51 protein-coding genes and 1 pseudogene (1 of these 52 running past the window's edge) are annotated in these 57,671 nt (G+C 54.5%); 24 read left to right on the top strand and 28 right to left on the bottom strand.

Features of this window, described 5'->3' with window-relative positions; genetic code table 11:
* The 22 genes and pseudogenes from LBQ97_03925 to LBQ97_04030 form a co-directional block, all read right to left on the bottom strand.
* Positions 1-242, bottom strand: a 242-nt coding sequence (locus LBQ97_03925) for a helix-hairpin-helix domain-containing protein (protein ID MDR1831867.1), incomplete at its 3' end; no start/stop codon positions are given.
* Positions 239-1,242, bottom strand: a pseudogene (locus LBQ97_03930) (ADP-ribosylglycohydrolase family protein). The gene LBQ97_03925 and the pseudogene LBQ97_03930, both read right to left, overlap by 4 nt.
* Positions 1,243-1,264: 22 nt before the next feature.
* Positions 1,265-2,626, bottom strand: a complete 1,362-nt coding sequence (locus LBQ97_03935; protein ID MDR1831868.1) for an MATE family efflux transporter — start codon at positions 2,624-2,626, stop codon at positions 1,265-1,267.
* Positions 2,627-2,736: 110 nt separating this feature from the next.
* Positions 2,737-3,168, bottom strand: a complete 432-nt coding sequence (locus LBQ97_03940; protein ID MDR1831869.1) for a hypothetical protein — start codon at positions 3,166-3,168, stop codon at positions 2,737-2,739.
* A gap of 143 nt (positions 3,169-3,311) precedes the next feature.
* Positions 3,312-4,760 (bottom strand): sigma 54-interacting transcriptional regulator, encoded by a 1,449-nt coding sequence (locus tag LBQ97_03945; GenBank protein ID MDR1831870.1) that lies wholly within the window; start codon positions 4,758-4,760, stop codon positions 3,312-3,314.
* Positions 4,761-4,832: 72 nt separating this feature from the next.
* Positions 4,833-5,837: an electron transfer flavoprotein subunit alpha/FixB family protein gene (locus LBQ97_03950; protein MDR1831871.1), complete on the bottom strand. Its 1,005-nt coding sequence runs from the start codon at positions 5,835-5,837 to the stop codon at positions 4,833-4,835.
* 39 nt (positions 5,838-5,876) lie between these two features.
* Positions 5,877-6,665 (bottom strand): electron transfer flavoprotein subunit beta/FixA family protein, encoded by a 789-nt coding sequence (locus tag LBQ97_03955; GenBank protein ID MDR1831872.1) that lies wholly within the window; start codon positions 6,663-6,665, stop codon positions 5,877-5,879.
* 13 nt (positions 6,666-6,678) lie between these two features.
* The gene (locus LBQ97_03960) at positions 6,679-7,821 is read right to left on the bottom strand and encodes an acyl-CoA dehydrogenase family protein (GenBank protein ID MDR1831873.1); all 1,143 of its coding nucleotides are present in this window, start codon (positions 7,819-7,821) and stop codon (positions 6,679-6,681) included.
* A gap of 25 nt (positions 7,822-7,846) precedes the next feature.
* On the bottom strand, positions 7,847-9,058 hold the full coding sequence (locus LBQ97_03965; GenBank protein MDR1831874.1) for a CoA transferase: 1,212 nt from the start codon (positions 9,056-9,058) through the stop codon (positions 7,847-7,849).
* 106 nt (positions 9,059-9,164) lie between these two features.
* On the bottom strand, positions 9,165-10,532 hold the full coding sequence (locus LBQ97_03970) for a GntP family permease (GenBank protein ID MDR1831875.1): 1,368 nt from the start codon (positions 10,530-10,532) through the stop codon (positions 9,165-9,167).
* A gap of 365 nt (positions 10,533-10,897) precedes the next feature.
* Entirely contained in the window at positions 10,898-11,200 is a 303-nt protein-coding gene (gene rpmA / locus LBQ97_03975; GenBank protein MDR1831876.1) for a 50S ribosomal protein L27, read from the bottom strand.
* Positions 11,201-11,202: 2 nt separating this feature from the next.
* Positions 11,203-11,544 (bottom strand): ribosomal-processing cysteine protease Prp, encoded by a 342-nt coding sequence (locus LBQ97_03980; protein MDR1831877.1) that lies wholly within the window; start codon positions 11,542-11,544, stop codon positions 11,203-11,205.
* Between the two features lie 2 nt (positions 11,545-11,546).
* Positions 11,547-11,858: a 50S ribosomal protein L21 gene (rplU, locus tag LBQ97_03985; protein ID MDR1831878.1), complete on the bottom strand. Its 312-nt coding sequence runs from the start codon at positions 11,856-11,858 to the stop codon at positions 11,547-11,549.
* Positions 11,859-11,960: 102 nt separating this feature from the next.
* Positions 11,961-12,887: an SPFH/Band 7/PHB domain protein gene (locus LBQ97_03990; GenBank protein MDR1831879.1), complete on the bottom strand. Its 927-nt coding sequence runs from the start codon at positions 12,885-12,887 to the stop codon at positions 11,961-11,963.
* A gap of 62 nt (positions 12,888-12,949) precedes the next feature.
* Positions 12,950-13,306: a YbaB/EbfC family nucleoid-associated protein gene (locus LBQ97_03995; protein MDR1831880.1), complete on the bottom strand. Its 357-nt coding sequence runs from the start codon at positions 13,304-13,306 to the stop codon at positions 12,950-12,952.
* Positions 13,307-13,381: 75 nt separating this feature from the next.
* A complete protein-coding gene (gene sppA / locus LBQ97_04000) occupies positions 13,382-15,097 on the bottom strand; it encodes a signal peptide peptidase SppA (GenBank protein ID MDR1831881.1) in 1,716 nt (571 codons plus the stop codon).
* A 21-nt stretch (positions 15,098-15,118) separates the two neighbouring features.
* Entirely contained in the window at positions 15,119-16,936 is a 1,818-nt protein-coding gene (gene pepF / locus LBQ97_04005; GenBank protein MDR1831882.1) for an oligoendopeptidase F, read from the bottom strand.
* A gap of 106 nt (positions 16,937-17,042) precedes the next feature.
* Complete coding sequence (locus LBQ97_04010) at positions 17,043-17,402, bottom strand: hypothetical protein (GenBank protein ID MDR1831883.1); 360 nt, start codon at positions 17,400-17,402, stop codon at positions 17,043-17,045.
* Between the two features lie 51 nt (positions 17,403-17,453).
* On the bottom strand, positions 17,454-18,692 hold the full coding sequence (locus tag LBQ97_04015) for a uracil-xanthine permease family protein (GenBank protein ID MDR1831884.1): 1,239 nt from the start codon (positions 18,690-18,692) through the stop codon (positions 17,454-17,456).
* 47 nt (positions 18,693-18,739) lie between these two features.
* Positions 18,740-19,117: a thioesterase family protein gene (locus tag LBQ97_04020; protein ID MDR1831885.1), complete on the bottom strand. Its 378-nt coding sequence runs from the start codon at positions 19,115-19,117 to the stop codon at positions 18,740-18,742.
* Positions 19,118-19,244: 127 nt separating this feature from the next.
* The gene (locus LBQ97_04025) at positions 19,245-19,892 is read right to left on the bottom strand and encodes a thiamine diphosphokinase (protein ID MDR1831886.1); all 648 of its coding nucleotides are present in this window, start codon (positions 19,890-19,892) and stop codon (positions 19,245-19,247) included.
* A gap of 12 nt (positions 19,893-19,904) precedes the next feature.
* On the bottom strand, positions 19,905-20,720 hold the full coding sequence (locus tag LBQ97_04030; protein MDR1831887.1) for an endonuclease/exonuclease/phosphatase family protein: 816 nt from the start codon (positions 20,718-20,720) through the stop codon (positions 19,905-19,907).
* Positions 20,721-20,918: 198 nt separating this feature from the next.
* Between LBQ97_04030 and LBQ97_04035 the strand changes: the two genes are divergently transcribed.
* The 15 genes from LBQ97_04035 (at position 20,919) to LBQ97_04105 (ending at position 39,038) form a co-directional block, all read left to right on the top strand.
* Positions 20,919-21,641, top strand: coding sequence for an HAD-IB family hydrolase (locus LBQ97_04035; GenBank protein MDR1831888.1), 723 nt, complete (start codon positions 20,919-20,921; stop codon positions 21,639-21,641).
* 22 nt (positions 21,642-21,663) lie between these two features.
* Positions 21,664-25,893, top strand: a complete 4,230-nt coding sequence (locus LBQ97_04040) for a 2-hydroxyacyl-CoA dehydratase (GenBank protein ID MDR1831889.1) — start codon at positions 21,664-21,666, stop codon at positions 25,891-25,893.
* A gap of 85 nt (positions 25,894-25,978) precedes the next feature.
* Complete coding sequence (locus LBQ97_04045) at positions 25,979-26,359, top strand: GrdX family protein (protein ID MDR1831890.1); 381 nt, start codon at positions 25,979-25,981, stop codon at positions 26,357-26,359.
* A 117-nt stretch (positions 26,360-26,476) separates the two neighbouring features.
* Positions 26,477-27,700 carry an ATP-binding protein gene (locus LBQ97_04050; GenBank protein MDR1831891.1) on the top strand — a complete coding sequence of 408 codons (1,224 nt, stop codon included), beginning with the start codon at positions 26,477-26,479 and terminating at the stop codon, positions 27,698-27,700.
* A gap of 225 nt (positions 27,701-27,925) precedes the next feature.
* Positions 27,926-28,063, top strand: a complete 138-nt coding sequence (locus LBQ97_04055) for a hypothetical protein (protein ID MDR1831892.1) — start codon at positions 27,926-27,928, stop codon at positions 28,061-28,063.
* A gap of 14 nt (positions 28,064-28,077) precedes the next feature.
* Positions 28,078-29,415: a sulfite exporter TauE/SafE family protein gene (locus LBQ97_04060; protein ID MDR1831893.1), complete on the top strand. Its 1,338-nt coding sequence runs from the start codon at positions 28,078-28,080 to the stop codon at positions 29,413-29,415.
* 200 nt (positions 29,416-29,615) lie between these two features.
* The gene (locus LBQ97_04065; protein MDR1831894.1) at positions 29,616-30,137 is read left to right on the top strand and encodes a DUF2318 domain-containing protein; all 522 of its coding nucleotides are present in this window, start codon (positions 29,616-29,618) and stop codon (positions 30,135-30,137) included.
* Between the two features lie 39 nt (positions 30,138-30,176).
* A complete protein-coding gene (locus LBQ97_04070) occupies positions 30,177-32,435 on the top strand; it encodes a heavy metal translocating P-type ATPase (GenBank protein ID MDR1831895.1) in 2,259 nt (752 codons plus the stop codon).
* A 10-nt stretch (positions 32,436-32,445) separates the two neighbouring features.
* Positions 32,446-33,162: a hypothetical protein gene (locus tag LBQ97_04075; protein MDR1831896.1), complete on the top strand. Its 717-nt coding sequence runs from the start codon at positions 32,446-32,448 to the stop codon at positions 33,160-33,162.
* A 24-nt stretch (positions 33,163-33,186) separates the two neighbouring features.
* Positions 33,187-33,396 (top strand): copper ion binding protein, encoded by a 210-nt coding sequence (locus LBQ97_04080; protein MDR1831897.1) that lies wholly within the window; start codon positions 33,187-33,189, stop codon positions 33,394-33,396.
* A gap of 18 nt (positions 33,397-33,414) precedes the next feature.
* Positions 33,415-34,116 carry a response regulator transcription factor gene (locus LBQ97_04085; GenBank protein ID MDR1831898.1) on the top strand — a complete coding sequence of 234 codons (702 nt, stop codon included), beginning with the start codon at positions 33,415-33,417 and terminating at the stop codon, positions 34,114-34,116.
* A 1-nt stretch (position 34,117) separates the two neighbouring features.
* On the top strand, positions 34,118-35,500 hold the full coding sequence (locus LBQ97_04090; protein MDR1831899.1) for a HAMP domain-containing protein: 1,383 nt from the start codon (positions 34,118-34,120) through the stop codon (positions 35,498-35,500).
* A gap of 78 nt (positions 35,501-35,578) precedes the next feature.
* Positions 35,579-36,313, top strand: a complete 735-nt coding sequence (locus LBQ97_04095) for a hypothetical protein (GenBank protein ID MDR1831900.1) — start codon at positions 35,579-35,581, stop codon at positions 36,311-36,313.
* A 65-nt stretch (positions 36,314-36,378) separates the two neighbouring features.
* The gene (locus LBQ97_04100) at positions 36,379-36,525 is read left to right on the top strand and encodes a hypothetical protein (protein MDR1831901.1); all 147 of its coding nucleotides are present in this window, start codon (positions 36,379-36,381) and stop codon (positions 36,523-36,525) included.
* Between the two features lie 11 nt (positions 36,526-36,536).
* On the top strand, positions 36,537-39,038 hold the full coding sequence (locus LBQ97_04105; protein MDR1831902.1) for an AMP-binding protein: 2,502 nt from the start codon (positions 36,537-36,539) through the stop codon (positions 39,036-39,038).
* On the opposite strand, the gene LBQ97_04110 is transcribed toward LBQ97_04105, so the two are convergent.
* The 4 genes from LBQ97_04110 to LBQ97_04125 all read right to left on the bottom strand — a co-directional run bounded on the left by LBQ97_04110 (position 39,010) and on the right by LBQ97_04125 (position 43,228).
* Positions 39,010-40,062, bottom strand: a complete 1,053-nt coding sequence (locus LBQ97_04110) for a toxic anion resistance protein (protein MDR1831903.1) — start codon at positions 40,060-40,062, stop codon at positions 39,010-39,012. The two genes, LBQ97_04105 and LBQ97_04110, sit on opposite strands and share 29 nt — an antisense overlap.
* Before the next feature lie 4 nt (positions 40,063-40,066).
* A complete protein-coding gene (locus LBQ97_04115; GenBank protein ID MDR1831904.1) occupies positions 40,067-41,629 on the bottom strand; it encodes a YceG family protein in 1,563 nt (520 codons plus the stop codon).
* Complete coding sequence (locus LBQ97_04120) at positions 41,616-42,644, bottom strand: GTP-binding DUF697 domain-containing protein (GenBank protein MDR1831905.1); 1,029 nt, start codon at positions 42,642-42,644, stop codon at positions 41,616-41,618. Before LBQ97_04120 ends, LBQ97_04115 begins: the two co-directional genes overlap by 14 nt.
* A 119-nt stretch (positions 42,645-42,763) precedes the next feature.
* A complete protein-coding gene (locus LBQ97_04125; GenBank protein ID MDR1831906.1) occupies positions 42,764-43,228 on the bottom strand; it encodes a hypothetical protein in 465 nt (154 codons plus the stop codon).
* Between the two features lie 393 nt (positions 43,229-43,621).
* Between LBQ97_04125 and LBQ97_04130 the strand changes: the two genes are divergently transcribed.
* The 4 genes from LBQ97_04130 to LBQ97_04145 all read left to right on the top strand — a co-directional run bounded on the left by LBQ97_04130 (position 43,622) and on the right by LBQ97_04145 (position 49,804).
* A complete protein-coding gene (locus LBQ97_04130; GenBank protein MDR1831907.1) occupies positions 43,622-44,977 on the top strand; it encodes an amidohydrolase family protein in 1,356 nt (451 codons plus the stop codon).
* Positions 44,978-45,101: 124 nt separating this feature from the next.
* A complete protein-coding gene (locus tag LBQ97_04135) occupies positions 45,102-46,607 on the top strand; it encodes an ABC transporter substrate-binding protein (GenBank protein MDR1831908.1) in 1,506 nt (501 codons plus the stop codon).
* A gap of 165 nt (positions 46,608-46,772) precedes the next feature.
* Positions 46,773-48,269: an ABC transporter substrate-binding protein gene (locus LBQ97_04140; protein ID MDR1831909.1), complete on the top strand. Its 1,497-nt coding sequence runs from the start codon at positions 46,773-46,775 to the stop codon at positions 48,267-48,269.
* Positions 48,270-48,304: 35 nt separating this feature from the next.
* A complete protein-coding gene (locus LBQ97_04145) occupies positions 48,305-49,804 on the top strand; it encodes an ABC transporter substrate-binding protein (GenBank protein MDR1831910.1) in 1,500 nt (499 codons plus the stop codon).
* Here LBQ97_04145 and LBQ97_04150 read toward each other — a convergent pair.
* Positions 49,794-51,101 carry a thymidine phosphorylase gene (locus LBQ97_04150; protein MDR1831911.1) on the bottom strand — a complete coding sequence of 436 codons (1,308 nt, stop codon included), beginning with the start codon at positions 51,099-51,101 and terminating at the stop codon, positions 49,794-49,796. The two genes, LBQ97_04145 and LBQ97_04150, sit on opposite strands and share 11 nt — an antisense overlap.
* A gap of 99 nt (positions 51,102-51,200) precedes the next feature.
* Between LBQ97_04150 and LBQ97_04155 the strand changes: the two genes are divergently transcribed.
* The 5 genes from LBQ97_04155 (at position 51,201) to LBQ97_04175 (ending at position 56,753) form a co-directional block, all read left to right on the top strand.
* Entirely contained in the window at positions 51,201-52,046 is an 846-nt protein-coding gene (locus tag LBQ97_04155) for a Cof-type HAD-IIB family hydrolase (GenBank protein ID MDR1831912.1), read from the top strand.
* Positions 52,016-52,681 carry a hypothetical protein gene (locus LBQ97_04160; protein ID MDR1831913.1) on the top strand — a complete coding sequence of 222 codons (666 nt, stop codon included), beginning with the start codon at positions 52,016-52,018 and terminating at the stop codon, positions 52,679-52,681. Before LBQ97_04155 ends, LBQ97_04160 begins: the two co-directional genes overlap by 31 nt.
* A 31-nt stretch (positions 52,682-52,712) precedes the next feature.
* Entirely contained in the window at positions 52,713-53,405 is a 693-nt protein-coding gene (locus LBQ97_04165; GenBank protein MDR1831914.1) for an anaerobic ribonucleoside-triphosphate reductase activating protein, read from the top strand.
* Positions 53,406-53,528: 123 nt separating this feature from the next.
* A complete protein-coding gene (locus LBQ97_04170) occupies positions 53,529-55,877 on the top strand; it encodes a ribonucleoside triphosphate reductase (GenBank protein ID MDR1831915.1) in 2,349 nt (782 codons plus the stop codon).
* Positions 55,878-55,943: 66 nt separating this feature from the next.
* Positions 55,944-56,753 (top strand): purine-nucleoside phosphorylase, encoded by an 810-nt coding sequence (locus tag LBQ97_04175; GenBank protein ID MDR1831916.1) that lies wholly within the window; start codon positions 55,944-55,946, stop codon positions 56,751-56,753.
* Positions 56,754-56,877: 124 nt separating this feature from the next.
* On the opposite strand, the gene LBQ97_04180 is transcribed toward LBQ97_04175, so the two are convergent.
* On the bottom strand, positions 56,878-57,671 hold the 3' portion of the coding sequence (locus tag LBQ97_04180; GenBank protein ID MDR1831917.1) for a HAMP domain-containing histidine kinase. The gene runs 505 nt beyond the window's last position; only the last 794 of its 1,299 coding nucleotides appear in the window; its start codon lies beyond the right edge, outside the window — the gene reads right to left on this strand; the stop codon is at positions 56,878-56,880.

The raw sequence follows: 57,671 nt of genomic DNA on the forward strand, positions 1-57,671 counted from the left end.
TTCCAATTCCACCAGTTCTGCTTATCTTCGGGAAGTTCCCCGTCATGGTCGGCGTAATACACCGCCAGACGATAACAATACAAAGCGCAGCGGTCAACCGTAAAACCTTTGGCAAGGCAGTCTTTGGCGTAGACTTCGTCGGGGTTCTGTCCTTTAAGGGATTCAATATCCGGGTATCCGGCGGCAATCAGATGTTGCGCCATGTTCTTGCCGATTCCGGGAATTTTCGTCAGGTCGCTCATAGTTCAAAGTCCTCGCTGTGGGAGTGTTTTCCTGCAATCGTATCGACAAATTTCGTATAAATTTTGTCAAGCAATCCCCGATTCTGCAATTTGGCAAGCCAATCGCCCGGGATGCCGTCCATACCGTAATACAGACCTGCGATTCCGCCTGTTATGGCGGCGACCGTATCGGTATCCAGACCCAGGTTCACAGCTTTCAACGTGGCGTCTTTGTAATTGTCCGTGTTTAAGAGACACCAGATGACGGCTTCCAGGGTTTCCACAACATAGCCGCTGCCTTTGATCTGCTCTTCGGGGGTCTTCGCAAAAACCGCGCAATCCGACAGCCGCTTGTACACATTGATTTCGTCTTTGTATGCGGTATTCCCATAATATTCCAGCGCCTCCAGGGCGCCCCGCTCAATGCAATCGTTCAGGGGATTGCCTCCCGCAACGATTTTATCAATAATCGCAAGATAGACGCCGCAGGCGATTAAATTGCGCGGATGGGCGTGGGTTAGGGCGACGCAGTGGTGATATTCTTTGATGGCCTCTGGATTTTTCCATTGATTCAAGCCGTATTTTGCGAGGATATAAAAAACCATCGGCAAAATCCTCATCAATGAGCCATTTCCGTTGTCCATCTCCCCGCACAACCCGCAGGTATCCGGATCTCTTTGGTCCTCCAGTAATTTAAAATTGCGCCATAACAAGTGCGACCGACGCCAAAGGCCTTGCCGAATACGGCAAATTCTCCACGTTCAAGCCATCTGGAAAAATTCTTGCAAACGTCGTTGGCGTTGTATGTACCTTTATCCCCGATGCTTTTGGCCAGGGCTAGGGTCATGGAGGTGTCGTCGGTCCAGGAGCCCGCCGGAAGATTGAATGTCCCGTACCCGATCATGTCGGTCACGGGTTTTGCTTTGCGCGCCTTGCGCGGTTCAAATTCCACGGGCGCGCCTAAGGCGTCCCCGACAACGTGTCCGTAGAGGCTTGCAGAGATTTGTTTTTTTGCTGGCATATTTTTTCCTCCCCCCACTCCCTCAAGTTTCCTTGACTGTCACATCCATGATCCACTTGAACGAGCGGTAGCGGATCAAGGCCGCGATACATTTGAGAATCTCGGCCGATTCCACGAAAATCATCAGTTTATGAATCGGGGTCTTGAAGTAAACGCCCGTAAAGGCGATGGGAATCCCGACAAGCCAGTTGGGCAGCGTCTCCAGCCAGAGGGCGGATTTCGTGTCGCCCCCGGCCCGGAAAAGGCCCAGCAGGATGCCCCAGTCAATGAGTTTGAAAAACATGAAGACCCCCGCGATCCGGATGACGCCCAGAGCCATGGCGGAAATTTCCGGTTCGAGCTGGTAGAGGCTCACGATGGTCGGCGCGGCGAATTCCACAAATACCGCCACCAGCGCCGCCAGAACCGCGCAGATCCGGACGATCTTCCGGGAATAGACCTTGACTTTTTCAAAGTTCCCTTCCCCGATGGTATGGCCTACAATGACCCCGGCGGAGCTCGAAAGCCCCATAAACACAATGGCCCCGATGGCCATCACGATACCGGCCATCTGCATGGAAGCCGCCTCCCGGATCCCCAACCTGGCGTAAGCCACATCGAGCAGGATCACGCCGATGATCCAGAGGGATTCCGTCGCGAATACCGGCAAAGACCGCCGCCAGATCTCCCGGAGAAGCGTTCTTGAAAGGTGGAAGAAATCGCTGATTTTTCCTTTGAGGTCGTAGTCCTTCTTCCAGATCACGAGCAGATACACCGCCAGCTCCACGAGCCGGGCGAAAACCGTCGCGACGGCCGCGCCTTTTTCCTTCATTACCGGAAAGCCAAAAGCGCCGTAAATCAAGAGATAATTGAAGACCGTGTTGGTCACGACGCCCAGAGCGGAGGCGACCATGGGGACCTTTGTCTTTCCCATGGAACGGCAGGTGATGCCGATCCCGAAGGAGATCGCGAAGGGGATATAGGAAAAGACCACCCTGCGCAGGTAGGAGACGCTGATCCCGAGGACCGTTTCGTTTCCGGTGTAAACCGAAAGAATCCGCCCCCCCGCGAAAAAAGCTGTCAGCGTGAAGAACAGCCCCACCACGAGGCCGCAGCGGATCGCGGTTCCCAGGATCTTCCGGATCGTTTTGAAGTCTTTCTTGCCGTAATACTGCGCCATAAAGATGCCCATGCCGCTGTTGATCCCGAACAAAAAAAGATCGTAAACCCTGAATATGCTGTTGGCGAAGCCCACGGCGGCGATGTAGTTTTCGCCCAATCGTCCGATCATGATATTATCTACAAAGTTAAGCGATGATGTGATCAGCTGCTGGATCACGATGGGGATCCCCAGCGAAAAGATCATTTTGTAAAATTCCGGCGTATCTGTCTTGAAAAGTTTCATGTTGCTCCCTTATTTTTTGTTTCGTTTTTCGTACCCTCATTATACAGGATTTATGTCAATCCCGCAATAAAAAAAACCGCCCCGCTCTTCGGGAGCGGGGCGCTGTCCAATTAACCCATCCAGGCCGTTTTCTCGCTGTTTTCGGTTGTTTTTTGCTGAAGTTCCTGCTTTTTCCATTCCTCATAATACTGCTTTTCGAGCTTCGTACGGAACTTTACCCTTTCTGTTGCCATCTCGATGCGGATTTTTTCGATTTTGCTCCAGTCGGGGTTTTCTTTGTTGAATTCGCGGCGGAGCTCCAGGTCTTTTTCTGCCATAAGGATTCTGAAATCTTCCACATCCCGGGACAAACGCTCGTTTTTTGTGTCGGGAAACGTAGTAAACCCTCGGCGAAAACCCCTGTCCCCCAAATTTCCTTCAAAGCAGCGGACGATGATCGTTCCCGCCGGCGTCTCATACCGCCGGACGCTGTCCCAGGGTCTCGCCTGGGCGACGCCCGTCAGCGTCAGCAATAATGTTCCGATGGTCAGCATTTTTTTCATTTATCTCAACTCCTTTTCAGATATTGTTTTGCATGTACCTATTTGTACCATGAAAAAATGTCGTGAACATGTCAGGGGGTCAAAAAAAGAAGCGCGGTATCCCGCGCCTCTTCGGCGTTTCCAAATGTAGCTTTTTTGCGACATTAAATTACGCTGGCTTTTCCGTATATCCGGGCCTCTTCCGGGTCTGTACGGAAACCGTACTTTCGGATTTTGTTGGCAAGGCCGTATTTTTTGATCTTTTTGTAAATCACCGTCCGGTGGATTTGCATTTCCCGGGCCGTATCGTTGCAATTCCAGCCGTTGCGCTCAAGGGCAGCCTCCAGGATGTCCCGCTCGTAGCTTTCGAGCAGCTCGTGCAGGGACCGCCGCTCGTCCAGGACGGGCTTGCTCATGGTGACCATTCGCGAAGGCAGATCCACAAGCCCGATGTACATATCGTCGGAACTGGCGTAGGCGCTCTTGATGACGTTGTCGAGTTCCCGGATATTGCCGGGCCAGGTGTATTCCTTGAATATTTTCAAAACTTCCTTGGAAAAGAGCTTTGCCATGCGCATTTCCCGGTTCAACTCGTCGAGGAAATAGTTGGCAATCTCCAAAATATCGTCTTTCCGTTCCCGCAGGGGAACCATCTCAATATTGATCACGTTGAGCCGGTAGAAGAGGTCTTCCCGGAACTCGCCGTTTCTGATCATCTGCTGTAAATCCTTCCGGGTCGCCGCGATGATTCTGACGTCGATCGGTATGGTCTCAAGGCTCCCGATGGGTTCTATTTTCCGCTCCTGCAATACGCGCAGCAGCTTTGCCTGCATTTTTAGCGGCATGTCGCCGATTTCGTCGAGGAAAATCGTCCCGCCGTTGGCGATCAGGAATTTTCCCTTTTTCCCGCCTTTTTTCGCGCCGGTAAAGGCGCCTTCCTCATAGCCGAAAAGTTCCGATTCAAGCAATTCTTCGGGGATTGAGGCGCAGTCGATGCTGACCATGGGTTTGTTGGAACGGGCGCTGGTGTTGTGAATGGCGTTGGCGAAAACTTCCTTGCCCGTGCCGGTCTCTCCGGTCAGGAGCACCGAAAAACTGGTGTTGGCGGCTTTGACGCCGTCCACTTTGTTCTTGAGAAACGAGGGGCTTGAGCCGATAATGTCGTCGAAGGAACTGCGGCCGCGGCCGATTCTCTTGTATTCCTCGCGGTAGTATTCGAGCTGGTCATATTCGGCCATCAGTTTTTTTGCCACGTCCAGCGATTGCAGGCGGAATTTTACCTGGGCCACGCCGGCCACGACTTTGCCTTCCTCGTCTTCCACGTAGGAACGACTGACGATGATTTTTCTTTCTTTGGAGGTCCCGGCCACGTACGTATGGATCACGCCGTATTCCCGAAAATGGTTCTGGACAATATCAATCATTTTGGAATTGGGGATGATGTTGAGTATGGTTTTCCCGATCACATCCTCCTTTTTCTTGCCAAAGAAATTGCAGTAGGATTCGTTGATATCCGTAACGTTTCCCTTTGTGTCCACTACGATGAATCCGTCTTCGGACATCTCGATCAGCTGGTCGAATATATGCTTGTATTCTTCCTTGGGAATCAGCATGGGTCCTCCTTTTTTGAAGCGCCTCAGGAGCGCCCCTTCGGACGCCCCTGAAACACTTGCTTAGTCAGGATGTTACAACTTCCTTTTTTTTGCCGCTTCGGTCATGGCGGGCACGATCTCGTTGAGATCGCCCACAATGCCGTAATCACAGATTTTGAAGATGGGCGCGCCCGGATCTTTATTGATCGCCACGATGTACTTGGACTCGCTCATGCCTGCCTGATGCTGGATAGCGCCGGAAATACCGCAGGCGATGTAAACGTTGGGCCGGACTGTCGTCCCGGTCTGTCCCACTTGATGGGACTGATCGATCCAACCGGAGTCGACGGCCGCGCGGGACGCGCCTACTTCTCCGCCCAGGGCTTCGGCCAGGTCTTCGATCAGCTTGAAGTTTTCAGGCTTCTTGAGACCTCTGCCGCCCGACACGATGATTTTGGCGCCCGTGAGGTTCACGAGCTTCTTTCCCGCCGATTTTACGTCGATGACCTTGGCGCGGATGTCCGAGGCGTTCAGTTTCGGTTCATAGACTTCGACGGTCCCCGTGGGGCTTTCCTGGTATTTGGCCTTTTCCATGACGCCCGGTCTTACGGTCGCCATTTGCGGGCGGTTTTTGGGACAAATGATGGTCGCCATGAGGTTTCCCCCAAAGGCGGGTCTGGTTTGCAGGAATTTTTTGTCCTCGGGATCGATCGCCAATTTTGTGCAGTCGGCGGTAAGTCCCGTGCCGACCTTGGCCGCCACCCGGGGGGCGAAGTCCCTGCCCAGGGAAGTCGCGCCGAACAGCACGATTTCCGGCTTTTTTTCGAGAATGACCCTTGCGGTCGAAAGGGCGTAGCCTTCCGTGGAAAATTTGTCCAGCAGGGGATCCTTGACGTAGATGACCTTGTCGGCCCCGTAATGGAGCAACTCTTTCACTTTTTCATCGAGGTCCGCGCCCAGGAGCACAACCGCCAGCTTTTTTCCCAGTTCCGCGGCAAGCTTTTTGCCCTCGCCGAGGAGCTCTATGGTAATGGGGCTGATGATCCCGTCACGCTGTTCCCCGATGACCCATACGTCATTGTAGTCTTTCAGATTGATGTCTTGATTTACTTTTGCTCTGGCCATATTCTCCCCCTCCTATATCACGTTGGCTGCTTTGAGCTTGTCGAGCAGCTTGTCCACTATTTCGGTCTTGTCGGCCCCTTCGATGATCTCGCTGTGCTTTTCCTTTGTGGGAACAAAGGAGCTGTGTACGTTGGTGGGGGAGCCTTTGAGTCCGATCTGCGTCGGATCCACAGGAAGGTCTTCCGAGGTCAGCGTCTTCACCAGATCTGTTGTATATGCCTCAAAGACGCGTTTTACCCGGGGATAGCGCGGCGTGTTCAAATCCTGGATCGCCGTGATCAGTACGGGTTTCGTCGTCTCGATGATGTAGTCGACGCCTTCGGTTTTTCTGGTAATCACATACTTGTCGCCTTTTTCTTCTATGGCCTTGGCGTAGGTCACCTGGGGGATATCGAGGAATTCCGCGATTTCCGGTCCCACTTGGGCCGTATCCCCGTCGATGGCCTGTCTGCCGCAGAAGATCAGGTCATAGTTGCCGATTTTTTCAATGGCCGCGGCCACAATGGTGGCCGTTGCCCATGTGTCCGAACCGCCGAAAGCGCGGTCTGTGATCAGGTAAACTTCGTCGGCGCCCATGGCGTAGGCTTCCTTCAGGGCTTCCTTGGCCTGGGGCGGACCCATGCTGATGACGGTGACTTTCCCGCCGTTCTTGTCCCGGAGCTGCAGGGCCGCTTCGATGGCGTTCTTGTCGTCGGGATTGATGATGCTGGGCACGCCGTCCCGGATCAAGGTGCCGGTTTCCTGATTGATTCTGACTTCATTGGTATCGGGTACCTGTTTGATACATACGATAATATTCATGCGTCCTCCCCCCTTAACCCAACACGGACCTGGAAATCACGAGCTTGTGGATTTCGGAGGTTCCTTCATAGATTTCGGTAATCTTGGCGTCTCTGTACATCCGTTCGAGCGGATAATCGTTCATGTAGCCGTAGCCGCCGTGGATCTGCAACGCGAGGTTTGTGACCTCCCGGGCGCAGATGGACGCGTTGTACTTGGCCATGGCCGCGATCTTTGTGTGGTTCTGTCCCGAGGCTTTCAGCCAGGCCGCGTGGAAAACGAGCCACTTGGCCGCTTCAATTTTCGTCGCCATATCGGCGATATACCAGCCGACGCCCTGCAGGGCGGCGATGGGTTTGCCGAACTGAACGCGCTCGTGCATGTACTTCACGCTTTCTTCAAGGGCGCCTTCGGCGATCCCCACAGCCTGCGCGCCGACGCCGATTCTCGCGCCGTCGAGACAGGTCATGGCCATGCCGAAGCCCCGGCCTTCTTTACCGACAAGGTTTTCCTTCGGCACCCGGCAGTTGTCGAAGATGAGCTCGACGGTTTCGGACCCGTGCAGGCCCATTTTGTTTTCGATCTTGCCTACGGAAAATCCCGGCGTTCCCTTTTCCACGATGATACAGGACATGCCCTTCAGTCCCTTGGAAGGATCGGTCAGGGCGAATACGAGAACGGCCGAAGCCTGTCCGCCGCCGGAAATAAAGCATTTTGTTCCGTTCAGCACATACTCGCCGGTCTTTTCGTCGAGGATGGCCGATGTCCGGGCCGATGCCGCGTCGGATCCCGCGTTGGGTTCCGTCAGGGCAAAAGCCCCCAATTTTCCGCCTTCAGCCATCATGGGCAGATATTTTTTCTTCTGCTCGTCGTTTCCGAACTTCATGATGCACTGGGCAAATATGGTGTGTATGGAGAGGATGGCCGCTGTGGAAGCGCATTTCTTCGCGATTTCCAGAACGATAAGGGCTTTGTCGACGTCGTTTCCGCCAGAGCCGCCCTGTTCCACAGGCGTCCCGATGCCGGTAAAGCCGATTTCCGCCATTTTCGCGAATGTTTCCGCGGGGTAACGGTGCTCCCGGTCTATTACATCGGCAAGGGGCAACACTTCTTTTTCAGCGAACTCCTTTGCCACCCGTTGCAGCATCAGTTGCGCCTCGGTAAAATTAAAATCCATAGATACCTCCTGATTTTTGAAAAAACTACTTGTTGACTACGATGGTCCCCTTCTCCAGATATGCTTTGATCGTTTCGTCGCTGTAGCCGATTTCCTTCAGGATTTCTTCGGAATCTTCGCCGATCAGCGGAGCGTCTTTAATCGGATTCAGTTCGATGTTCTCAAACTTGATGGGCGTCAGGGCAAGCTTGGTCACAGTGCCGTTCCGGTGCTTAAAATCGGCCACGTAGTTGTTTTCCAGCGCCTGGGCGTCCTTCCAGACGTCGGCGAAGTGCTGGATCCGTTCGTTGGCGATGTCGGCCTTTGTCAGCATTTCCACAACTTCGTCCTGGGTGTATTTTACGAACTCCTGATCGAGGATGGCGATCAGCTCGGGCGCGTTTTTCTTGGCTTCGAGGGTCGTCAGGAACTTGTCGTTCTTGAGATCGGGCCGGCCCAGCAGGTCGCAGAGTACCGGGAAATACCGTTCATGTTCGAGAATCGATACGAATACCCACTGTCCGTCTTTACACTTGAAGGAATTGATGACTGCGGATGTGGCGTTCTTTCTTGTCTTGGGATAAACGTCCTCGTACTGGGTCGTTGCCATTTCCGTACTGGCGCTCCAGATGGCCTGGGATAAGAGCGATACCATTACTTTCTGACCCTTTCCGGTCTTCTGCTGATAGTAGAGGGCCGCGCAGATACCGCCCGAAAGGCTGCACGCCGTTGTGGCGTCGCCGAATCCGATGGGCGGATTGACCGGGGACGTGTCTTTTTCCACCAAGTCGGCCATGGCGCCGCTTCTGGCCCAGAAGGCCACGGTGTCAAAACCGGCGTTGTCCTTGGCGGGACCGTAGTCGCCGAAACCGTTGATCTGTGCCCAGATCAGGTGCGGATGCTTTTCGTGCAAGGTCTCATAGTCGAGACCGAGCCGCTTCAAAGCGCCCGTCCGGTAACTGGAAACGAAAACATTGGCTGTCTTCAGCAGATCGTCCATGATTTTCAGCCCTTCGGGATCCTTCAGATTGATACAGAGCCCTCTTTTGTTGGCATTGTAGGTCGTGTAAACGGGATTGATCTCCCGGTCGATGACGGGGGCCGTCATGTTGGCGCCCAGTTTTCTGCCGGGATCGCCGAAGCTCGGCTCCACTTTGATAACGTCCGCGCCCCAGTCGCCAAGGATTCTGGCGGTACCGGGCCCGGCGACGAAGTAGGTAAGGTCTACTACTTTTACGCCTTCCAAAGGTTTATTCATATTATACCTCCATTTGTCGCTTTTTGGCAACATTTATTTATTTTGTTTTTTTGTCCACGACGGAAACCCTGATTCTCCGGGCTTCAGGTCGTACATTCCGGAAAAATTACGGCCAGTTCGGGAACAACGAGAACAGAATTACGCAGATAACCGATCCGACGGCGGGCATAAATACCGTGAGCCAGAAGACCAGTCCGTAAGCGTCTTTATGGGTTTCGTTACAAATACCGTTCGTAACCGTTACGATATAACCGTTGTGCGGGAGCGAATCCAGAGCCGCGGAAGAAATCGACATGGTTCTCGAAATGGCTTCGGCGGAAACGCCCTTGGCAAGATATACGGGACCCAGTAAGGGAGCGGCGATGCCCAAAGCGCCCGAAGCGGATCCGCAGATACCGGCGATGACCGTCGTACCAACCGCTACGCCTACGAGGGGCGGACCGGGGATGCTGGTCATGGCGTCACGTACTACGGGGAAAGCGGCCGACATGGATACGAGGGTACCGAAGCCCACGACGGCGCAGGTGTTACAGATGGAGCCGATGGCGGCCTTGCAGCCGTCGCCCACATGGCCCAGAACTTTGTGATTGTCCTGATATTTGTTGAGCAGGAGCCATGTCAGGATCGTGCCGAACAGAACGCCGGTTTCGGGCTGAACGATGTTCTTTCCGCCGACTTTCAAGTTGATGATGAAGATCGTTACAACGAGGGGAACCAGAGACAGAATGCCGCTGGGCAGTTCTCCCTCCACCTCAAATTTGTCAATGTCTTTGGCGACAAAGTGCTCGCCGTTCTTTCTTGCCTTGTCAATGTACCAGAACATGAACAGCGCGCCCAGAACGAAGATGGCGCCGCAGGAAAGGAATCCCACGATGGTTCCGGCCATGAGTGTTACGGGTCTTCCGGCCAGTTGCGTCATAACCGTCGACGGCGTAAAGTTGTGAATCTGGGGAGCGCCGGGCGCTACCATGGCGAAGGTCGAACATCCGAACGTCAACGCGCCGGGGAGAAATCTTCGCGGCAGATCCGCTTCACGGAAGATTTCCAGGGCAATGGGGAACACCGCGAAACTTACTACGAATACGGTGACGCCGCCATAGGCCAGAACCGCGCAGGAGAGCGGTACGGAAATCAGGGCGTATTTTTTACCGAAGATCTTGATGATCAACTTGGCGATGGCCTTCGCACCGTTGGTGATTTCCATGAGTTTCCCCATAAGGGTTCCCGTGAGAAAGATCAGGTAATTGGCGCTGAAGAATCCGACAAACCCGCGGATGAAGAACGTCTTATAGGCGTTAAACATCGTCAGGGGACCGACTTTTTCGTCAGCCACAAAGCCCAGCGTCGTAATGGCGACGATGGCGCAGCTGATAAAGACCGTGATGAAGATGTTGACTCCCTTCATGATCATCCAGATCAGCAGGCTGAGTGCTACGATGATACCGATGAGACTGATAAGTTGTTGCGTATTCATGCTATCCTCCTATATTATTTTGTGTGATGCCGTTTTTGTACTTCGGATGCCATGGCATGACAAAAATGTTTCTCCAGTTATACTAAGCAATTATTATGCCAACATTCTGTTTCGGGAAAAAAATTAAAATAATTTTAAAAATGTACTGTTTATAAACAATTTCGACAACATTATGACATTAAAAATCAGGAATTGGACAAAACGGAAACCAGTTCAAAAAACAAAAAGTAGTCATCCGGAGACAAAAGTCTCAGAATGACTACATTGCTATCGAGGGTCCTCAGCCCCTTATAATCACGAAAGGACGCCGTTTTCCGACGCCCTTTTGCCTTTCAGATCCTGTTCCCTTTTCCCGGAAGGGGTTTTTATTCGCCGACAACAGGTTTTTCCGCGTAGACGGAAACCTGTTTTTTGTTCCGTTTTCTGTAGCGTTCAAACTTCACAAAGCCGTCGATCAGCGAAAACAGCGTGTGATCCCTGCCGATCCCCATATTTTCCCCGGCGTGGAAGACCGTGCCGCGCTGGCGTACAATGACGTTTCCGGCCTTTACGACTTCGCCGTCATATTTTTTGACGCCCAGATATTTGGGGTTGGAATCCCGTCCGTTCTTGACGGAGCCTTGCCCTTTCTTATGGGCGAATTTCTGTATATTGAACGTGAATAACATCTCTATCGAACCTCCTTTTCTACAAGCTTCAAATATTCGGGATACTGTCCCGCAAGATTTTTGACCATCACAACCATGGTTTCAAGCAATGCGCCGATTTCTTTTTGCCGTTTCGCGTAATCCGCTTCGGGGATCGTTGTCAGATCCACCGCCAACAAGTCGTCTCTGTCGACGTAGTCCGGCCGGAGTCCCAGCACGTCCTGCAAGCCGCCCAGAGGCGCGTATACCAGCGAAGAAACCCCTGCGCATACGATGTCCGAGCCCGCTTCGGCATAGCCGGAATGTCCGTAAGACTCGTATCGCACGATTCTCCCGTTCTTCCGCCAGATCTCAACGGTAGTCATGGCTAGGCTTTGATGGCTGTGATTTTGATTTCCGTAAACAACTGTCTGTGACCGATTTTTCTACGGCTTGCTTTTTTCGGCTTGTATTTGAAGTTGATGACCTTGGGTCCTTTGCCCTGAGAAAGTACCTGAGCACTGACGCTGGCGCCGCTTACGGTCGGGGAGCCTACGGTTACGGCTCCGTCCCCTCCGATCAGCAGGACGTCTGTCAATTCTACGGTGGATTCGATCTCAGCATTTAATTTTTCGACTTTCAATACGTCGCCTTCCGCAACTTTGTATTGTTTGCCGCCGGTTTTGATTACTGCGTACATCCGCTATACACCTCCAAAGTGAAAATCCGCTGATAAAGGTTGCTGAATACCTTTCGTCACGCGCTTTATTATTCTATCACATTCACGGCCCTTTGTCAAACGTTATTTTCCGGGATTGTCCTTTGTCAGGTCCCCAAAAATGCCGGTCAATGTCGCGATATTTTTCAATTCCGCCGGGATAATGAGCTTTGTGGCCTGTCCGTTGGCCATTTTCGTAAAGGCGTCCAGACCCTGAAGCGCGATAAACTTGTCGTCCGCCCCGGCCTCTTTGATGACCCGGATCGCTTCGGCGCGCCCTTCGGCTTCTTTGATCATGGCCTGTTTGATGGCTTCGGCCTTCAGAATTTCCGCCTCTTTGGCGGCCTCGGCCCGGAGGATCGTCGATTCCCTTTCCCCCTCGGCCACGAGGATGACGGCCTGCTTCTGTCCCTCTGCCCGCAAGATGGCCTCGCGCTTTTCGCGGTCGGCCTTCATCTGACGTTCCATGGCGACTTTGATCTCCTGCGGGGGATCGATGTTTTTCAATTCCACCCGGGTGATCTTCATGCCCCAGGGATCCGTGGCCTCGTCCAAAATAATCAGCATTTCGGCGTTGATCTTGTCCCGGGACGTCAGCGTCTCCTCAAGGTCCATGCCGCCGATGATGTTTCGGAGCGTGGTGGCCGTCAGGTTCTCGATGGCGATCATGGGGTTTTCAATGCCGTAGGTGTAGAGCTTGGGATCCGTGATCTGGAAATAGAGCACCGAGTCAATCTGGATCGTCACGTTGTCCTTGGTGATCACAGGCTGGGGTTTGAAATCGATTACCTGTTCCTTCAGCGAAATATTCTTCCGGATTTTGTCAATAAAAGGAAAGAGCACGTTGATGCCGCTCGTCCAGGTCGTCGAATACTTCCCGATGCGCTCGATGACATAGGCCCTGGATTCGGGCACCGTCCGCACATGGGTAAAGATCACAAACAGAAAGACGAGCAGGAGAATCGCTCCCACGACCAGTTTCAATCCGCTCAATCCCGCTACCATATCCATATTCTTCCCTCCCCAAGAGATCCCTTGTCTCTTGTTACCTTAACTTACCATGTCGCTTGTTTTCAGAAAAGCCCCGGGATGCTGACGCCGCCGGTGACTTTGTTCATTTCCGCTTCGGCCAGCTCGTCGGCCTGCCGCATGGCTTCCCTGACGGCCGACAGGATCAGGTCTTCGAGCATTTCCTTGTCCTGGGCGCCTTCTTTGAGGATGTCCTCGCTGAGCTTTACCGCCAGGAGCTCCTTCTGTCCGTTGACCTTGGCGATGACGGCGCCGCCGCCCACCGAGGCCTCAAGTTCCTTTGCCTTTAATTCTTCCTGGATTTCCAGCATTTTTTTCTGCATATCCTGGGCCTGCCGCAGGATGTCTTCCTGATTGCCCGCAGCCGCAGGCGTTTTCGTTGTCTTCAGTTTTCTGACCATTTTTTCCTCCGTTATTTGTTCGCGTATGCTATTATAGCAAAGTACGCTGGTTTTTTCAAGGATTTTTTGCGGGTATCAGCGGATGTCGTAGGGAAAATAGGGGAGCGGCGTAAAATAATATTCCTTCGTGAGATCGGCGCTCTCCACCAGGCGAAAGAGCCTGCTCATCGGCACGTAGTCCTCAAGGAAGGAATCGATCCCCGGAATCGTGGTGATCTCCACGACCGAATACTCCCTGACGTCGTAATCCCGCGCGAGCCCCGCTATACACTCGCCCAGCCCCCCGATCTCATCGACAAGGCCGTTTTTCACGCCATCCACGCCGAGCCAGACTTTGCCGCCCGCGATTTTTTCGATGTCTTCCACATTTCTGTTGCGGCCCGCGGCCACGGCCCGGAGAAAATCTTCGTAGACCGCTTCGGCGGACGCCTGCAGCTTTTGCATGCGTTCGGCCGTAAAGGGCGTCCCCACGGAATAGAGATCCGTATAATCGCCTTTTTTGATGGTCTCGACGGCGACGGCTCCTTTTTCGTTGAGGAGTTTGCTCAAATTGGGAATGAGACTCACAACGCCGATGGATCCCGTGACGCTCCCCGCGGAGGCGTAGATCTTGCTGCCGGCCGAGGCGATGTAGTAGCCCCCCGAGGCGGCCATGCCGCCGATGGAGATGTAGACGGGCTTCTGCGCCCGGACCTCGCGGATCTTGGCCGCTATGATGTCCGAAGCGAGGGCCGATCCGCCGGGGCTGTTGATCCTCAGGACAATTCCCTTGATGTCGGCGTTTTTCCGCGCCTTTTCGAGATCGGCGATCAGACCGGCGGGGTAGATGTATCCGCGGCTCTTGCTCCGGGTATTGATGATGTCCCCTTCGGCGGTGATCACGGCGATTTTGTTCTTTTTCGGGTTCCGCGAGCCGATATTGTTCGCGAAAATGTATTTGTTGATGTTGACGAGCCGGTCTCCCATGGGGGCCGTGAGGTCGCTGTAGTACTGCGTTTCGTCAATGAGTCCCAGCGCTTTCAGCTTTGCGGGGGAAGAGGCCATCAGCTCCCCTTTGAGGAGAAGGGCCTCAAGGGTCGAGCGGTTCTGCTTGCGGGCCACGGCAATATCCCTGAGAAAAGCGCTCAGAATCTTGTCGTAAATCTCGGTCAAATTCCGCCGGTACTCGGGCGACATGCGATCCCGGATAAACGTCTCCCCATAGGATTTGTACTCCCCCACATGGATGACCTGGACCGCTATCCCCAATTTATCCAAAAGGCCTTTGAAATAGCCGATTTCCGTATAATATCCGCCGAGATTGACCGAGGCGCCCGCCGCGGGCGGCATGACGATCCTGTCCGCCGTCGAGGCCAGCCAGTATCTGCCGTTGTTGAGCCCCGTCGTCCAGGCGTAGACGGTCTTTCCCTTGAGCTTCATCTCCCGGATCAGAGCCGAAATCTCCTCGATCTGCCCGTAGGAGAGGGACATGCCGTCCAGTCGCATAATGACCCCGGTCACGTTGGCGTCGTCGCCGATGGCCTTGAGGCTTTCCAGAAGCGTAAAGAAGCTCAGGTCCCGTTCGCCGAAGAAGCTCGGGAGATTGGTCTTTTTTTCGTAGATTTTCCGGTTGAGGTCCACCTCCACCCAGGAATTTTTCGCGATGGTTGTCTCCCGCACGATTTTTTTCGTGGAAAGGATCCCCACGATGGAAACGATCACGAAAAGCAGTAAAAACAGCTTGATGAAGAAAGACAGGATTTCCTTGACGATAAAAAGCAAAAATTTTAAGATGAGATTGACGATTTTCACGGTTCCTCCCGGGTACAGATCTTATTTGAGTTTCGCCAATTCGCCCTCGAGGATGTCCAGCAGCCGGTCGAATTCCTTGCCTACGGCGTCAAAGCTCTCGGGCTTTGAAAGATCCACGCCGGCCTTTTTCAACTGGGCCATGGGGTTGTCGTCGCCGCCGGAGCGCAAAAGCTCCAAATACTGATCCAGAGCCTGTTTCCGTTCCGCTTCGCCGTGTTTTTCGTTCGTGATCCTGTCGTAGAGGTTCGCCGAACTCGCGAAGCTCGTGGAATACTGGTAGACATAGTAGGGGGAATTGAAGAAATGGGGGATTCTCGCCCAGATCACGTTTTGCAGCTCGTCCTTCGTCAGGACGTCGCCGAAATATTGCGTAAAGAGCCCGTCCATAATGGCGCTCAGGCTGTCGGGGGTGACCGGCTTCTGGTCTTCCACCAGCTTGTGGGCCTGGTACTCGTAGTTGGCGAAGAGCGTCTGGATGTAATAGGTCCCCACGATGTTGCCGAGGGCCTGCTCAAGAAGGGCGATCTTCTCCACGGGGTCCTTGCTCTCCCGGATCATGTGATCAAGGAGCAGGCGCTCGTTGAAGGTCGAGGCGACTTCAGCTACAAAAATAGTATAATTTGACGTCGGGAAGGGCTGGGTCTCATGGGAGAGCATCGTATGGATCGTGTGCCCCAGCTCATGGGCCAGCGTAAAGACGTCGTCCAGCGTGGACTGATAGTTCAGGAGCATATAGGGGTGGACGCCGTATATTCCGATGGAGTAGGCGCCGCTCCGCTTGTTTTCCGTCTCGAAGACGTCAAGCCAGCCTTCGCCGATGGCCCGCTTGATTTTTCCCGCATAGTCCTCCCCCAGGGGGGCTACGGCCTTGATGACGATCTCCTTGGCCTCGTCATAGGGGAAGACGCGCTTGTAGTCGACGATGTTGATGGAATTGTCGTAATAATGGTATTCGGAAAGGCCCATGGCCTTTTTCCGGAGCGCCACGTAACGCTTGAGGGGCGCGGTATTCTTGAGGGCCGAATCGAGGAGCGCCATATAGACTTCGGGCGCCACGTTCTTGGGCTCCAGAGCCCGTTCCAGCGACGAGGCGTAGTTCTTGGCCTTCGATACGGCCGCGTCCCGTTGCAGGAGCGCCCGGTAAATGGCCCCGTAGGTATTTTTGCTCTCCTCATAGACGCCATACATGGCCTCAAAGGCCTTTTTCCGGTCTTCCTGACTGCGGTTGGTCGAGAGAATCTTCGAATAGGCCCCGTTGGTCACCGGGCCCTTGAAGCCGTCCGAGAGCTCCACCTCCCGGAACTTGACGTCGGAAATGGACAGCTCGCTGTAGACGTCGTGGGGAGCGCCCAGATACTGCCCGAAATAGGAGAGGAGTTTCTCCCGTTCGGGGTCCAGCACGTGGCGCTGCATCCGGTAGAGTTCTCGCAGATTGAAGGCGTGGGGTTTCAGGGCGTCATATTTGGCGATCCATTCTTCCATGGTCGCCTGCGGGATCGTGAGCAATTCCGGCGTCATCCAGGCCGTATTGACCGAGTATTCGGTCATGACCGCGTCCATGAGCTGCAGGCGCTCCGAGGCCTCCGTGTCTTTGGAATTGAGGTCCTTGCGCATATAGGGGTACAGGTAGAGTTTGTCGGCCAGCTTGGACAATTCCTCGTCCGTCGTCATGACCTTGACGAAATTCTCCGCGCTTTGGCTCATTTTCCCTTGATAGGAAACGATTTCCGCCATGAGTTTTCTTGCTTTTTCCAGATCGCCGTCCCAGGTTTTCCAGTCGGCATAGATATCCGTAAGGTTCCATTTGTATTTTGCATCGATTTCTTCACGTTTCATGATTTTGTTTTCTCCCTTTTGCGTTTGGGGATTTCCGTTTCCCGCGGCGGCGCAGGAAAAACATACCAACAGCGCCGCAAGGAAGGCCTTTGTGGTTCTGCTTGCGTCTTTAAGGCTTTTCTTCACTGCTTTTTTCCTCCACGACTTCCGCCTTTTCCACGGCTTCGGTTTTCACTTCGCCGGCTTCTTCCTTAACTTCGGTCCTGGCGGCTTCGGCCTTTTCTTTCACCTTTTCCACGACCGCTTCGGTTTTTTCTTTTGCCGCTTCCACTACGGCTTCGGTCTTTTCTTTAGCCGCTTCCACAACCGCTTCGGTCTTCGCTTTCGCCTTTTCCACGACGGTTTCCGTCTTTTCCACGGTCCCCTTGTACCAGCGCTCAATTTTGTTCTCGCCGCCGGTAAAGACGCCGCTGAAATAGCCGAGGGCCGCAAAAATTACCAGAAGAATAATAAAAATGTATTTTTTCATGTCTATTCACCTTCCTTGTGTGAGATTGAATACATTATATCATATTCGGCTTTATTTGTCTTGCGGTAAAATTTTATTGAGGAAAATTCCCACGAGGGCCGCGATGGTCAAGCCCGAAAGCGAAAGGGTCTGCCAGATGGCGATTTCGTTGATGGCAATGCCCGAGACGAGAATCAGCGCCGCGATCAGAAGATTTCTCGAGTTGGAAAAATCGAGCTTCGCGTCGACCACCATGCGTACGCCGATGGCGGCGATCATTCCGAACAGGATCACGGAAATACCGCCCATAACCGGCGTGGGGATCGTTTGCAGGATCACGCCGAATTTTCCCAGCAGGCCCAGGATAATCGCGTATACCGCGGCAATCTGGAGCACCCGGGGGTCATAAATCTTGGTGACGGCCAGAACGCCGGTATTTTCCCCGTATGTCGTATTGGAAGGACCGCCCAGCAGGCCCGCCAGCGAGGTCGCCAGCCCGTCGCCCAAAAGGGTCTTGTGCACGCCGGGATCGACGAAGAAATCTTTTCCGGCCACGGCCCCGATCGTGGTGATATCGCCGATGTGCTCGATAAAGGTCACGATGGCGATGGGGGCGATGGCCAGGATGGCGCCCGCGGAAAAGGAAGGCAGGGCCGTGAGGTCACGCATGGCGTCGGCCGAGAGGCCGAACCATTTGGCTTCGCCGATAACCGAGAAATTCACCATGCCCATGGCCGCCGACACGAGATAGCCCACGAATACGGAAATCAGAATCGGAACAAGCCGGAAGAACGAATGGCCGAGACTCGAAACGACGATCATCGTCGCGATCACGACGAGGGCCACGAAAAGGTAGCTCAGGTTGAAGGCGCCGTCCTTGTACATAGCCATGTTGATGGCCACGGGGCTCAGGCGCAGACCGATAACCATAATCACGGGGCCTGTCACGACCGGGGGCAGAAAGGACGTGACCTTTGCCGCGCCGTAGGTCTTCACGAGCCAGGCGAGGATCACGTAGATCAGGCCCGCCACGATGACGCCGCCCTTGACCGCGGAAATCCCCTGATTTTTCAAAACCAGCTGGATCGCGCCGATAAAGGCGAATGAAGAGCCCAGAAAAGCGGGTACTTTGCCCTTGGTCACAAAATGGAACAGCAAGGTCCCCGCGCCCGCGGCGATCAAGGCGATGGACGGGTTCAGCCCCGTCAGAAAGGGGACGAGGACCGTCGACCCGAACATGGCCAACACGTGCTGCGCCCCCAGAATCAGTTTCGTTCTGCCTGCCAATTTGAATTCATCCACTTTTTTCATCCCTCCGTTAAATTTTTGATATTGTCCGAAAAAAAAGACAGGAAATCCTATCTTTTCATTTTAGCCATAAATTTTTCCATATTGATGATGTAGCGCTCATGGACGGCTTCCCCGACAAGTTCCCCCGCGTAGTCCACCGTGATATGAAATGTGAGTTTTTTTCCCTCGATCTTGTCGAGCCGCGCCGTGCAAGTGATTTTGTCGCCGACGGCGTTGGCCTTCAGATGCTTGAGGTTGGCCGAGAGGCCCACCGTAGATTCTCCCGGGCCCAGATGGGGCTCCGCCAGCGTAAAAGCCGTATTTTCCATAAAAGCCAGCAGCATCGGCGTCGAGAACACGTCGGCCGCCCCGGAGGTCAAAACCCTGGCCGTTTCACCGGGACCCACGGTCTTTTCCGCCTTTTTGGTCATTCCTTCCTGCAGCATTTCTCCTCCCGTAGTCTTATGTCGTCCGCAGGATCGCGAACACAAATTTTTTCTATTTTATCACTCCCGGCCCCCTTTTGTCAATAAGGACATTTCGGGTTTTGCGAAGGGGGCGGGTCCCCCGGGATCAGGAAAAATCAAGCGCTTTCGTGGAAACGACGCAGAAAAGTTGTCCGCTTTCAAATTTTACGAAACATTTTTCTGCCGTGGCCACGTTGCTCACGCAAAGGGAGCTGCCGGGCCAAAGAACGGCGTCTGTGAGCGGATAGCGGAAGCCTTCCAGAAAAAGCCCCCGGACGGGTCCCCCGACCGCGAGAAAAGAGACCGTCGCGCCCAGGCAATCTTCGAGGACGGCGCCGCTTTCGACCGCGAACATCTCCTCGCCTTCGGCCAGAAAAACCAGCCCCTCAAAGCGAAAGGCCAGCTGCAGGTTCATGAGAAAATGATCGCTCCGTCCGCCGGTCCCCGCGAGAATAAAGATCTTTTCATAATGCCGGTCGGCCAAAGCTTCCAGCAGGATTTCGCCGTCGGTCTTGTCCTTCCGGACCGGGAAACGATGAATTTCCACGCCCTGTCCCGCGTATCGGGAAAGGAGCGCGGGATCGGCGGAATCAAAATCGCCGTAGAGGGCCAGGGGCGTGATCCCGAGATATTCAGCGTGGCGCGCGCCGCCGTCGGCGCAAAAGACATCCCCGGGCGTCTCCGCCAGCCGTTTCCGGTAAAAGTCCGGGGATCCTCTGAGTTCCCCGTTTAAAATCACATAGGCCACAGCCATCGCAAACCCCTTTTAATCGTCGTCTTCCGTCGTATCCACAACGATAAATACCGGCAAATGGTCGGAAACGGCGGCTTTTGCCCCGGCATAATCGCCAGCCGTAAAATCAAGGGCGCCGCTCTGCCCGGTAAATTCGTCCGTGTGGACGAGGGAGAGAAAAATATTGTCGTAGGAACTGGCCAGTTTTCCCGTCCCCAAAGTCGTTTTGATCAGGGGATCCATAGCCGGGATAATCCGGTCTTTATGGCCCGTGAGATTTTCAAAGGCCTCGTCCAGGGCGCTCATATTGAAGTCGCCTGCGATGATCACGTCGTTTTCGGCGGGATCGGCGTCCTGAAAGAAGGCGTAGACCCGGTCCAGGCGGAAGATCTCGCTCCGCCGGCGGCTTTCATTGTCCCCGAAGATGATGTGGACCAAAACAAAGGTGAAATCGAAGTTCCCGATCCGGAAGTCCGCCCCGCAGGGTTCCCGCGAGAACCCCTCTCCACCGGGGTAAAAGCCCGCTTCTTTGAGGAAAGCGACCCGGTCCTTCCGGTATACCCAGGCGTAATATTCCCGGTACTCGCCGCTTCCCACGGCATAAGGGGAGAGATGATAGCCCCATTTCCCTCCGGTCTTTTTTTCGAGGGCCCGGATCAATTCCTCGACGCCCGCCCGGTTCATGACCTCCAAAAGACCGGTGATATCGAATTGGGAGACGACGCCCGCCAGCCGTCCGTAGTCTTTTTTGGACTTTCCGAGCCTGAGGACATTGAAAGAGGCGATTTTCGCGGTATCCGCAAGCATAAGGGACGAGAGGGCAATGAGCAGCGCCAGTACCTTTTTCATCGTAAACACATCCTTTTTCGAAAGATTTTCCCTATTGTAACATACCCGGGGCCGTTCGTCAACGGGAAAAAGGAAATCCGGGCCGGACAATGACGCAAGCATTTCATTTGACAACGGGCGGGTTATCCGCTATAATAAAAGCAGAAACAAAAATCCGGTTTCCGGTTTTTGTAATTCCTTTCTCCCGGGGTGATCCTCATGATTGCGGCCTTCTTTGACATTGACGGCACCATATACCGAAATTCCCTGTTGATCGAACATTTCAACAAACTGATCCAGTATGACCTCGTGGACCCGGGCGTCTATGACAGCCGGGTAAAGGAAAACTACAAGCTCTGGGACGAGCGCAAAGGCGACTACGACAAATACCTCGAGGGTCTCGCGGATACGTATAAAGACGTCATCAAGGGGCTGCCCGAGGCCTACAACGACTTTGTCTCCGACCAGGTCATGCAGACAAAGGGGGGCAAGGTCTACAAGTACACCCGGGGCATGATCCGCCGGCACAAGGAGCAGGGACACCTTGTGATCTTTATCTCGGGAAGCCCGGATTTTCTGGTCTCCCGCATGGCGGAAAGATTCGGCGCGGCTGATTTTTGCGGCTCCGTCTATCATACGGAGCAAGGGAAACTGACCGGGGAAATCTCCCCGATGTGGGACGCGAAACACAAACTGCAGGCCATTGACCGCTTCTGTCAAAAATACGACATCGCCCTTCCCGAAAGCTACGCCTACGGCGATACGAACGGAGACGTGACGATGCTGAGGCTCGTGGGCCATCCCCGGGCCGTCAATCCTTCCCGGGAGCTCCTGAGGGCCCTCGGCGGGGACCCCCTCCTCAAGGCCAAAACCGACGTCATCATCGAACGGAAGGACGTCATTTATAAAGTAAACGCCGATGTAGAAACCATCGAGATCTGAATCCATCAAAAGGCGGTTGTGCATGAATACATTTTTTACCGGCGTCGACGTGGGATCGACCACCATCAAGGTCGTCTGCCTCGACGAACACAATGAAATTATCTACTCTCTGTATCAGCGCCATCTCTCGAGCGTGCGGGAGACGGCGAAAAATCTGGTTCTGGAGTTTTTGCGGGCCATGGAGGAGCGCTACGGCAAAGACAACGCTTACAAGATCTGCTTTACGGGATCGGCGGGCATGGGCATAGCCGAATACATTGACCTCCCCTTTGTCCAAGAAGTCATCGCCTGTCTGGAATCCATCCAGCAGCGCATTCCCGAGACCGACGTAGCCGTGGAGTTGGGCGGCGAGGACGCCAAGATCACGTTTTTGCAAGGGACCATGGACCAGCGCATGAACGGCTCCTGCGCGGGGGGGACCGGGGCCTTCATCGACCAGATCGCGACGCTCCTCAATACCGACGCCACAGGCCTCAACGAGCTCGCCAGGAATTATGACACGATCTATCCCATCGCGGCCCGCTGCGGCGTCTTCGCCAAGACCGATATCCAGCCGCTCCTCAACGAAGGGGCGAAAAAAGAAAATATCGCGGTTTCCGTGCTGCAGGCCGTCGTAAATCAGACGATCACGGGCCTCGCGGGCGGGAAAAAGATCCAGGGCAAGGTGGCCTTTCTGGGCGGCCCCCTCTTTTTCCTGAGCGAATTGCGCAAGCGCTTTATCGAGACGCTGAATCTCAGCCCCGATGACGTGATCTTCCCGGAAAATTCCCAGCTCTTCGTGGCCATTGGCGCGGCCCTCTACGCGGCGGCCAACGGGCAGGCCCTGGGGGCGGACGATATCGCCGCGAAAATCGATCTTTTGAACAGAAAGGAAATGTCCGACACGTCCCGCCTGCCGAGGCTTTTTTCGGACGAGGCGGATCTCGCGGCTTTCCGGGCCCGACACAACAAAAAGGCCGTGGCCACGGGGGATCTGGCGAGCTGGCGTGGAGACGTGTACCTTGGCATCGACGCGGGTTCCACGACGATCAAGGCCGTGCTGATTTCCGGGGACAACCGGATTTTGTATTCCTTTTACGCGGGAAATAACGGCATGCCGCTGGAGACCATCGTCAAAATCCTCAAGGACATCTACGGTAAGCTGCCCGAAGGCGTAACGATCCGCTCGAGCTGCGTGACGGGCTACGGGGAAAACCTCCTGAAAACGGCCCTCAAGATCGACACGGGCATCGTGGAAACCATGGCCCATTACGAAGGGGCGCGGTTTTTCCAGCCCGATGTGGACTTCATCCTCGACATCGGCGGCCAGGACATGAAGTGCCTCAAGATCGAAGACGGCGTCATTACGTCCATTTTGCTCAACGAAGCCTGTTCCTCCGGTTGCGGCTCATTTTTGGAGACCTTCGCCAAATCCCTCGATCTCACGATCGGCGAATTCGCCGAACAGGGCTTGCTCGCAAAAGCCCCGGCGGACCTCGGCACCCGCTGTACGGTATTCATGAACAGCAAAGTCAAACAGGCGCAAAAAGACGGCGTCGACGTCGGGGACATCTCGGCGGGGCTCTCCTATTCCGTCATCAAGAATACGCTGTTCAAGGTCATCAAAATCAAGAACAAAGACGATCTCGGCGAGCACATCGTCGTGCAGGGGGGAACCTTCCTCAACGAGTGCGTCCTGAGGGCTTTTGAGATCATCTCGGAACGGGAAGTTATTCGGCCTAACGTGGCGGGCCTTATGGGCGCCTTCGGGGCCGCCCTTGTGGCCCGGGAAACGGCCGGGGACGCTTCGACCCTGCTGAGTCTCGAAGAGTTGGAAAACTTCCATTACACGACGAACCTCACCCGCTGCGGGCTCTGCACGAATCGCTGTCTTCTGACCGTCAACAAATTTGACGACGGCAGCAGGTTTATTTCCGGCAATCGCTGTGAGCGCCCCCTGGGCAATTTGAACCGCGAAAACGCGCCCAATATGATCGATTATCAGTACAACCGGGTCTTCAATTACACCCCGCTGGAGCCCAGTCAGGCCCCCCGGGGGGAAATCGGAATTCCCCGGGTATTAAATATTTACGATTCTTATCCGTTTTGGTTTACGCTTCTGACGAAACTGGGGTTCCGGGTCATCCTCTCGAGCGATTCCTCCAAGAGGCTCTATGAGAAAGGGATCGACACCATTTCCTCCGATTCGGTCTGCTATCCCGCGAAACTCGTCCACGGCCATATCGTCGATCTCATCGAAAAAGGCGTCAAACGGATCTTTTACCCCTGCGTGATGTTTGAGGAAAAAGAGGACAGCAAATCCCACAACCAGTACAACTGCCCCGTGGTCATGTCCTACCCCGAAGTCATCAAGCACAACATGGACATTCTCAAAGAGCGGAACATTGATATTATGACGCCCTTCTTCTCCTTCCAGAACTGGGAAATGCTGGAAAAGACCGTGCTGGAGGAATTTGACCGGCTCGGCGTCACCCGCTACGAAGTGCGCCTCGCCGTGGACGCGGCCCTCAAGGAGAAGCACCGCTACCGAAAGGACCTCCGGGAAAAGGCCCTCGAAATCATAAAAGACCTTGAAACCAAGGAAAAACCGGGAATTGTGGTGGCCGGACGACCCTACCACCTCGACCGGGAAGTCCATCACGGGATCCCCAACATCATCAATTCCTTCGGCATGGCGGTCCTGACCGGCGACGCCGTGGCGACCCTTTCGTCCCTCGACGAAGACCTGCGGGTCGTGGACCAGTGGACCTACCACTCCCGGCTGTACCGGACGGCCACCTATGTGGGCAAATCGAAGAATTTGGAGCTCGTGGAGCTGAACAGCTTCGGCTGCGGCCTCGACGCCGTGACGACGGACCAGGTGTCGGAAATCCTCGCCAACCACGGGAAGACCCACACCTTACTGAAAATCGACGAAATCAGCAATCTGGGCGCCGTGAGAATACGGCTCCGGAGCCTTTTGGCGGCCCTTGAATACAAGAAAAAACGGATCGCCAAGACGATCCGCAAAAAAATGTACGTCAAAATCCCCTTTACGGAGAAAATGCGGCGAAAATACACGATCCTCGTGCCGCAGATGGCGCCCATGCACTTTGATCTGATCAAAACGGCCTTCGCCACGGAGGGCTACAACCTTGAAGTGCTGGAAGAAACGCCCCAGGCGCTGGAATGCGGCCTCAAATACGTCAATAACGACGCCTGCTATCCTTCGATCCTCGTGATCGGGGAGTTGATTTCGGCCCTGCAATCGGGCCGCTACGACCTCAACCGGGTGGCGGTCATGATCTCCCAGACCGGCGGCAGCTGCCGGGCCACCAACTACATGGGCTTCCTCAAAAAAGCCATTATGGACGCCGGTTTCGGCTATGTCCCGATCATTTCCCTGAACGCCTCGGGCTTTGAGAAGCAGGAAGGCTTCAAAATGACCATGGATTTGATCAACCGCTGCCTCATGGCCGTCAGTTACGGGGATCTCCTGATGAAGCTCGTCTACGCGATCCGCCCCTACGAGACTGTCAAGGGAACCACGGACAGACTGTACGAAGTCTGGAACGAGCGGGTCAAGGAAAACCTGAAATTGGCCTTTTTCCGCGATTTCAAAAAGGACGTGAACCGTATCGTTGAGGATTTTACGGCCATCGAAACGACCTGGGAGGAAAAGATCAAAGTCGGCATCGTCGGCGAGATTTTGGTGAAATTCAGCCCCTTCGCCAACAATCACCTGGCCGATTTCATCGAAAAGGAAGGGGGCGAGGTCTACACCTCGAGCCTCATGGGCTTCGTCAAATACTGCATCTACAGCGAGATTTACACGCAAAACCGCTTCCGGGGCCCCTTTGCCACGCTGAAGCTGTGGGCGGTGTTGTTTTACATCAACCGCTACTCAAAGGTCCTGAACAAGGCCTTGTCCCGCTACAAGGGCCGCTTTATGCTCGAGCGCCCCATCCAGGACATCGCGAAGATCACCTCAAAGTTCATTTCCATCGGCAACCAGTCGGGGGAAGGCTGGTATCTCCTCGGGGAAATGATCGAATTTATCGAGCACGGCGTCGGCAATATCGTGTGTACGCAACCCTTCGGCTGCCTGCCGAACCACATCACCGGCAAGGGCATGATCAAGCAGCTGCGGGAAAATTTCCGCAACGCCAATATCGTGCCGATCGACTATGACCCGGGATTTTCCGAGGTCAATCAGCTCAACCGGATCAAGCTCATGCTCTCGGTCGCCCGGAAAAATCTCCGCAGGGCCTGAAATTCCCGATAAAAATTTTCCTCCGCTATTGACTTCACGCCAAAAATGTGATAATAGAATATGTGAATCATACGGAGGAATCGCAATGGAAATGATAATCATTACAAATAACAGCAAGGTGTACCATTTTTACAAGGAAACCAACGAGACGCTGTTTTACCAGAAAAAAGACTTGATCGAGCTCCTGGAAATCATCCGGGACAAGGTCTACGAGGGCCACAGACTGCTTTCGGATCCCATTTATTCCGCGCTGGAACGGCCGGAAAATCCCTACAAGTCCGTGGCCGTGACCCGCATCCGCTACGAGGACAACAGCGATCACCGGAAAATGATCGACGGGGTCCTTTCCATCGCGCGGAAGATCGAGAACCGAAAGAAATTCTATGAATTTCATGAAAACAACCTCGACGAATACCGCTATATCGATCTGAATCTGCTTAACGAGAGCGTAAAAAATCTGGAGTGAAAAAGGGTGAGGCTTCGGCAGCGCCCTTTTTTGTTGCGCAACTGCCGCCGATTTTTATTGACATTTCAGAAATTTCGTGTATAATGGAATTAAATTCCATTTTTTAAGAGGTAAAAGATGTATATCTATCGACACATTGAACCCGTTATCAAACGCATCGCAAAGCGAAAACCCGTCGTTGTCGTCACCGGCCCGCGACAGGTGGGCAAATCGACGACGCTCAAAGAAATTCTGAAGGATACGAATTACGTGGCCCTCGACCGGCCGCTCGTCCGGCAGAGCGCCATGGAAACCCCTTCGTTGTTTTTCGAGGTGAACAAGCCCCCGATTATTGTCGATGAAATCCAAAAAGCCGCGTCTTTATTTGAGTATATCAAAGATCTTGTCGATACGGATAAAACAAAAGGCCGGTTTTTCTTGACCGGCTCCCAAAGCTTGAAGCTCATGAAAAACGTCAGCGACAGCCTCGCGGGAAGAGCGGGCGTCATTCGGCTGCTCGGTCTGTCCGTCCGGGAAATCCTGGGATCGGCGGAACGGGCGCCCTTTGTTCCGGACGCGCCTTATTTGAGAGAACCGGCCCGTCAAGGGCTTGATTATACGGAATTGACCCGCACGATCCACCGGGGTTTTTATCCCGAACTCTACGAAACCGAAAGCGAACCCGGCGACTGGAATGATTTCTATAGTTCGTATTTTCAGACCTACATCGAACGGGATATTCGGGATGTGCTGAATATTCAGGACGAGAGCGCTTTTATCAAATTCGTCCGGGCCGCGGCGGCGCTTACTGGCGAACTGGTCAATTACGCCACGCTGGCCGAAATCTGCGGTAAAGACGTCAAGACGTGCAAAGCCTGGCTGTCGGCCCTGGTGTCAAGCGGCCTTGTCTACACGCTCGAACCCTATTACAACAATCATCTGAAGCGGATGATCAAGACGCCCAAACTTTATTTTTTGGATACGGGATTCGCCTGCTGGCTTTCGGGCTGGAACACGCCGGAGCAGCTCGCTCGCGGCGCCCGTTGGGGCCATATTTTTGAGACTTTCGTCGTTGCGGAAATCCTGAAAAGCTGGTACAACGACGGCATTGTGAACGCCCCACTGTACTTTTACCGGGACAACGACAAAAACGAGATTGATCTCGTGATCGAAAACGGCGATACGCTTTATCCCGTGGAAATCAAGACAACCGCGGATCCGTCGAAATCCATGATCAAAAATTTCCGTTGTCTCGACAGCATTCCGGAAAAGAAAAGAGGGCAGGGCGCGCTGATCTGCCCGGCAAAGGAATTCCTGCCGCTGACGGAAGACGTCTGGATCGTACCGGCGGGCAGATTGTAAAGGGCATTCCTTCGGAAAACGTGTATGAACCAGCAGTTATTCCTTCGAATTATGTGTATGAACCGGCAATTATTCCTTCGGAAAATGTGATAGTCCGATATTTTGGCGGGTTTTAGAGGCACTCCGAAGGAATTTTTATTTTCCAGCAAAAAAAATTTCCGCCCCACATAAATTCTACACATTTTTTTGCTACAGTACAGGTAGCAAAAGAAGGGAGATGATCACATGTCAATTTTTCAGCGGATCAGAAAAGCAGTCGGGGACTTTCTGAACAGACTGGGGCAAAAAAACAGCGAGGCCTTCGACGGCGAAGTACCGGATTGCTGTAAAATCAACCGAAAACCGGAACACAAAACCAAATGACGGGGTGCGGAAAAATGGATGAAGTATTTCGGAAAGAAACATTGCGCATCGGCGGGATGACCTGCGTCAACTGCCAGAACAAAATCGAAAGGAAACTGAAAGACACGGAGGGAATCCGGGATATTCGCGTCAGTTACAACGACGGGACCGCTGTTGTAACCTACGATACGTCCCTGATTTCCCTCGAAGGCATCAAAAACATCATCGCGAAGCTCGATTATGAGGTCCTGGGCAAAAATACGGGCGGCGCGACAAAGGATCAGCTCCTCGCCGTAGTTCTCTTTATCACCTGCGGGTACCTGATTCTGCGCATGCTGGGCGTGACCCATTTTCTCCAAATGTTTCCGGTCGTCAGGGCCCGGACCGGTTACCCGGTGCTGTTCCTGATCGGCGTATTCACGTCCTTCCATTGCATCGCCATGTGCGGCGGCATCAACCTGACCCAGTGCATCGGCGGCGGTTCTTCCTCTCTGCTTCCGAGCGCTCTCTACAACGGCGGCCGAATCATTTCCTACACGATCGTCGGCGCCATCGTCGGCGTCATCGGATCCGTCGTGGAATTCCCGGGGGCCTTCAGGGGAATCGTGCAGATTGTCGCCGGGATTTTCATGGTCATCATGGGCGTCAATCTGCTGGGCCTCTTTACAGGGCTCCGTCGCTTCAATCTGCGATTGCCGCGCTTTTTCTCCCATAAGATTGAGGGGACGAAGGAAAAGAGCAAGAGTCCTCTGATTGTGGGTTTGCTGAACGGTCTGATGCCCTGCGGCCCCTTGCAGGCCATGCAATTGTATGCCCTTTCCACGGGGAGCGCCGTGGAAGGCGGGCTCTCCATGCTGGCCTTTTCGCTGGGGACCCTGCCGCTGATGTTCGGTCTCGGGGCCCTGTCGACATTCCTCAGCCGAAAATCCGCAGACAAGATCCTGAAATTCGGGGCCGTTCTCGTGGTCTTTCTGGGAATCTCCATGTTCTCCGACGGCTGGGCCCTCTCGGGCCTGAAAATCCCCTTTGTGTCGGCCTATCTCGCGAAAATTACCGCCAAAAGCGAAAGAACGCCGGCGGTCACCACGGTCACCGTCGAGGACGGCGTGCAGATCGTCAAGAGCGAGCTCCGGAAATGGGAGCGCTACCCCTCGATCACGGTCAAAAAAGGACTGCCGGTCAAATGGACCATCGACGTCGAATACGGGGCCCTGAACGGCTGCAATGAGCGGATCGTGATTCCCGACTACGGCATTGAGCACACCTTCGCGGTCGGGGAAAACACCATTGAATTTACCCCCGACAAGGCCGGAAGGATCACCTACAGCTGCTGGATGGGGATGTTGCGCGGCTACATCACCGTCGAAAATTAAGGAGGAAAACATGAATTTTCTGTACGCCCATTGGCACTGCATTCTGCCCCTGGCAGGCATCGTCATCGCGGTTCTCTTGATGAAAAAGCATGATGAAAAAAACGAAAAGGACGATCGCTGAAAAAAGAAAAAGAAAAGAAAAAGAAAAGAGAAAAAAGAGAAAAAAAAAGAAATTGAAAAAATAAAATGAGGAGAGTATAATGAAAAAAAGACTGTTTGGCGTTACCATCGCTTTACTTGTCGTGTTGATTCACGCGCTTGCCTTTACCGCGCAGCCGGCCTTCGGATTTTTGCAAAAAGTCCTGGGTCCCTCGGTACAGGTCGCCTCAAAAGACGGGGAAATCCCCGTGACAAAGGACGCCGACCTTATCATTCCCGTGGCGGAAGTCACGGAAAACGCGCGATTTTATCCCGTGGAGATCGAAGGGACGAAGCTCGAGGTTATCGCGGTCAGGGCCTCCGACGGCACGATCCGGACCGCCTTCAACACCTGTCAGGTCTGCTATGCCTCGGGCCGCGGCTACTACGTGCAGCAGGGAAAATATCTCGTCTGCCAGAATTGCGGCAACCGCTTCGGCATGGATCAGGTGGAGGTCCGTTCGGGCGGATGCAACCCGCTGCCCATTTTCCCCCAATACAAGGAGGTAAACGACAGGGAGATCAAAATCAAGAAGGAATTCTTTTCCAAGGTACGGGAAATCTTTGCCAACTGGAAAAATTGACGGATCATTTGAATATACGATAAAAGGAGTATAGTTTTCATGGAAAGCAAAGTTTTGGATATCAGAGGCATGACCTGCGCCGCCTGCGCCCAGCGGATCGAACGGGCGGTCCGGAAAATGGAAGGGATCGGCCTCATCAACGTCAACCTCGCTACGGAACGGGCCACGGTCTCCTTTGAGCCCGGGCGGATATCCCTCGACGACATCAAGGCCAAAATCGAAAAAATCGGCTATCAGGCGCTGGAGCTCGTCAAAAGGGACGCCGTCGACGGGGATAGAATCCGCAAACAGAAAGAAATCCGGACATTATGGACAAAGTTTATCATCGCGGCCGTATTTTCGCTGCCGTTGCTCTATATCGCCATGGCCCCCATGATCCGTTTCGTGCGCCTGCCTTTCCCGGCGGCCCTGGATCCCATGCAATTTTCCCTGCTGTACGCCCTGGTGGAGTTTTTGCTGGTATTGCCGGTCATCGGCGTCGGGTACAAGTTCTACACCGTGGGCTTCAAAGCCCTCGTCCAGCGGAGCCCCAACATGGATTCCCTGATCGCCGTGGGGACCTCGGCGGCCTTCCTCTACAGCGTCTACAATACCTGGCAGATCGCCGCCGGCAATTTTGCCGCCGTGGACGCGCTCTACTACGAATCGGCGGGCGTCATCATCACGCTGATCCTCCTGGGGAAGTCCCTTGAAGCGGTATCCAAGGGCCGGACCAGCGAGGCCATCAAAAAACTGATGGGTCTCGCGCCCAAGACCGCCATCGTCGTGCGCTGCGACCATGAGCGGGAAATCCCCATCGAGGAAGTGGTCGTAGGCGATATCATCGTCGTCAAACCGGGCTCCAAGATCCCCGTGGACGGATCCGTCACAGAAGGACACACTTCCATAGACGAATCCATGCTGACCGGCGAGAGTATTCCCGTTGACAAGAAAGCCGGGGACAAAGTCTACGCGGCTTCCCTCAATACCACCGGAGCCATCCGCTTCCGGGCGGAAAAAATCGGCGCCGACACGGCCCTCGCCCAGATCATCAAACTCGTGGAAGACGCTCAGGGCTCCAAGGCCCCCATCGCGCAATTAGCTGATATTGTGGCGGGATATTTCGTGCCCGTTGTCTGCGTCATCGCCGTCGTCGCGGGTATCGCCTGGTACCTGGGGACTCGCAACCTTAAATTCGCCATGACGATCTTTATCTCGATCCTCGTGATCGCCTGTCCCTGCGCGCTGGGCCTGGCGACCCCCACGGCCATCATGGTGGGAACCGGAAAAGGGGCGGAAAACGGGATTTTGATCAAAGGCGGCGAAGCCCTCGAAACGGCCCACAAGATCAATACCATCGTATTTGATAAAACCGGCACCATTACCGAAGGAAAGCCCGAAGTGACCGATATCATCACAAACGGGAACCTTGACGGGAAGGAACTTCTGCGCTTGACGGCCTCCGCCGAAAAAAGCTCCGAGCACCCGCTGGGAGAAGCCATCGTCAATGAAGCGGCCGAAAAAGAGCTGGAACTCCTGACGGTAACGGAATTCTCAGCCCTTGTGGGACGCGGGATCGAAGCCCTTATGGACGGTAAACGGGTCCTCGTGGGAAACCGCAAGCTCATGGAAGAAAAAAGCATTTCCCTCGAAACGCTGGAAAAAGAGAGCGGAAGGCTGGCTTTGGAAGGCAAGACCCCCATGTACGCAGCCGTGGACGGGACGGCGGCGGGGATCATCGCCGTAGCCGACGTCGTGAAAAAATCCAGCTTCGCGGCCATCAAAAAATTGCATGAATTGGGGATCGAGGTCGCTATGATTACCGGAGACAACCGGCAGACCGCGACGGCCATCGCCCGGGAAGTGGGGATTGACCGGGTATTGGCGGAAGTGCTCCCCCAGGACAAATCCAACGAAGTCAAAAAACTCCAGAACGAAGGCCGGAAAGTGGCCATGGTTGGCGACGGCATAAACGACGCGCCGGCCCTGGCCCAGGCCGACATCGGGATCGCCATCGGATCGGGGACCGACGTCGCCATGGAATCGGCCGATATTGTTCTCATGCGTTCCGATCTCATGGATGTGCCGACGGCCATCGACCTCAGCAAACGGACGATCCGGAACATCAAGGAAAATCTCTTCTGGGCCTTCGGCTATAATGTCATCGGAATCCCCATCGCGGCGGGCGTTCTCCATCTCTTCGGAGGACCTCTCCTGAACCCCATCTTTGCCGCCGCCGCCATGAGTCTGAGTTCCGTTTCCGTATTGACCAACGCGCTGCGCTTGAAGCGATTCAAGCCGGCCACTGACAAAGGATAAGGTGAAAAACATGAAAAAATCGATAAAAATTCTCGGGGTTGTTGTGCTTGTACTGGTACTCGTGGCCGTATTCCTCACATCCGTTCTGAAAAAAGCCGGCGGAAGCCTCGATGTGGTCGGCAAGGAATCCGTCACGACCTTTGAAACGGTCTTGAACTCTCTGCCCGAAAATGTCGCCGCCGATGAAAAACAGGGCGGTTGGGCCCTGACGGCTCCCGACGGTTCCGTGCGTTTCATCTGGAGCAAAGATTTCGGGAAAAGCCCTCTCTATGACGTCCTCCTGGAATTTGACGCCGCGCCCTTTGTAAGCGCGGGCCTCGATCCGGAAAAACTGCCGCAAAATTATCGCGTGGACGGAGACAATATCGTCGTCGGGAGAAAACTGGGCGACGCCAAAAGCGCGGCCACCACGACGGCCCTTGCCGCCTATCAGGAAATTGTGGGGAAATACCGCTCCGCCGTCGGTTATCACGGACAGCTGGACCATTACAATATCGATCTGGGCGGCGGCAACCTCTTTGAATGGGCCAAGGATTTCGCCAAAAATGGCGCCACCGGAGAAAATCAGGATAAGGACATTGTTTTCGTTCTGAACCCCGATCCCTTTACGGCGGCGGGCGTCGATCCCGCCAACGTGGAAGGCTGGGTTTACGGCGAAGTCGTCGTCGATATCGACAATAAACCGACCAATGTAATGAAGTTTTTAAAACCCTTTAACATCAAATAAATTCTATTTCCGGAGGTTATAAAAATGACAAAATCTGTATTGAATGTGGAAGGCATGTCCTGTCAGCATTGCGTTAAGGCCGTAACGGAAGCGGTATCGGCTATTCCCGGCGTATCGGACGTCGCGGTGAGTCTCGAAAAAAAGACCGTGACATTTACCCATGATCCCGAAAAAGCGCCCTTGAAGAAAATCGCCGATGAGATCGAAGACATCGGCTATGACGTGAGCAAATAAAAATCGCAGGAGGACATCATGCCATCCGATCCGAAAACAATCCTCGCCGCAGACGACGAACCGAAGATTCTGGACGTGCTGTCCTCCTTTCTGAGCGCCAAGGGGTACCGGGTGCTGACGGCAAAAAACGGACGGGAAGCCCTGGCGGTCTTCGAGCGGGAGAATATCGCGCTGGTCCTCTTGGATCTTATGATGCCCGATATCCCGGGAGAGGAAGTCTGCCGGGCCATCCGGAAGAAATCCCGGGTTCCCTTGATCATGCTGACGGCCAAGGTCGAAGAGGAGGATCTCCTGCGGGGGCTCGCCATCGGCGCCGACGACTATATCACGAAACCCTTCAGTCTGAAAGAGCTGAACGCGCGGATAGAGGCGCTTTTGCGCAGATCAGGGAGCGATGTTTCGCGCTTTTCCGGGGAACTTTCCCTGGGAGGCGGAGACCTCACGGTGGATTTCGAAAAAAAACTCGTCCGCAAGAAAGGAAACGACGTGGCGCTCACGCCCAGCGAGCTCAAAATTCTCTCGGCCCTGATCAAAACCCCGGGAAAGGTCTTTTCCCGGGAGGATTTGATCGAAAAGGCCCTGGGTCCGGATTTTGACGGCTATGACCGGGCCGTCGACGTCCATATCAAGAATTTACGCCAAAAAATCGAGGACGACACGAAAAATCCCCGCTATGTGCTGACCGTCCACGGTCTCGGCTACAAATTCGGGGGGATGTAAAATGCAGACGCTCAAGCGGCAATTGTCCCTGACCATTGTCTTTTTGGTATTTGTGACCGTAAGCCTCATCAGTTTTGTCTCCAATACCATGATCCGGCACAAATTCGAATCCTATGTGACCAAGCGCCAGGAGGAAAAATCCCGGAGCATCGTGGAAACCATGGAAATGCTCTACAACCGGGAGACGGCCGATTGGAACCGGGATTCCATCCACACGCTGGGCATGAACGTCCTGCAGGAAGGGTATATCATCAAAGTCAGCGACGCGGAGGGGCAAATCGTCTGGGACGCCGAAAACCACGACATGAGCTACTGCCACGAAGTCATGAGCCAGATAGAGCGCCGCATGAAAAGCTACGGGACCCCGGGGGAATTTGTGACGAAAAATTATCCTTTGACCCAGGGAGGACAGCCCGTCGGGGGCATGGACATTATCTATTTCGGCCCCTTTTTCTTAAACGAGAGCGACTTTTCCTTTTTGAACTCGCTGAATCTGATTATCGTATTGATCGGTCTTGCGGCCCTGGCCGTGGCCTTCGTGATCGGAGGCGTCCTCGCCCGAAGGATCGCGGCGCCTGTGGCTGAGACGGCAAAGGCCGCGAGGGACATCGCGGCCGGACATTATGACGTCAAGGCCCGGGACAACACGAAGACCCGGGAGCTGCACAACCTTGTGGGGGCAATCAATCAGCTGGCCGCAGCCCTTTCGGAACAGGAAAACCTGCGGAAATGCCTGTGCGCAGACGTGGCCCATGAGCTGCGGACGCCCCTCACGACGCTGGGAACCCATTTGGAGGCCATGATCGAAGGCATATGGGAAGCGACGCCCGAGCGGCTCCGGAGTTGCCATGAGGAAATTGAGCGCCTGGGCAAGCTCGTTTCCGACGTGGAAAATTTGCAGCGGGTCGAAAGCGATAATCTGAAGCTCCGGAAAAAACCCGTGGAACTGCTGGCTCTGGCCAAAAGCGTCGGGCAGTCCTTCGAAGGGATCCTTGCGCAAAAGGAGCTGAAGCTCATGATTTCCGGAGAAGAAACCACGGCCGACGCCGATCCCGACAAGATCCGGAGCGTTTTGGTCAATCTCATTTCAAACGCCGTCAAATATACGGAAGCCGGCGGTGAAATTACCATTCGGACCGCGGATCAGACGGAGAAAAGCAGGATTGTCGTCGAAGATACGGGACCGGGCATTACGCAAGCGGAGCTTCCCCGGATATTCGAACGTTTTTACCGGGCGGACCGTTCCCGCAATCGGGAAACCGGCGGATCCGGCATCGGTCTTGCCATCGTAAAGGCTGTCGTGACGGCCCATGGCGGCAGCGTCCGGGCGGAGAACGTCACGCCGCACGGAGCGCGATTCATTGTGGAAATCGGGAAATCTTGATTTCCCGTATCTCCCGCCTCTTTACAAATCGTCGAACATGTGGTATAAATGGAGTACTATTCAAAAGGAGGACAGCGCATGAAAAAGAAAATACTGACAACAGCCATTATCGCCCTGTTTTGTGCGGCAACAGCGTTTGCGGCCCCCGCCAAAAAGCATAAAGAGAACGCGGGAGACCGCTTTTTCAACAAACTCTCGAAAAAGACCGGCCTCAAAAGAAAAGACGCCGATACTTCACCCCGGGCGGCAAAAAAATCCACGCCAGCCAAAAAAGCGCCTGTCAAAGTGACGGAACTGACCGTGGAGCAAGTGGAGGTCAAAAATAACCTGCTCTATGAAATAGGAAAAGAAAAACCTTTCACAGGCGTTTTGTTCAGCCGGTTCCCCGACGGAAAACCCGAGACGAAGACGGAGTGGAGAAACGGACTCTTGAACGGGACATACGAGACGTATTTCGAGGGCGGCGGGACCAGGGCCAAGAGTACCTGGACCAACGGGCAGATGACGAAGAAAACGACCTGGTATCTGGGCGACGGTTCCGTCGACAAAAATCCGCCCGCTACGGCCGCGCAGGATCTGGATTCGATCTTGAACCGGAAGCAAGAAGCGCCCCCGGTAAGCGAAACTCCGCCGGTAGAGACGCCGCCGGTTGTGACGGCCGACCCGCCTGTCGGGGAGATCGTCCCCGCGGAGACGACACAAACGGAAGAAAATCAAGCTGAGGTAGAAACGCCGGACGTGGTGGAAAACCAATTGAGGGAAGAAGAATTCGCCGCGGAAGAAAACCAGGCGGCGGAAGAGGAACCGGATTGATTTGCTCGCGGCGCCGATCTGTGATATAATATTTTCATAAGCACAATCGTACGAAGGAGAGTCCAATGAATTTTTATATCAAACTGATCATCAAAATCCTTGAGAAAACCTCAAGCGGCGCGGAAAGTCTGATTCTTGAAAAACTGAAATCCGGAAAAGATCTGGACGCCTCGGAAAAAGAGGAGCTGGAACAGTTGATCGACAACATCTGACGGGAGGAAAGATGCGTTTTATCTACGACAGAAACAAAACAGCCGTAATCTATAAAGACAGACACTATTCCTACCGCGATTTGCTGATCTATCTGAAATATTACGCGTCGATTTTTGACGCGAAGCCCGGTGAAAAGGTCGTAATTTTCATGGAAAACAGGCCGGAGGTCATGTTTTGCCTTTTTGCCGTGTGGGAAAGAAAATGCGTCGCCGTTGTCGCCGACGCCGAATCGTCCATAGAGCAGCTGGCCTATATGCTGCGGGATTCCGAGGCCTCGTATATCTTCACGACCGACGCTCATCTCAAAGTGGCCCGTCGCGCCATGGAAAGCGTGGAGCAGGACGTCCGCATCCTCAATTTCGATGAAATTTCCCTGCCGGCGGACTTTCTTCCCGACGAGATGGAAATGCACATCGAGGATCGCGCGCAGGTGGCCGTCATCCTCTATACCTCGGGCACGACAGGCGAACCCAAGGGCGTCATGCTGACCTATGACAACCTGTTGTCCCAGTCCGATTCCGTAAAAGAAACGGGGGTTATTGTCGAAAGCGACCGCTTTCTCGCCATGCTCCCTTTCCATCATGTGCTGCCGCTCAACACGACCATTATCCTCCCGATCTACTTCGGGACCTTTGTCGTGATCCTCGACGAACTCAATTCCGAAGCGCTGAAAAAGGCCATGAAAGAAAATCAGCTGACCGTGATCATCGGCGTGCCGCGAATTTATGAGCTGCTCCACAAGGGCATCATGGCGCAGATCAACAGGCGCTTCCTGACCCGGACGCTTTTCAACTGGTGCAAAAAAATCAACTCATTTACCCTGAACAAAATCATCTTCGGAAAAGTCGGACGCGAGCTGGGAGGGGCCATCAAGCTCCTCGTCTCGGGCGGCGCGAAACTGGACGCCGGCATAGGGCAAAATCTCTACACCCTTGGCCTTCCGGTTATCGAAGGCTACGGGCTTACGGAGACGTCGCCCCTCATTTCCTTTACGCGACCCTGGAACATCAAGATCGGCTCAGTCGGGGAACCCATTCCCCATGTGGAAGTCAAAGTAGCCGAGGACGAAGAGCTCCTGGTCAGGGGCCCCAACGTCATGAAAGGGTATTACAACAAGCCCGAAGCGACCTGGGAAGTCATCGACGCCGACGGTTGGCTTCATACGGGCGATCTGGCCACGGTCACCGACAACGTGATCACGATTATCGGGCGCAAAAAAGAAATGATCGTGCTTTCCAACGGAAAAAACATCAATCCGGCTGATATCGAAAACGAGATTATCCGCGGGAGCAACCTGATCCGGGAAATCGCCGTGACCGAGCATGAAAACCATCTGATTGCCATTGTGTATCCGGATTTTGACCTCGTCAGGAAAAACAAGGTCACGAATATCGCCGAGACGCTGAAGTGGGAGATTATCGACAAATACAACCTGACGGCCCCCGCCTACCGCAAGATATTGGAGATAAAAACCGTCAAGGATGAATTGCCCAAGACGCGGATCGGAAAAATCAGGCGTTTTATGCTGGCGGAATTTCTGAAAGCCCACGAAAATGACGAGGGACAGGAGACGCCCGCGACGGAAACCGCCGTGCCCGAAGAATTGAAGGACATTTACGGAATCCTCAAGGAAAACATCGAAACGGGCCGCTCGGTCAAAGTGACGCCCGAAGCCCATATGGAGCTCGATCTGGGTCTCGATTCCCTCGATATGGTCGAAATTTTGAGCTTTATCGAAAACAGTTTTTCCGTGAAAATTTCCGAAGACAAGCTGAGCGAAATGAAAAATATCCTCGAAATCGTCCGTTACATCCATGAAAACGGCGGCGCTTTCGAAGACCGGACCTCGGACCTCAAGGACATCCTTGCCGAAGAGATCCCCATGGAGTTGCCGAAATTATCCCCGCTCAGTATTTTCGCCTTTTTCCTGATCCGGATCTGCTTCAAGCTCTACTTCCGGATGCGGGTCATCGGCAGGGAAAAAATCGTCGGCAATCAATACATCATCGCGGGAAACCACCAGAGCTATCTGGACGCGCTCTATGTTCCGATCGCGCTCCCCCGCAGATTCCTTCGGGACACGTATTTTCTGGCGGTCGCCATTCATTTTGACAGCCCCTTCCGGCGCTGGATTGCCCGTCAGTGCAACGTAATCCTCATCGACATCAATAAAAACCTCAAACTTTCGCTGCAAATGGCCGCAAAAGTCCTGAAGGAGGGGAAAAATCTCGTGATCTTCCCCGAGGGGGCAAGAACCCGTGACGGCAACCTGCAGCCCTTCAAGAAGACCTTCGCGCTCCTCTCGACGGAGCTGGGCATTCCGGTCCTGCCCTTCGGCATAGACGGATCCTTTGCCGCGCTGCCCTTCGGGACCACGATCCCGAAACCGGCCAAAGTCACGCTGCGCTTCTTTGATCCCGTCGTCGCGGAGTCCGGCAAGGCCGACGAACTGATCTCCACGGTCACGACGGAGATCCGGGAGTTTATTCTTTCACCCCGAACATTCGGTTGAATTCTGTCTTCATTTGATCGAGCTTTTTCCGGTCCTGCTCCCGCTGTCGGGCGATGCCGTCCTGGATCTGCTTTGTCTCGGCGATCCCCTGAATGATGGTTTTCCAGGTCGCCTCAAGGGTCTCGGTCTTGATGGAAGAACCCGCGGCCAGCCGCGCGGTCAGTTTCGCCTGCTCCGCCGCGTTCTGCGCGTTTTTGACGAGCATCTCGTTCGTGGTTTTGTCCAGAGCCGCCAGCGATTCGGCCTGAATCTGCTGGCGTTTCAGCAACACGGCCTGGGCCAGGGCCTGCTTGAAAACCGGCAGGGTGACGATAAAGGCCGAATTGATCTTCCGGACAAGGTTGAGATTGCTGAATTCCATGGTTTTCAGCATGGGAATGGACTGCATGGCCACATTTTCAGCGATGCGCAAGTCCATGACCCGGGCTTCCAAGAGGCTCAGGGCCTCCTGCAAATTTCCGGTCTCCGTCCGGATTTTGTTTTTTTCCGTCTCGCTTCCGGCAGTCTCCCAGGCCGCCTGACGCTCCTCTATGTCTCCTTTGAGCTTGAGGATGGCCTGCTCTCCCGCCGTAATGTAATCCAGCAGCTCATGATAAAAGTTCATATTTTCTGTATACATACTTGCCAGGTGTTTATTGGACGCGCCGATTTCCGTCTCGTACTGCCTGAGCCGCACGTAGACTTTTTCGATCTCCTCGCCGATTGTCTGGTACTTGGCGAGGACCTTCCCGACCTGATCCTTTACCCCGCCGAACAGTTTTCCCAGGACTCCCGGTTTTTCCTTCAACTCCCCGAGATCGAACCTTTCCATGATTTTGGCCAGCATGGTGAGCATGTCGCCGGTATCATTGACAAGCGCCATGTTCATGCTGTTCAGAACCGTGTCGGAGACTTCCGAGAGTCCCTTGGCCGCCTCGCCTCCAAAAGTATTGATCGTTGCGGGATCGCCGACGGAAATGGATTCCACCAGGGCCGTCAACCGGCTATCGACATCCCGCTCGTTTTTGAACAATTCGTCTGTCATTTGCTCACCACCTGAATAATTTTCGGAAAAATCCGTTTTCCGTTTCTGTTTTTACCGTTTCAAAATCCGGAACATGGAGTTGATATTGATAGGGACCCGCCTCATGCTCCGTAAAAAATCGCTCCCGAAACCATGATTCGACGCTTTGATAGCCGGTCGGCGCGAAAAACACGACGTCAAAGCCCAGTTGCCGCGCGAAGGCAAGAAACGCGGCGTCTTCCGGGGATCCATGGCTTTCCCCCGCGTGGAGGCACAGGAGCTTGGGGACGCTTTTGGGAAAATCCTGACTGTTGACGAGATTCACGAAGCGGCTGTCCAAATTGAGGAAAACGCTCAAGATCAGCTTCACCCGGCCGCTTTCCGCCGGAATCCGCAAAAGATTGCCGTCCATCACTTTTTGCAGGCAGTCGAGGACATAGTCCTGCTTTTCTTTGCGCAAAAATTTCAGGGGATAACGGGGATGCTGACGGATTTTTTCCCGGTAGAGCCGTCCTTGGGGGGCCATGGCCTCAAAATTGCTCCGGAGCGTCTCGGGCCGGATCCGGATAAAGGGAAAGTCCGAAAAATACAGATAGTTTCCTTTCATGAATCCCTTGATCCAACGCCAATAGGCTTTGATCTCTCCGCCGGGTACGCCCAGAATCTTCGCGCAAAGGAGGGGAATCACGACTTTATCCCTCAACGATTCAAAGCCGGGCCGGAATCCCGCGTCTTGGGGCCAGAGAAGGCCGATTTCCTCGAGGGTCGTCTTGAGAATCAACGGAATGGCGTCCTGAAAAACCTGATTTTCATAGATTTCCGTCCCGCCGTAGAGCGCTTTCCGGATCTCCTGCTGCGCCCGGGAAGCGGTCGTGCCGATGGGGGCCCCTGCCGCGATATCGGGAAATTTTCCCGCCTCCATGGTCGTTTTGCCCTCGATCGTCAGAAGATCGGGAATCTCCGTGAGGAAGGCGCTCTCTCCTTCGGGCTGAAAGATCAGCACATCGCAGGGGAGCCTCGACAGCAGTCTCAAAAACAGCGTTCCCGTTTCACCGGGGCGCAGGTTGTACCCGATAAATACCGGATAGTTTTCATCATTTATTTCGGGAAAAAGGGCCGGAATATAGCGCTTGATCCACGAGAGCAGCGCGGCGGCCCGTTGCCTGGTCACGTCGACCGAAACGACGCCGTCCCCAAGGAGCAGTGCCAGAAAGGCGTTTTTAATTTTTGTCTCCAGCTCCGGCCGGGCGGGGAAATAAATCCGGGCCCCGTAGTTTTGGGCGATCTCGAAGGACGTGACGCCGTCGTCGCCGGCTTTCGTCGCTTCTTCGTGTTCCGGAGTGGGGAATTCCCCTTCGACGAGGACAAGGGGCCTGCGGAGATGATCGAGGCGGAGTTTCCATTTGCCGAGAGTTTCCGCGTATTCATAGGGATTTTCCGCGCCCCGCGCTTCCACAAAAAGGGTATGGCAAACTCCGGGCGTCTCCCCCCGTTCCCCCTTGGGCAACAAAGCGCTTTCAAGGATGTCCGCGCGCATCCAGTCGTTTATGACTGTCCCGGGACCGGCCGCTCTCTCATTTTTTTTCATTTTTTTCCGCGGAATCTTTTTCCGCTTCCCAATCGATCAGTTTCGCCTCGTCCTTCGCTTCCTCGAATTTTTCTTTGAGGACGGAAACGTCAAGCTTCATGTCCGATTCAAAATAGGCTTTGGCCGCCTTTCCGACGCCGTAGGTGACCGCGGCCGCAATGGGGATCTTGAGCCCCGGCAGAAAGCTCGCCAGCGCCTTTCCCACAACGCTGCCGCCGGCGACGCCGCCCAGCATGGTGACAATGGATTCGTTTGTCGTATAGCCGTAGATGCCGGCCATTTTTTTGATCATGTAGGCCTCGTTGGCAATAAGCGGCGCCACATCCGCCAGGGGGAGCGGCACGAGGGCAATGACGGCGGCTCTTCCCGCCGCCCAACGGATGAGTTCGTCGGCTTCGGCGCCGACCCGCTCTTTCCAGAGATTTCTTTTTTTCTCATAATAGAGGTCCCAGCGTCGCTTGAATTCTCCGTTTTGCATATCGGGGCCCTTCATGGTCTTTTCAAGTATGGCCCAGGTCCGCTCAAGGAGCTTTTTGAGCCCCGTCTGTTTTTTCGCTGAAACGACGACGATTTCGTCGGTCGTGAGGAATTCCCGCAGGCCGGGGAGTAAGCGTTCCGACTCTTCTTTCGTCATTTCATCGGATTTGGTCACGAGGGTCAGAGAGGCGTCGTCCAGCGTCTTGATGAAGGAGACGCTTTGGCTGTCGATCACGCCGGAGCTGCCGTCCACACAATACCAGACGGCGTGAATGACCTTTTCCCCGGGGCCCGCGTCGGGATCCCAGGCCTTTTGCGCTTCCGCCGCGCGACGGTAATCGGCGGCCGATTGTCCGGGATTCAAGCCGTCGGCGTCGATAAAATCCGCCACGTCGGTCTCATAAACCGTGAACTGATCGAGTCCCGCGCCGCCAATACCGATGTTCTCATCGGGGACGGTCCCGAACTTTGTGAGCGCCTGAATCAGGGTGGTTTTTCCCGCGCCTGTGGGGCCGCATACCAATATATTCGCTTTCATGGCATCCTCCTTGTCCTCTCGTGAATTTTTCCGCGGTCGCCGAATTTCGCCGCGGTCTTCTGCTTTCATTGTAAGGGTTTTCTCCGCGCTTGTCAAGAAAAAAAGGGCGGGGTGAAAAGCTACTTTTTCGCGCTATTGGGTTTAGCGTTGCCGGGTTTACCGGTCAATTTGTTGAATTCAGCTTCTTTGATGGGTTTGCCTTTTTGATTGTAATATTTCGCGGATAATTTCTTTTTCATATCCTGGTCATTTACTATTTCTGCACCCAATTGTCCGTTTTCATAGTATTCCCGATAAGTAATTTTCTCGGGGTTTCTATAGTCTATGAATATGCGCAATTGCCCGCTTTCATAATAAATTTCCGCCATTTTGACGGTTTTTGTGTCGGTCTTTTTGCCAATATTTTCATAAAATAAACTCTGGTAAGGTTTTTTTGCTTTAAGATAAGTAAAAGCGGTATAACTTATACCATCTCTCGTTTCGTTGTGGTAATCCATATTGTCTGGAGGTAAATCTTCCCATTTTGTGCTTGATCCAAACAGTAAAAAGCTTAGAAATAAAGCGGTAAAAATCATTTTTTTCATAACAGCCTCCTAAATTGATTTAATTTGCTTCTGTCAACTTTGACAGGGGATAACCAGGGTTTAAACCTTGGTCCCGGGCCAGTCAGGGGCTCCGCCCCTGACCGGCCCACTCTTAAGAGATGCAGCGCGGCCCCTTCGGGGCCGCGCCGCAAAGGGTTCCGCTCAAACTTGGGGAAGTCGCGCTCGTGAAGTAGAACCCGTGATAGTTTATCATATCACATTTTGAATATGCTGTCCAGAAGAATCCACAAAAATGCTCTGATATGGCGGATGAAAATAAAGCTTGCATTGTAGGTCAAAATTCTTTATAATGGCAACAAGCGCCAAAAAAAGAACAACGATTTCTCCAATAAAACAACGAAAACGACCAACCCAAAAACCCACGGAGGACCCATGACCACAGCCATCAACAACGGAACCCTGATAGATCCCGCCAACCGCATATTTTCCAAGCTGAACATCGGCTTCGAAGACGGCGTAATCACGTCGGTCTCAGCGACGCCCATGGCTGCCGACCGTGTCCTCGACGCCTCGGGAAAATACGTCTGCCCGGGTTTTGTGGACCTTCACATGCACGAGGACTATGTGTCGGCGGGAGAAATCCGTCTCAACATCTTCCATAAAATGCTGAAAATGGGCGTGACCACCGCCATCGGCGGAAACTGCGGCATCTGTACCGACGATCCCGCCCGGTATCTCGACCTCGTGGACCGCGGGAACCCCATCCATTTCGGCATGCTGCTCCCCCATGAATACCTGCGCCGCGCCGCGGGCGTCACAGACCGCTACGGGCCGGTTTCTGCCGCTACGATCAGGGAAATGTCCACGCACGGCAAGCGGCTCATGAAAGAAGCGGGTCTCCTTGGCGTAAGTTTCGGGATCCGCTATGTTCCAGGCGCGGACTTCGCGGAGCTTTCGGAAATCGCGCGACTCGGCCGGGGCGCTTGCCTCTGCGCCCATGTGCGGGACGACGCGGCCGCGATTTTTCCTTCCATCGAGGAATTCTTGAGCCTCGCCGACGGAACGGACACGCATTTCCAGATTTCCCATATCGGAAGCATGGCCGGATTCGGACAAATGCGGCAAGTCTACGCCATGGTCGACGAAACCCGCGCCGCCCGGGGACTGTCCGTTTCCTTTGACTGCTATCCCTACGGCGCTTTCTGCACGGCCATCGGCGCAGCCACCTATGACGAAGGCTTTCTTGAGCGTTACGGCGCGGGCTATGGGGACCTCGAGGTCGCCGAAGGCCCCCATAAGGGAGAACGCTGCACAGAGGCCCTTTTCCGGGAAATTCGGGCGAAAAGCCCCGGGACCCTGCTGATCGCCCATGTGATGCAGGAAGAGGAAATCGCCTTCGCCCTCGCGAATCCCAACACGGTCGTCGCCAGCGACGGGATCCTCGGCGAGACCGGCGACGGCCATCCGAGAGCCGCCGGGACCTTTCCTCGTTTCCTCAGCTGCTATGTCCGCGACCAAAAGACAATGTCCTTGTACGAGGGAATTCGGAAAATTACCGCCATGCCCGCCGATATTCTGGGGACTCACAAAGGCCGCCTCTCCGTCGGCGCCGACGCCGACCTCGTCATTTTCGATTATGAAAAACTGGCGGACCGGGCCGCATTTGCCGAAAGCGCCCTGCCCCCCGAGGGGATTGACTGCGTCATTGTGGGCGGGGAGATCGCGTACCGGGACGGCGTCATCCGAAACGACCGCGCCGGAAGGAGCGTCAGAAAAGCAAAAAATTAAATCCGGATCGGCTCCGGCCGGTTCCGACACAGGAAAATCAAAAATCCTTGTTTTCACTTGCAAATTTATCGGGAATATAATAAAATAGTATCGTACAACCGATTTTAATTTTAGGGAGGAACTTATGAAAAGATTTTGGAAACTACTATGTCTGACCCTGCTCGGTCTGCTTGTCCTGACTTCGGTCGTGGCGGCCGCGCCCAACGAACTGATCGTCGTACAGCAAACCGACGCCAAATCCCTGGACCCCACCGGTTCCAACGACGTGTATTCCCACAACCTGAATCTGAACATCTATGACAGACTGTTCGACTGGTCGCCGGAAATGAAAGTGGAGCCGAGTCTGGCGGAAAGTTACAAGCAGATCGACCCGCTGACCCTTGAAGTCAAGATCAAAAAGGGCGTAAAATTCCATAACGGCGACGAGCTGACGGCCGAAGACGTGAAATTTACCCTCGAACGGGCTTCCAAACAACCCCAGGTCATCACGTATTTCTCCCCGATCACGGGCGTAGAGATCGTCGATCCCTATACGGTCAAAATCACGACGGAAAAACCCTACGGGCCCCTGATCAACGCCTTGGCCCACGCGGGCGGTTCCATCGTCAACAAAAAATACGTTACGGCCGACGAAAAGAAGGCCTTCCTTGAACCCGTCGGCACGGGCCCCTTCAAGTATGAGTCCTGGCAGTCGGGCGACAGGATCGTCCTCGCGGCCAATAAGGACTATTTCAATGGCGCGCCCGGCGTTGACAAGATCACGTACCGGGTTATCCCCGAAAGTGTAAACAGAGCGATTGCGTTGGAGACAAAAGAAGTAGACGTTGTTCTCGTGGTGGATCCTGTTGACGCTCCCAACGTAAAAGCGAAAAAGTACATCAAAGTCTATGAGCTGCCTGCCCTTTCGATGACCTATCTCGGCTTTAACTGCGAGAAAGCGCCTCTGGACGACGTTCGCGTGCGCCAGGCCATCGTTTACGCGATCAACCTGCCCGACATAGTGGACACCGCCTTCCTCAAGGCCGCCGTTCCCGCCAATTCCGCCGTACCTCAGGGCGTTATGGGCTACAACAAGAATCTCCAGTCCCCCGTACGGGATGTGGAAAAATCCAAGGCCCTCTTGAAAGAAGCCGGCATCAAGGACAGACTGAAATTGAAGCTGTGGATCAACGAAAACAAGTCCCGGGAAGATTCCGCCGTCATTATGCAGGCGCAGCTGGCCGAAGTGGGCATTGACGTCTCCATCGAAAAGCTCGAATGGGGCGCCTACCTCGACAAACTGGGCAGAGGCGAGCACGATCTCTTTATCCTCGGCTGGTCGACGTCCCCGGATCCCAACGAAGCCATGAACGCCCTCTTCAACAGCAAGAACAAGGGACACGCGGGCAACCGTTCCTTCTATGGAAATCCCAGAGTGGACGAACTTCTGGATAAGGGTCAGGAAGTCACCGACCCCGCCGTCCGGATCCCCATGTATGAAGAAGCCCAGGAAATCGTTTGCCGCGAAGCGGCCGTTCTCCCCATGGTCAACCCCTACAGCATCGTGGCCGTACAGGACTATGTGGAAGGCTTTGAAATGAACCCGCGCAGCATGTACATGATGAAAAACGTAAAAAAGAACAAGAAATAAAGCCGAAAACCGTGGACACAGGATTTCGATAGTGTAAGAAAGCAGGTAAAAAGGGGCGAAGCGCGCTTTGCCCCTTTTTGCGTGGAAAATTTCCAGAAAAAACTTGCAAAAACTCCACAATAACGCTACAATCACTTATATCGCATATTCATCAGGAGGCATGAGATGAAAAGACAACTCAAGGTAAAACTTATGGCATTGCTGCTCCTCGTATTCTGCGGGGTTCTGCAGGCCGCGGGGGAGCTCGTGATCGCCCAGCAGGCGGACGCCAGGTCACTGGATCCCTCATTTTCAAATGACGTGTATTCCCACAACGTCAACGTCAACATCTACGACAGGCTTGTGGACTGGTCCCCGACCATGACGCCGGAAAATTCCCTCGCGGAAAGCTTCAAGCAGCTGGATCCCCTGACGCTGCAGGTGAAAATCAAAGAGGGCGTAAAATTCCACAACGGCGACGAGCTGACGTCCGAAGACGTCAAATTCACCATTGAACGGAGCTCCAAGGTGCCGGCGGCCAAGACGTATTACGGCGACGTGGACCATGTGGACATTGTGGACAAATATACGGTTAACATCGTTACCAAAATCCCCTACGGTCCCATCATGAATACGCTGGCCCAGACAAGCGGCTCCATTTTGAACAAAAAATACGTGGAAGCCAACGGCGACAAGGCCTTCCAGCAACCTGTGGGCACGGGACCCTTCAAATTCAAATCCTGGCAGTCGGGGGACCGGATCATTCTCGACGCCAACAAGGACTATTTCCGCGGCGCGCCCGGCACAACAGGCGTTATTTTCCGCGTCATCCCCGAAAGCACGAACCGGACCATCGCCCTTGAGACAAAGGAAATCGACATGGCCCTCGTGATCGACCCCGTGGATGCCGCTACGGTCCGGAGCAGGGACTATCTGAAGCTCCATGAGATGCCCTCGCTCTCGTTTACCTATCTCGGCTACAACTGCAAGAAAGCGCCTCTCGACGACGCCCGGGTCAGAAAGGCCATCGCCCTCGGCATCAACCTCCCCGATATCGTGGATACGGCGTTCCAGAAAGCGGCTGTGCCCGCCTATTCCGTCATCGCGGAGGCGACCCTCGCTTACAAGAAGGACCTCCCGAGACCCAAGCGGGACGTGGAGGCGGCCAAAGCGCTCTTGAAGGAAGCGGGCTTTGAAAAGGGCCTGAAACTCAAGCTCTGGCTCAACGAAAACCAGTCGCGGAAGGACTCCGCCGTCATCATTCAGGCGCAGCTGGCGGAAATCGGCATCGACGTCACGATCGAAATCCTCGAGTGGGGCGCTTATCTGACGAGACTCAGCAACGCCGAACACGAGCTCTTCCTGCTCGGCTGGTCCGGATCTCCCGATCCCGACGGCGGCATGTACGCGCTGTTCAATTCCAAGAATTTCGGCGAGGGCGGCAACAATTCCTTCTACAAAAACGACCGTGTGGACGAGCTTTTGGACAAAGGACGGGCCACAACCGACGCGGCGGCGCGAATTCCGCTCTATGAGGAAGCCCAGGAAATCCTGATCGAGGAACAGGCCGTATGCCCGCTGGTCAATCCCATCAATATGGTCGGCGCCCAGGCGTCCCTGACAGGTTTTGACATGAATCCGCGCAGCGTATACTTCTTCCGGAACATCAAAAAGGCAAAATAACAGATTCAAAATGAAAATTCCAAAACGGAGGTAACATGAAAAGAGTATCACAACTGATTTTACTGGCTTTACTGCTCGCATTGACCTCTTTTGTTCTCTCGGCGAGAAATACCGACGCGCTGATCGTCGTCCAGCAATCGGACGCGAAGACGCTGGATCCCTCGGGATCTTCCGACGCCTATTCCAGCAATGTGAACCTCAATCTCTACGACAGGCTCTTTGACTACAATACCGAAATGAAGATTACGCCGAGCCTGGCCGAAAGCTACCGGCAGCTGGATGAGCTGACGCTGCAGGTCGTCCTCAAGAAAGGCGTCAAGTTCCATAACGGAGACGAGTTGACGGCCGAAGACGTGAAATTTTCCCTCGAGCGGGCGGCCTCGGCCCCCGCGGCCCTGACGTACTTCGGCAACGTGGAAAAAGTCGAAATCGTCGATCCCTATACGGTCAACATCGTTACGAAAAAGCCCTACGGGCCCCTGCTCAACAGTCTCGCCAACGCCCTGGGCTCGATTGTCAACAAAAAATATGTGGAATCAGCCGGTCCCGAGGCTTTCTTCAAGCCCGTGGGCACGGGACCCTTTATTTTTGAATCCTGGAAAGCCGGCGACCGGATCAGCCTCAAGACAAACAAGGCCTATTTCAACGGCCCCTCCAAAGTGGACGGCCTCTTGTTCCGGGTCATTCCCGAGAGCACGAACCGGACCATTGCGCTGGAGACCGGGGAAGTGGACATTGTCCTGACCGTATCCCCCGTGGACGCCGACGCCGTCGAGAAAAACGACCATCTGAAGATGTACCGTCGGCCTTCCGCGGCGCTGAATTACATGGGACTCAACTGTGAAAAGGGCGCGACGGCAGATATCCGCGTCCGTCAGGCCATCGCGGCGGCGCTGAATTTGAGCGACGTCAACATCGCCTTCGGGCGTCTGGCCATCCCCGCGTATTCCGTGATTCCGCCCGATGTGCTGGGCTATGTGGAAAACCCCGAACCGAAACAGAATCTCGAAAAGGCGAAAAAGCTCCTGGCCGAAGCGGGCTACAAAGACGGGCTGAAGCTGAAATTCTGGACAAACGAAAATTCGGCGCGGAAAGACGCCGCCGTCATTATGCAGGCGCAACTCAAAGAAGCCGGCATCCTCATCGATATCGAGATCCTTGAGTTCGGCGCTTATCTCGAGCGGCTGAACAAAGGAGAGCACGATCTCTATCTGCTGGGTACCCTGGGTTCCACGGACCCCGACGGCTCCCTTTACTCGCTGCTGCACTCGGGCAGCAAGGGAAGCGGCGGTAACCGGTCCTTCTACGCGAACAAAACCGTCGACGAGAACCTCGACCTAGGTCGCTCCTCCACCGATATCCCCGAAAGGACAAAGGCTTATCAGAAAGTCGCGGAAATCGCCAAAGAAGAAATCCCCGTGGTTCCTCTTGTCTATCCACCGGTTTCCGTAGGCGCCCAGGATTATATCGAAGGATTTTATCCCTATCCGACCTTTACGTTCTTATTTAAAGACGTGACGAAAATCAGGAAGTAAGAATCTCAAGGATCACGTTCCGCCGGGGGACGACGTCCCCGGAAAATCCGAAGGCCCGCCCGAGAAGATCGCGGGCGGCTTCGAGGTTTTCCCCGCCGTTGTATTGCAAAATGGCGAGGGGCTCCCCCTTGCGGACGGGATCCCCGATTTTTTTCCGGAGCAATATGCCGACCCCGGGATCAATGTCATCCTCTTTTTTTGTTCGTCCCGCCCCCAGGAGCATGGCCGCCCGACCCACACTCCCGGCGTCCAGTCGGGCGACCCAGCCGTCCGTCGGGGAGAGGCAGGCCGTCTCCCGGGAAGGTCCGGGCAAAAGCGCGTAGTCGTCGACAACGGCCGGATCGGCTCCCGCGTAGGCGAGAAATTCCCTGAAGCGCGCAAGGGGCTTGCCGCTTCGGATCATATCGTCGCAAAGCCGCTTGCCTTCTTCCATTCCCTTGGTTTTTCCCGCCATCATCAGTCCCGCCGCGACCAGCGTCGCGACCAGTTCCGTAAAATCCGCCGGTCCTTTTCCCTTGAGGGTATCCATGGCCTCCATGACTTCGTTGGCGTTTCCGACCGCAAGGCCCAGGGGCTGCTCCATGTCGGAGAGGACGCTCACAGTCTTCCGGCCGAGCTTCGCGCCGATGGTCGCCATGACCCGGGAAAGCTCCCGGGCCGAAGGCAGATCCTTCATAAAGGCGCCCGAGCCCACCTTGACGTCAAGCAGGATTCCGTCGCTGCCGAGGGCCAGTTTTTTGCTCATAATGGAGCTCGCGATCAGGGGAATGCTGTTGACGGTCCCCGTCACGTCCCTGAGCGCGTAGATTTTTTTGTCCAAAGGGACGATTTTGTCGGTGGAGCCCATGATCCCGCCGCCCAGAGCTTCGACCATGGCGATGAGCTCTTTTTTGTCTTCGGGGAAATGAAAGCCCGGGATGGCCTCAAATTTGTCGACGGTCCCGCCCGTATGTCCGAGCCCCCGGCCCGAAAGCTTGATCTCGCCGATGCCAAAGCAGCCGTAAATGCCGGTTAACGCGATGGTGGTTTTGTCTCCGACGCCCCCGGTCGAATGCTTGTCCAGCAAAAATCCGCTGTGTCCGGGAATATCGACGGTTTCCCCGCTGTCCCGCATGACTTCCGTAAAAGTCAGCAATTCCCCTTCACTCATGCCCCGAAAGTAGACGGCCATCAGAAAGGCCGACATCTGGTAATCGGGAATGGCGCCCGACAGGTATTCAGTGAGGAAAAAGCGAATCTCCTCTCCGCTCAGCACGCTTCCGTCCCGCTTTTTTTCGATAATCTCGCTTGCCCGCATAAAAAATCCCCCCTTTTGTTCTGTACACTTGCCTTTCGATGTGCTATAATTTATTCTATCACGTTTCACCGTGAAAAAGCAATCTCAGGGGGAAATTTCATGGCATACCGAATGCTCGTCACGGACATGGACGACACGCTCCTCAACGAGCGCTCCGAATTGAATCCCCGCGACCGGGAAGCGATCCTTGCGGCCCAGGCCCGGGGAGTCTGTTTTGTGCTGGCCTCGGGCCGGCCCACCTACGGCATGTGGCCCACGGCCGGGCGGCTGCGCCTGGGGGAATACGGCGGCTGGCTCCTTTCCTACAACGGCGCCCACATCCTTTCCGCCGCTACGCGGGAAATCGTCTCCCGGACGGAGCTCTCCCGGGAAGACCTGCACCTGCTCTACGACTGCGCCCTCGGCTACGGGACCGATATCCTGACCTACAAAGACGATATGCTGGTCTCGCCCCATCAGGGAAAATATGTCCTTGAGGACCTGGCCCTTACGAAAATGCCGGGCTTTGTCCCCGTGGATTTCAAAGCCTTCATGGATTGCGGCGCGCCCAAGTGCATGCTTCTGGCGGAGCCCGACTATCTCGCGGGCGTCGAAAAGGAGCTGAAAGCCCGTTTCGGCAAGCGCTTCACGATCACCCGTTCCCGTCCCTACTTTCTGGAATTCGTGGCCCCCGGCGTCAGTAAAGGGGTAGCCATGACGAAACTGGCGGAACGCCTCGGTATCCGGGCGGAGGAAATCATCGCCTGCGGGGACTCCTGGAACGATCTCGATATGATCGAAAAGGCTGGCTTCGGCGTCGCCGTCGCCAACGCCAACGCGGAGGTCAGGGCCCGGGCGGATTATGTGACCGCCGCAAACACCGAATCCGGTCTGGCAAAGGTTATCGAAAAATACATCATGAATGAGGAGCGGACATGCGATCGTTTTACGAAAAAGAAAATCTGATACAATACGGAAAATTGCTGGCGGGATTGTTTTTCTGCGGTCTGGGCATCGTCATGGAAGTCAACTCCAATCTGGGCGGCGCGCCCTGGGACATCTTCCATATCGGCCTTTCCAGGGTGATCGGCATTCCCTACGGCAAAGTCAGCATCATTGCGGGCGCCGTCGTGATCCTGCTCAACATTGTTCTCGGTCAGGTCATCGGCCTGGGGACCGTCCTCAACATGTGCCTGATCGGTCTTTTTACCGATCTCATCAACAATTCCGGCCTCATTCCCTCTCCGACCGGGAAAATTCACGGCCAGGCGGCGCTCCTTTTCGGGGGAATGCTGCTCTTCGGCTACGGCACCTATCTCTATATGGCCCAGGGCAAGGGGGCCGGTCCCCGGGACGGCCTTATGCAGGTTCTCCATAAAAAGACCGGACTCTCCGTCGCCCTCATCAAAAACGGCATCGAGGTCGTCGTCCTCGTGATCGGCATCCTGTTAGGCGGCAAGGCCGGGCTCGGAACGTTGATCTACGCGCTTTCCATCGGCTTTATCATTCAGTATTTCTTCAAACTCCGGAAACTGGACATCCGGGCCCTCAACCACAGCAGAATCCGGGAAGATCTTCTGTCCCTGACGCGCTTCAGGTAGTCCGGCGTCTCTTTCCAAATGAGGTAAAACTATGCGAATTTTCGGTCTGCAACGGCTTTCTCTGGTCGATTACCCGGGAAAGACCGCCTGTACTGTCTTTACCGGGGGTTGCAATTTCCGCTGCCCCTTCTGCCACAACAGCGCTCTGGTCCTTGATCCGGATCCCGCCGAAGCCCTTCCCGAAGCCGAAATCCAGGCCTTTCTTAAAAAACGGGCGGGACTTCTGGACGGCGTCTGCGTCTCGGGCGGGGAACCTCTGCTGCAAAAAGATCTGGGAGAATTTTTGAAATCGGTCAAAGCCCTGGGTTATCCGGTCAAGCTCGATACAAACGGCAGTTTTCCGGATCTGCTGGCGGCCCTGCTCAAACAGGGGCTCGTGGACTATGTGGCCATGGATATCAAGAATACCCCCGAAAAATACGGCAAAACCGTCGGGCTTCGGACCTTTGATCCCGGGCCCGTACTGGAATCGGCGGCCCTGCTCATGAAGGGGACCGTGCCCTTCGAGTTCCGGACGACGGTCGTCAGGGAATTCCATGAAGAGGAGGATTTCAAGGCCATCGGCCGCTGGCTGCGGGGCGCGCCCCGTTACTATCTCCAGAATTTTGTGGCTTCGGAAAATACCATCGCTCAGGGACTTCACGGCTATACGCCCCGGGAGCTGGCCCATTTTCGGGATTTGGCGGCGACCTTTTTTCAAAGCGTGGAACTCCGCGGCATTTGACACAACATCTTGTGGTTTGTGAATAAAAAAACACAATATCTTGTTATTTTTTCTTGACTTTAGGCTCGCTTGGTGGTAGAATAAGGACAAGCACAAAAACATATTTTATTAAGGAGAATCAACATGTACCAAGTAATCAAGCGAGACGGAAAAGTGGTCGAATTCAACCTGCAGAAGATCACGAAGGCGATTGAGAAGGCTTTCAAGTCCCAGGACAAGAATTACAACAACGATATTCTTGAGTTGCTGGCGCTGAGAGTCACGGCCGACTACGCGGCCAAGATCAAAAATGAGACCATTACGGTGGAAGAGATTCAGGACAGCGTGGAATCGGTCCTGATCCAGAGCGGATATGACGACGTGGCGAAGGCGTATATCCTCTACCGCAAGCAGCGCGAAAAGATCCGGAACATGAAATCCACGATCCTCGACTACAAAGAGACCGTGGACAACTACGTAAAAATAGCGGACTGGCGCGTAAAAGAAAATTCCACGGTGACCTATTCGGTCGGCGGACTCATTCTCTCCAATTCCGGGGCGATAACAGCCAACTACTGGCTGTCGGAAATCTACGACGAGGAAATCAGCAACGCCCACCGCAACGCGGATATCCATATTCACGACCTTTCGATGCTGACGGGCTACTGCGCGGGCTGGTCCCTGAAACAGCTGATCCAGGAAGGCCTGGGCGGCGTGGACGGCAAGATCACTTCTTCCCCGGCCAGTCATCTGGCGACCCTCTGCAATCAGATGGTCAATTTCCTCGGCATCATGCAGAACGAATGGGCCGGCGCGCAGGCGTTCTCTTCCTTTGACACTTATCTCGCTCCCTTTGTGAAAGCGGACGACCTCTCGTACCGGGAAGTCAAGAAAGCGCTGGAGTCCTTTATTTTCGGCGTCAATACGCCGAGCCGCTGGGGCACCCAGGCGCCTTTCTCCAACATCACGCTGGACTGGACCGTGCCCAAAGATCTGGCCGAGCTGCCCGCCATCGTGGGCGGCAAAGAAATGGACTTCAAGTACAAGGATTGCAAGAAGGAAATGGATATGATCAACAAGGCCTTTATCGAGATCATGATCGAGGGCGACGCCAACGGCCGCGGTTTCCAGTATCCGATTCCCACTTACTCCATTACGAAGGATTTTGACTGGTCCGAGACCGAAAACAACAAGCTGCTCTTTGAGATGACCTCCAAATACGGCACGCCCTATTTTTCCAACTACATCAACAGCGATATGGAGGCAAGCGACGTCCGGAGCATGTGTTGCCGGCTGCGCCTCGACCTTCGGGAACTCCGGAAAAAATCCGGCGGTTTCTTCGGAAGCGGAGAAAGCACGGGTTCCATCGGCGTCGTGACGATCAATATGCCGCGGATCGCCTTCCTTTCCAGGACGCCCGCCGAGTTTTACGAAAAGCTCGACAAGCTCATGGATCTCTCGGCCCGTTCCCTCAAGATCAAGCGGGATATCGTGAAAAAATTGATGGATGAGGGCTTGTATCCTTACACCAAGCGCTATCTGGGGACCTTTGACAATCATTTCTCCACGATCGGCCTAATCGGCATGAACGAAGTGGGCTTGAACGCCAAATGGCTGGGGAAGGACCTGACCCATCCCGAAACTCAGGCCTTTGCCAAGGATGTGCTGAACCACATGCGGGAACGGCTGGCCGATTATCAGGAAAAATACGGAGACCTCTACAATCTCGAGGCGACGCCCGCCGAATCGACTACTTACCGGCTGGCCAAGCACGACGTTGAAAAATACCCGGGCATCGTCACGGCCTCCATGGGCGAGACGCCCTACTATACCAACAGTTCCCACCTGCCGGTCAGCTTTACGAGCGACATCTTTGACGCCCTGGATATTCAAGACGAACTGCAGACCCTCTACACCTCCGGCACCGTATTTCACGCCTTCCTCGGCGAGAAACTCCCCGACTGGAAAGCCTCGGCCAATCTCGTCAGAAAGATCGCCGAAAATTACAGACTGCCCTATTACACGCTGTCGCCGACCTATTCGGTGTGCCGGGAACACGGCTATCTCTCCGGAGAGGCCTTCAGCTGCCCGGTCTGCGGCCGGAAAACGGAAGTCTACAGCCGGATCACCGGATATTATCGGCCCGTTCAGAACTGGAACGAGGGAAAAGTCCAGGAATACAAAGAAAGAAAGCTCTACGACATTCCCCATTCCACCCTGAAAAAAGGCCGGCAGAGCGCAAACGCGGCGGAACAGCCCAAAAGCCAGCATGAGACGCTGCTCTTTACGACAAAGACCTGCCCCAACTGCAACGTCAGCAAGGACATCCTGAACAACGCCCACATCGACTACACGGTGGTTGACGCGGAGGAAAGACCCGAACTCGCCGTGAAGTACGGCATCCGGCAGGCCCCGACCCTCGTTGTCATCGACGGGGAAAAGGTCGAAAAACACGTAAACGTATCCAATATCAGAAGTTTCCTGCATATCTGATACAGCTTGAAACAAGACGGGCGGATTCCGGTTCGCCCGTTTTTTTCAAAAAAAGGAGGCGCCATGATGGAAAAATATCGCGAATCGGCGGCGTATGTGAAAGAACGGCTCGGCGACCGGGCGGAGATTGCGGTCATCCTGGGCTCAGGCCTCGGGGCACTCGCTTCGGCCCTCGAAGGGGAAAAAGCGCTCCCCTACGCGGAGATTCCCCATTTTCCCCGGAAAATGATCGCGGGCCATGAGGGAAAACTCCTCGCGGGGATCATGGACGGCGCGCCCGTTCTGGTTATGAACGGCCGCTTCCACTATTACCAGGGCTACAGCATGGCCGAGGTGACGTATCCGCTTCCGGTCATGAAGCTCCTCGGGATAAAATACCTCATTGTAAGCAACGCCGCGGGCGGCGTCAACGAGTCCTTTTCCAAGGGGACGCTGATGATCATCCGGGATTTCATCAATTTTTTCGGGACCAACCCCTTGATCGGAGCGGGCGGAAGCGAACTCGGCCCGCAATTTCCGGATATGTCCCGGCCCTTTTCCCCGAAACTCCTGAAGCTGGCCCGGGAGGAGGCGGAACGCCTCGGGATCCCTTACCGGGAGGGCGTTTATCTCGGGACCACGGGTCCTTCCTTTGAGAGCGCCGCGGAGATCCGGATGATGAGGACGCTGGGCGCCGACGCCGTGGGGATGTCGACGGTACCGGAGATTATCGTCGGAAACTGGCTGGGCCTTCAGCTTTTGGGGATTTCCTGCATTACGAACATGGCCACGGGACTTGCTCAAGCGCCCCACGACCACGCCGCGGTCCTCGCCGAAGCCCGAAAGGTCGAAAGCGATTTCTGCCGCTGGGTAAAAGAAATCATAAAAAAAATCTGACCCCTGCAAGGTCAGATTTTTTATATATCATATTTTATAGGAGGGTCAAGGTACTTTATGAGTTCCTTTGAATGTATCATACCTCCGTTATTTGTCGTGAATATGTCAAGAGAAAATCTTTGCCTTATTTTTCCGTATTGAAGGCCAGAATAAATTTTTTTCCCTCGACGGCGATCCGACAGGAGAAGCCGTTCAGCTCAAAAATCCTGCGTACGATGGAAAGGCCCAGGCCGTTCCCCTCGCGGGATTTTTCTTCGGCGTTGGCCCCCCGCGCGAAGGGTTCCCACAGCTGCTCGAGCTTTTCGGGGAGAAGCCCGTCGGTCTCATTTTCAAAGACGTATTCGGCCCCCTGGCGGTACACGCGGATCGTCCCTTCGTCCACGGAATAGCGGAGCGCGTTTTGGACGATATTGTCAATGGCGATGCCGAAGAGACGTCCGTCACAGAAAACCGTGTTGTCGCCGGGCAGATCCACTTCCCAGCGCAGATCTTTTTCCAATTCGATGTTCTCGTATTTTTCGGCGCTTTCCCGGAAAAAGCTCATAAAATCCGCCTCGCTTCTGTCCAGGCGGATACCCGGCGACGACAGGCGGGAAATCGTCAGCAGATTCGTGATGATCTCGTTCATTTCCTTGCTTTTTTTGGCGATGGCCTTGTAGTATTTCATGCGCTCCGCTTCTGTCTTGGCGAGCCCCCCGATGAGGCCCTGGGCGTGGGTGCTGATGACCGTAATCGGGGTCTTCAGCTCATGGGACGCGTCCGAGGCGAATGTGCGCAGGTTTTCAATGGAATTTTCGAGGTTTTCCGACATGGTGTCGATGCTGCGGGACAATTCTCCGATCTCGTCTTCCGAGTGGATATCGGATTTTTCCGAGAAATCCAAAACGGAGATTTTTCGCGCGATGGAATTCAGTTTTT

The sequence above is a fragment of the Fusobacteriaceae bacterium genome, assembly GCA_031272775.1.
In the GTDB taxonomy this organism is placed as follows: Bacteria; Fusobacteriota; Fusobacteriia; order Fusobacteriales; family Fusobacteriaceae; genus JAISST01.

Coding starts and splice junctions, on each gene's coding strand:
- LBQ97_03965 (MDR1831874.1), bottom strand. CDS start 9,058: ATGAATAAACCTTTGGAAGGCGTAAAAGTAGTAGACCTTACCTACTTC.
- LBQ97_04115 (MDR1831904.1), bottom strand. CDS start 41,629: ATGAAAAAAAATGAGAGAGCGGCCGGTCCCGGGACAGTCATAAACGAC.
- LBQ97_04050 (MDR1831891.1), top strand. CDS start 26,477: ATGTATATCTATCGACACATTGAACCCGTTATCAAACGCATCGCAAAG.
- LBQ97_04150 (MDR1831911.1), bottom strand. CDS start 51,101: ATGCGGGCAAGCGAGATTATCGAAAAAAAGCGGGACGGAAGCGTGCTG.
- LBQ97_03995 (MDR1831880.1), bottom strand. CDS start 13,306: ATGGTCAGAAAACTGAAGACAACGAAAACGCCTGCGGCTGCGGGCAAT.
- LBQ97_04130 (MDR1831907.1), top strand. CDS start 43,622: ATGACCACAGCCATCAACAACGGAACCCTGATAGATCCCGCCAACCGC.
- LBQ97_04110 (MDR1831903.1), bottom strand. CDS start 40,062: ATGACAGACGAATTGTTCAAAAACGAGCGGGATGTCGATAGCCGGTTG.
- LBQ97_03980 (MDR1831877.1), bottom strand. CDS start 11,544: ATGACTACCGTTGAGATCTGGCGGAAGAACGGGAGAATCGTGCGATAC.
- LBQ97_04055 (MDR1831892.1), top strand. CDS start 27,926: ATGTCAATTTTTCAGCGGATCAGAAAAGCAGTCGGGGACTTTCTGAAC.
- LBQ97_04125 (MDR1831906.1), bottom strand. CDS start 43,228: ATGAAAAAAATGATTTTTACCGCTTTATTTCTAAGCTTTTTACTGTTT.
- LBQ97_04065 (MDR1831894.1), top strand. CDS start 29,616: ATGAAAAAAAGACTGTTTGGCGTTACCATCGCTTTACTTGTCGTGTTG.
- LBQ97_04155 (MDR1831912.1), top strand. CDS start 51,201: ATGGCATACCGAATGCTCGTCACGGACATGGACGACACGCTCCTCAAC.
- rplU (MDR1831878.1), bottom strand. CDS start 11,858: ATGTACGCAGTAATCAAAACCGGCGGCAAACAATACAAAGTTGCGGAA.
- LBQ97_03955 (MDR1831872.1), bottom strand. CDS start 6,665: ATGAATATTATCGTATGTATCAAACAGGTACCCGATACCAATGAAGTC.
- LBQ97_03990 (MDR1831879.1), bottom strand. CDS start 12,887: ATGGATATGGTAGCGGGATTGAGCGGATTGAAACTGGTCGTGGGAGCG.
- LBQ97_04105 (MDR1831902.1), top strand. CDS start 36,537: ATGCGTTTTATCTACGACAGAAACAAAACAGCCGTAATCTATAAAGAC.
- LBQ97_04070 (MDR1831895.1), top strand. CDS start 30,177: ATGGAAAGCAAAGTTTTGGATATCAGAGGCATGACCTGCGCCGCCTGC.
- LBQ97_04085 (MDR1831898.1), top strand. CDS start 33,415: ATGCCATCCGATCCGAAAACAATCCTCGCCGCAGACGACGAACCGAAG.
- LBQ97_04030 (MDR1831887.1), bottom strand. CDS start 20,720: ATGAAAAAGGTACTGGCGCTGCTCATTGCCCTCTCGTCCCTTATGCTT.
- LBQ97_03945 (MDR1831870.1), bottom strand. CDS start 4,760: ATGCTGATTCCCAAGGAAGAATACAAGCATATATTCGACCAGCTGATC.
- LBQ97_04170 (MDR1831915.1), top strand. CDS start 53,529: ATGTACCAAGTAATCAAGCGAGACGGAAAAGTGGTCGAATTCAACCTG.
- LBQ97_03940 (MDR1831869.1), bottom strand. CDS start 3,168: ATGAAAAAAATGCTGACCATCGGAACATTATTGCTGACGCTGACGGGC.
- LBQ97_04015 (MDR1831884.1), bottom strand. CDS start 18,692: ATGAAAAAAGTGGATGAATTCAAATTGGCAGGCAGAACGAAACTGATT.
- LBQ97_04040 (MDR1831889.1), top strand. CDS start 21,664: ATGAATACATTTTTTACCGGCGTCGACGTGGGATCGACCACCATCAAG.
- LBQ97_04060 (MDR1831893.1), top strand. CDS start 28,078: ATGGATGAAGTATTTCGGAAAGAAACATTGCGCATCGGCGGGATGACC.
- LBQ97_04080 (MDR1831897.1), top strand. CDS start 33,187: ATGACAAAATCTGTATTGAATGTGGAAGGCATGTCCTGTCAGCATTGC.
- LBQ97_04120 (MDR1831905.1), bottom strand. CDS start 42,644: ATGAAAGCGAATATATTGGTATGCGGCCCCACAGGCGCGGGAAAAACC.
- LBQ97_04165 (MDR1831914.1), top strand. CDS start 52,713: ATGCGAATTTTCGGTCTGCAACGGCTTTCTCTGGTCGATTACCCGGGA.
- rpmA (MDR1831876.1), bottom strand. CDS start 11,200: ATGTTATTCACGTTCAATATACAGAAATTCGCCCATAAGAAAGGGCAA.
- LBQ97_03935 (MDR1831868.1), bottom strand. CDS start 2,626: ATGAAACTTTTCAAGACAGATACGCCGGAATTTTACAAAATGATCTTT.
- LBQ97_03960 (MDR1831873.1), bottom strand. CDS start 7,821: ATGGATTTTAATTTTACCGAGGCGCAACTGATGCTGCAACGGGTGGCA.
- LBQ97_04025 (MDR1831886.1), bottom strand. CDS start 19,892: ATGGCTGTGGCCTATGTGATTTTAAACGGGGAACTCAGAGGATCCCCG.
- LBQ97_04090 (MDR1831899.1), top strand. CDS start 34,118: ATGCAGACGCTCAAGCGGCAATTGTCCCTGACCATTGTCTTTTTGGTA.
- LBQ97_04045 (MDR1831890.1), top strand. CDS start 25,979: ATGGAAATGATAATCATTACAAATAACAGCAAGGTGTACCATTTTTAC.
- LBQ97_04020 (MDR1831885.1), bottom strand. CDS start 19,117: ATGCTGCAGGAAGGAATGACCAAAAAGGCGGAAAAGACCGTGGGTCCC.
- LBQ97_04140 (MDR1831909.1), top strand. CDS start 46,773: ATGAAAAGACAACTCAAGGTAAAACTTATGGCATTGCTGCTCCTCGTA.
- LBQ97_04145 (MDR1831910.1), top strand. CDS start 48,305: ATGAAAAGAGTATCACAACTGATTTTACTGGCTTTACTGCTCGCATTG.
- LBQ97_04035 (MDR1831888.1), top strand. CDS start 20,919: ATGATTGCGGCCTTCTTTGACATTGACGGCACCATATACCGAAATTCC.
- LBQ97_04075 (MDR1831896.1), top strand. CDS start 32,446: ATGAAAAAATCGATAAAAATTCTCGGGGTTGTTGTGCTTGTACTGGTA.
- LBQ97_03970 (MDR1831875.1), bottom strand. CDS start 10,532: ATGAATACGCAACAACTTATCAGTCTCATCGGTATCATCGTAGCACTC.
- LBQ97_04100 (MDR1831901.1), top strand. CDS start 36,379: ATGAATTTTTATATCAAACTGATCATCAAAATCCTTGAGAAAACCTCA.
- LBQ97_04010 (MDR1831883.1), bottom strand. CDS start 17,402: ATGAAAAAATACATTTTTATTATTCTTCTGGTAATTTTTGCGGCCCTC.
- LBQ97_04135 (MDR1831908.1), top strand. CDS start 45,102: ATGAAAAGATTTTGGAAACTACTATGTCTGACCCTGCTCGGTCTGCTT.
- LBQ97_04175 (MDR1831916.1), top strand. CDS start 55,944: ATGGAAAAATATCGCGAATCGGCGGCGTATGTGAAAGAACGGCTCGGC.
- LBQ97_04160 (MDR1831913.1), top strand. CDS start 52,016: ATGCGATCGTTTTACGAAAAAGAAAATCTGATACAATACGGAAAATTG.
- LBQ97_04095 (MDR1831900.1), top strand. CDS start 35,579: ATGAAAAAGAAAATACTGACAACAGCCATTATCGCCCTGTTTTGTGCG.